At 66.8% G+C, this 57671-nt stretch carries 54 protein-coding genes (2 of these 54 running past the window's edge); 22 read left to right on the plus strand and 32 right to left on the minus strand.

The features are described 5' to 3' along the window. The 3 genes in view from F6B93_RS00460 to F6B93_RS22615 are tightly spaced (at most 51 nt apart) and all read right to left on the minus strand, a layout consistent with a single transcriptional unit that may run on beyond the window. On the minus strand, positions 1-2797 hold the 5' portion of the coding sequence (locus F6B93_RS00460; RefSeq protein WP_211697150.1) for a PE family protein. It extends 1316 nt beyond the left edge of the window; 2797 of the gene's 4113 nt are visible here — the first part of the coding sequence; its start codon is at positions 2795-2797; the stop codon falls past the left edge of the window. Between the two features lie 51 nt (positions 2798-2848). Next, positions 2849-6622 carry a PE family protein gene (locus tag F6B93_RS23345; protein ID WP_281426120.1) on the minus strand — a complete coding sequence of 1258 codons (3774 nt, stop codon included), beginning with the start codon at positions 6620-6622 and terminating at the stop codon, positions 2849-2851. A 51-nt stretch (positions 6623-6673) separates the two neighbouring features. Continuing rightward, on the minus strand, positions 6674-10009 hold the full coding sequence (locus tag F6B93_RS22615; protein ID WP_246540937.1) for a PE family protein: 3336 nt from the start codon (positions 10007-10009) through the stop codon (positions 6674-6676). Positions 10010-10615: 606 nt separating this feature from the next. Between F6B93_RS22615 and F6B93_RS00470 the strand changes: the two genes are divergently transcribed. Beyond that, positions 10616-11440, plus strand: coding sequence for a ZIP family transporter (locus tag F6B93_RS00470; RefSeq protein ID WP_211697151.1), 825 nt, complete (start codon positions 10616-10618; stop codon positions 11438-11440). 3 nt (positions 11441-11443) lie between these two features. Here F6B93_RS00470 and F6B93_RS00475 read toward each other — a convergent pair whose 3' ends face one another. After that, complete coding sequence (locus F6B93_RS00475; RefSeq protein ID WP_211697152.1) at positions 11444-11584, minus strand: hypothetical protein; 141 nt, start codon at positions 11582-11584, stop codon at positions 11444-11446. Positions 11585-11789: 205 nt separating this feature from the next. Between F6B93_RS00475 and F6B93_RS00480 the strand changes: the two genes are divergently transcribed. Next, positions 11790-13781: a S9 family peptidase gene (locus tag F6B93_RS00480; RefSeq protein ID WP_211697153.1), complete on the plus strand. Its 1992-nt coding sequence runs from the start codon at positions 11790-11792 to the stop codon at positions 13779-13781. A 119-nt stretch (positions 13782-13900) separates the two neighbouring features. Here the strand turns inward: F6B93_RS00480 and F6B93_RS00485 are convergent, their stop codons facing one another. Further along, complete coding sequence (locus tag F6B93_RS00485; RefSeq protein WP_211697154.1) at positions 13901-14854, minus strand: helix-turn-helix transcriptional regulator; 954 nt, start codon at positions 14852-14854, stop codon at positions 13901-13903. A 63-nt stretch (positions 14855-14917) separates the two neighbouring features. On the opposite strand from F6B93_RS00485, the gene F6B93_RS00490 reads away from it, so the two are divergent. The 7 genes from F6B93_RS00490 (at position 14918) to F6B93_RS00520 (ending at position 21684) form a co-directional block, all read left to right on the plus strand. Then, positions 14918-15568, plus strand: a complete 651-nt coding sequence (locus F6B93_RS00490) for a TIGR03086 family metal-binding protein (protein WP_246540938.1) — start codon at positions 14918-14920, stop codon at positions 15566-15568. Positions 15569-15773: 205 nt separating this feature from the next. Further along, positions 15774-16304 (plus strand): anthrone oxygenase family protein, encoded by a 531-nt coding sequence (locus tag F6B93_RS00495; RefSeq protein ID WP_246540939.1) that lies wholly within the window; start codon positions 15774-15776, stop codon positions 16302-16304. A 113-nt stretch (positions 16305-16417) separates the two neighbouring features. Next, entirely contained in the window at positions 16418-17929 is a 1512-nt protein-coding gene (locus F6B93_RS00500) for a long-chain-fatty-acid--CoA ligase (RefSeq protein WP_211697156.1), read from the plus strand. A 275-nt stretch (positions 17930-18204) separates the two neighbouring features. Beyond that, complete coding sequence (locus F6B93_RS00505) at positions 18205-18477, plus strand: type II toxin-antitoxin system Phd/YefM family antitoxin (RefSeq protein WP_211697157.1); 273 nt, start codon at positions 18205-18207, stop codon at positions 18475-18477. 5 nt (positions 18478-18482) lie between these two features. Further along, a complete protein-coding gene (locus F6B93_RS00510; RefSeq protein ID WP_211697158.1) occupies positions 18483-18890 on the plus strand; it encodes a type II toxin-antitoxin system VapC family toxin in 408 nt (135 codons plus the stop codon). Between the two features lie 405 nt (positions 18891-19295). Then, on the plus strand, positions 19296-20750 hold the full coding sequence (gene tcuA, locus F6B93_RS00515; protein WP_211697159.1) for an FAD-dependent tricarballylate dehydrogenase TcuA: 1455 nt from the start codon (positions 19296-19298) through the stop codon (positions 20748-20750). A 217-nt stretch (positions 20751-20967) separates the two neighbouring features. Further along, complete coding sequence (locus tag F6B93_RS00520) at positions 20968-21684, plus strand: hypothetical protein (RefSeq protein ID WP_211697160.1); 717 nt, start codon at positions 20968-20970, stop codon at positions 21682-21684. A 580-nt stretch (positions 21685-22264) separates the two neighbouring features. Here the strand turns inward: F6B93_RS00520 and F6B93_RS00525 are convergent. The 3 genes from F6B93_RS00525 to F6B93_RS00535 are packed head-to-tail and all read right to left on the minus strand — an operon-like array spanning position 22265 to position 23595. Next, on the minus strand, positions 22265-22540 hold the full coding sequence (locus F6B93_RS00525) for a hypothetical protein (protein ID WP_211697161.1): 276 nt from the start codon (positions 22538-22540) through the stop codon (positions 22265-22267). A gap of 46 nt (positions 22541-22586) precedes the next feature. After that, positions 22587-22850 (minus strand): 2TM domain-containing protein, encoded by a 264-nt coding sequence (locus F6B93_RS00530; RefSeq protein ID WP_211697162.1) that lies wholly within the window; start codon positions 22848-22850, stop codon positions 22587-22589. Between the two features lie 52 nt (positions 22851-22902). After that, positions 22903-23595, minus strand: coding sequence for a class I SAM-dependent methyltransferase (locus F6B93_RS00535; RefSeq protein ID WP_211697163.1), 693 nt, complete (start codon positions 23593-23595; stop codon positions 22903-22905). Between the two features lie 468 nt (positions 23596-24063). Here F6B93_RS00535 and F6B93_RS00540 point away from each other — a divergent pair, with 468 nt between their 5' ends. Together F6B93_RS00540 and F6B93_RS00545 are read left to right on the plus strand one after the other, a co-directional pair. Continuing rightward, a complete protein-coding gene (locus F6B93_RS00540) occupies positions 24064-24708 on the plus strand; it encodes an NAD(P)-dependent oxidoreductase (RefSeq protein ID WP_246541183.1) in 645 nt (214 codons plus the stop codon). A 158-nt stretch (positions 24709-24866) separates the two neighbouring features. Then, a complete protein-coding gene (locus F6B93_RS00545; RefSeq protein ID WP_211697165.1) occupies positions 24867-26063 on the plus strand; it encodes an amidohydrolase family protein in 1197 nt (398 codons plus the stop codon). Positions 26064-26082: 19 nt separating this feature from the next. On the opposite strand, the gene F6B93_RS00550 is transcribed toward F6B93_RS00545, so the two are convergent. From F6B93_RS00550 to F6B93_RS00570, 5 genes are all read right to left on the minus strand, one after another. Further along, the gene (locus F6B93_RS00550; protein ID WP_211697166.1) at positions 26083-27258 is read right to left on the minus strand and encodes a MalY/PatB family protein; all 1176 of its coding nucleotides are present in this window, start codon (positions 27256-27258) and stop codon (positions 26083-26085) included. A 95-nt stretch (positions 27259-27353) separates the two neighbouring features. Next, positions 27354-28148 carry a CDP-diacylglycerol diphosphatase gene (locus F6B93_RS00555; protein ID WP_246540941.1) on the minus strand — a complete coding sequence of 265 codons (795 nt, stop codon included), beginning with the start codon at positions 28146-28148 and terminating at the stop codon, positions 27354-27356. A 91-nt stretch (positions 28149-28239) separates the two neighbouring features. Further along, entirely contained in the window at positions 28240-29901 is a 1662-nt protein-coding gene (locus F6B93_RS00560; RefSeq protein ID WP_211697168.1) for a cation:proton antiporter, read from the minus strand. Between the two features lie 2 nt (positions 29902-29903). Continuing rightward, positions 29904-30755, minus strand: coding sequence for a universal stress protein (locus tag F6B93_RS00565; RefSeq protein WP_211697169.1), 852 nt, complete (start codon positions 30753-30755; stop codon positions 29904-29906). A gap of 112 nt (positions 30756-30867) precedes the next feature. Continuing rightward, entirely contained in the window at positions 30868-31902 is a 1035-nt protein-coding gene (locus F6B93_RS00570) for a CobW family GTP-binding protein (protein ID WP_211697170.1), read from the minus strand. A gap of 62 nt (positions 31903-31964) precedes the next feature. On the opposite strand from F6B93_RS00570, the gene F6B93_RS00575 reads away from it, so the two are divergent. Next, positions 31965-32876, plus strand: coding sequence for a phosphatase PAP2 family protein (locus F6B93_RS00575; RefSeq protein WP_211697171.1), 912 nt, complete (start codon positions 31965-31967; stop codon positions 32874-32876). Positions 32877-32952: 76 nt separating this feature from the next. On the opposite strand, the gene F6B93_RS00580 is transcribed toward F6B93_RS00575, so the two are convergent. Genes F6B93_RS00580 through rpmB form a run of 5 tightly spaced genes read right to left on the minus strand, consistent with a single transcriptional unit; the run spans position 32953 to position 34385 of the window. Then, positions 32953-33342 carry a hypothetical protein gene (locus F6B93_RS00580; RefSeq protein ID WP_211697172.1) on the minus strand — a complete coding sequence of 130 codons (390 nt, stop codon included), beginning with the start codon at positions 33340-33342 and terminating at the stop codon, positions 32953-32955. A 29-nt stretch (positions 33343-33371) separates the two neighbouring features. After that, the gene (gene rpsR / locus F6B93_RS00585; RefSeq protein ID WP_211697173.1) at positions 33372-33677 is read right to left on the minus strand and encodes a 30S ribosomal protein S18; all 306 of its coding nucleotides are present in this window, start codon (positions 33675-33677) and stop codon (positions 33372-33374) included. Then, positions 33678-33983, minus strand: coding sequence for a 30S ribosomal protein S14 (rpsN, locus tag F6B93_RS00590; RefSeq protein WP_211697174.1), 306 nt, complete (start codon positions 33981-33983; stop codon positions 33678-33680). A gap of 1 nt (position 33984) precedes the next feature. Then, entirely contained in the window at positions 33985-34149 is a 165-nt protein-coding gene (gene rpmG, locus F6B93_RS00595; RefSeq protein ID WP_211697175.1) for a 50S ribosomal protein L33, read from the minus strand. Further along, positions 34149-34385 (minus strand): 50S ribosomal protein L28, encoded by a 237-nt coding sequence (rpmB, locus tag F6B93_RS00600; protein WP_211697176.1) that lies wholly within the window; start codon positions 34383-34385, stop codon positions 34149-34151. The genes rpmG and rpmB overlap by 1 nt, the downstream gene beginning before the upstream one ends. 111 nt (positions 34386-34496) lie before the next feature. Here rpmB and mrf point away from each other — a divergent pair, with 111 nt between their 5' ends. Next, positions 34497-35696: a ribosome hibernation factor-recruiting GTPase MRF gene (mrf, locus tag F6B93_RS00605; protein ID WP_211697177.1), complete on the plus strand. Its 1200-nt coding sequence runs from the start codon at positions 34497-34499 to the stop codon at positions 35694-35696. Further along, positions 35693-35956 (plus strand): type B 50S ribosomal protein L31, encoded by a 264-nt coding sequence (locus F6B93_RS00610; RefSeq protein WP_211697178.1) that lies wholly within the window; start codon positions 35693-35695, stop codon positions 35954-35956. Before mrf ends, F6B93_RS00610 begins: the two co-directional genes overlap by 4 nt. A gap of 62 nt (positions 35957-36018) precedes the next feature. Here the strand turns inward: F6B93_RS00610 and F6B93_RS00615 are convergent, their stop codons facing one another. Continuing rightward, a complete protein-coding gene (locus F6B93_RS00615) occupies positions 36019-37233 on the minus strand; it encodes a low temperature requirement protein A (RefSeq protein ID WP_211699188.1) in 1215 nt (404 codons plus the stop codon). A gap of 266 nt (positions 37234-37499) precedes the next feature. Here F6B93_RS00615 and F6B93_RS00620 point away from each other — a divergent pair, with 266 nt between their 5' ends. The 3 genes from F6B93_RS00620 to F6B93_RS00630 all read left to right on the plus strand — a co-directional run bounded on the left by F6B93_RS00620 (position 37500) and on the right by F6B93_RS00630 (position 39655). Next, positions 37500-38084 (plus strand): TetR/AcrR family transcriptional regulator, encoded by a 585-nt coding sequence (locus F6B93_RS00620; protein WP_211697179.1) that lies wholly within the window; start codon positions 37500-37502, stop codon positions 38082-38084. Between the two features lie 63 nt (positions 38085-38147). Then, positions 38148-38711: a carboxymuconolactone decarboxylase family protein gene (locus F6B93_RS00625; RefSeq protein ID WP_211697180.1), complete on the plus strand. Its 564-nt coding sequence runs from the start codon at positions 38148-38150 to the stop codon at positions 38709-38711. Positions 38712-38842: 131 nt separating this feature from the next. Further along, complete coding sequence (locus tag F6B93_RS00630) at positions 38843-39655, plus strand: SDR family NAD(P)-dependent oxidoreductase (RefSeq protein ID WP_211697181.1); 813 nt, start codon at positions 38843-38845, stop codon at positions 39653-39655. A gap of 53 nt (positions 39656-39708) precedes the next feature. Here F6B93_RS00630 and F6B93_RS00635 read toward each other — a convergent pair whose 3' ends face one another. Beyond that, positions 39709-40140 carry a hypothetical protein gene (locus F6B93_RS00635; protein ID WP_211697182.1) on the minus strand — a complete coding sequence of 144 codons (432 nt, stop codon included), beginning with the start codon at positions 40138-40140 and terminating at the stop codon, positions 39709-39711. A gap of 227 nt (positions 40141-40367) precedes the next feature. Here F6B93_RS00635 and F6B93_RS00640 point away from each other — a divergent pair, with 227 nt between their 5' ends. Then, positions 40368-41198, plus strand: a complete 831-nt coding sequence (locus F6B93_RS00640) for an LLM class F420-dependent oxidoreductase (RefSeq protein WP_211697183.1) — start codon at positions 40368-40370, stop codon at positions 41196-41198. A gap of 28 nt (positions 41199-41226) precedes the next feature. Here F6B93_RS00640 and F6B93_RS00645 read toward each other — a convergent pair whose 3' ends face one another. From F6B93_RS00645 to F6B93_RS00660, 4 genes are read right to left on the minus strand one after another with little or no spacing between them, the layout of a single operon-like run. Continuing rightward, a complete protein-coding gene (locus tag F6B93_RS00645; RefSeq protein ID WP_211697184.1) occupies positions 41227-41706 on the minus strand; it encodes a hypothetical protein in 480 nt (159 codons plus the stop codon). Next, the gene (locus F6B93_RS00650) at positions 41696-43375 is read right to left on the minus strand and encodes an AMP-binding protein (protein ID WP_211697185.1); all 1680 of its coding nucleotides are present in this window, start codon (positions 43373-43375) and stop codon (positions 41696-41698) included. Before F6B93_RS00650 ends, F6B93_RS00645 begins: the two co-directional genes overlap by 11 nt. Continuing rightward, positions 43372-44637 (minus strand): cytochrome P450, encoded by a 1266-nt coding sequence (locus F6B93_RS00655; protein WP_211697186.1) that lies wholly within the window; start codon positions 44635-44637, stop codon positions 43372-43374. The genes F6B93_RS00650 and F6B93_RS00655 overlap by 4 nt, the downstream gene beginning before the upstream one ends. Positions 44638-44666: 29 nt before the next feature. After that, on the minus strand, positions 44667-45326 hold the full coding sequence (locus tag F6B93_RS00660) for a TetR/AcrR family transcriptional regulator (protein ID WP_211697187.1): 660 nt from the start codon (positions 45324-45326) through the stop codon (positions 44667-44669). A 204-nt stretch (positions 45327-45530) separates the two neighbouring features. Here F6B93_RS00660 and F6B93_RS00665 point away from each other — a divergent pair, with 204 nt between their 5' ends. After that, the gene (locus tag F6B93_RS00665) at positions 45531-46322 is read left to right on the plus strand and encodes a phosphatidylethanolamine N-methyltransferase family domain-containing protein (protein ID WP_211697188.1); all 792 of its coding nucleotides are present in this window, start codon (positions 45531-45533) and stop codon (positions 46320-46322) included. Positions 46323-46355: 33 nt separating this feature from the next. On the opposite strand, the gene F6B93_RS00670 is transcribed toward F6B93_RS00665, so the two are convergent. From F6B93_RS00670 to F6B93_RS00700, 7 genes are read right to left on the minus strand one after another with little or no spacing between them, the layout of a single operon-like run. Continuing rightward, positions 46356-46739: a VOC family protein gene (locus tag F6B93_RS00670; protein WP_211697189.1), complete on the minus strand. Its 384-nt coding sequence runs from the start codon at positions 46737-46739 to the stop codon at positions 46356-46358. Between the two features lie 12 nt (positions 46740-46751). Continuing rightward, positions 46752-47138, minus strand: a complete 387-nt coding sequence (locus tag F6B93_RS00675; protein ID WP_211697190.1) for a VOC family protein — start codon at positions 47136-47138, stop codon at positions 46752-46754. A gap of 50 nt (positions 47139-47188) precedes the next feature. Next, positions 47189-47809 carry a DUF2867 domain-containing protein gene (locus tag F6B93_RS00680; RefSeq protein ID WP_211697191.1) on the minus strand — a complete coding sequence of 207 codons (621 nt, stop codon included), beginning with the start codon at positions 47807-47809 and terminating at the stop codon, positions 47189-47191. 3 nt (positions 47810-47812) lie between these two features. After that, positions 47813-48670 (minus strand): SDR family oxidoreductase, encoded by an 858-nt coding sequence (locus F6B93_RS00685; protein ID WP_211697192.1) that lies wholly within the window; start codon positions 48668-48670, stop codon positions 47813-47815. Positions 48671-48723: 53 nt separating this feature from the next. Then, positions 48724-49347, minus strand: a complete 624-nt coding sequence (locus F6B93_RS00690) for an HXXEE domain-containing protein (protein ID WP_211697193.1) — start codon at positions 49345-49347, stop codon at positions 48724-48726. Next, positions 49344-50015, minus strand: coding sequence for a TetR/AcrR family transcriptional regulator (locus F6B93_RS00695; protein WP_211697194.1), 672 nt, complete (start codon positions 50013-50015; stop codon positions 49344-49346). Before F6B93_RS00695 ends, F6B93_RS00690 begins: the two co-directional genes overlap by 4 nt. Continuing rightward, entirely contained in the window at positions 50012-51340 is a 1329-nt protein-coding gene (locus tag F6B93_RS00700) for an NAD(P)/FAD-dependent oxidoreductase (RefSeq protein WP_211697195.1), read from the minus strand. The genes F6B93_RS00695 and F6B93_RS00700 overlap by 4 nt, the downstream gene beginning before the upstream one ends. A 248-nt stretch (positions 51341-51588) precedes the next feature. Here F6B93_RS00700 and ctaD point away from each other — a divergent pair, with 248 nt between their 5' ends. Further along, positions 51589-53256 carry an aa3-type cytochrome oxidase subunit I gene (ctaD, locus tag F6B93_RS00705; RefSeq protein ID WP_211699189.1) on the plus strand — a complete coding sequence of 556 codons (1668 nt, stop codon included), beginning with the start codon at positions 51589-51591 and terminating at the stop codon, positions 53254-53256. A gap of 244 nt (positions 53257-53500) precedes the next feature. Next, on the plus strand, positions 53501-54037 hold the full coding sequence (locus F6B93_RS00710) for a hypothetical protein (protein ID WP_246540950.1): 537 nt from the start codon (positions 53501-53503) through the stop codon (positions 54035-54037). A gap of 111 nt (positions 54038-54148) precedes the next feature. On the opposite strand, the gene F6B93_RS00715 is transcribed toward F6B93_RS00710, so the two are convergent. Then, on the minus strand, positions 54149-56047 hold the full coding sequence (locus F6B93_RS00715) for a PE family protein (protein ID WP_211697196.1): 1899 nt from the start codon (positions 56045-56047) through the stop codon (positions 54149-54151). Positions 56048-56361: 314 nt separating this feature from the next. Between F6B93_RS00715 and F6B93_RS00720 the strand changes: the two genes are divergently transcribed. Then, positions 56362-57671, plus strand: the 5' portion of a protein-coding gene (locus F6B93_RS00720; RefSeq protein WP_246540951.1) for a threonine/serine exporter family protein. It continues 37 nt past the right edge of the window; 1310 of the gene's 1347 nt are visible here — the first part of the coding sequence; its start codon is at positions 56362-56364; its stop codon lies off the right edge, out of view.

Below are 57671 nucleotides of genomic sequence, written 5' to 3' on the forward strand. Positions count from 1 at the left end.
TGCCGCCGTCGGTGGCCGCGCCGGCGGCCCCGGCTGTCCCGTCGCTGTCGCCTCCCTTGCCGCCGTCACCGCCGCGACCGCCGACACTGCTGCCGTTGGTGTTGTCGTTGCGGCCGTCAGCGGCCAGACCGCCGTCACCGCCGGCGCCACCGGCGGTGGCCCCGAATCCGCCGTCACCGCCAGACCCGCCGCCACCACCGAAACTGCTGCCGGAGTTGGCGCCGGCGGTGCCGCCGTTGCCGCCCGCCGCCCCGTTGGCGCCCGCCCCGGTAGTGCTGGCGCCGCCGTCACCGCCGTTACCGCCGCGACCACCCGCGCTGTTTACCGCGTTGTTGCCGCCGTTGCCGCCGTTGGCGGCGGCGCCGGCGGCCCCGGCAACCCCGTCGCTGGCGCCGCCGTTGCCGCCGTCACCGCCGGCACCGCCGTCACTGTTGCCGTTGGTGTTGTCGTCGCGGCTGTCAGCGGCCAGACCGCCGTCACCGCCGTCGCCGCCGGCGGTGGCCCCGAATCCGCCGTCACCGCCAGACCCGCCGTCACCGCCGACACTGCTGGTGGCGTTGGCGCCGGGGGTGCCGCCGCCACCGCCCGTTGCGCCGTCGGCGCCGGCCCCGGTGGTGCTGGCACCGCCGTGACCGCCGTCACCACCGCGACCACCGAAACTGGTGATTCCGGCGTTGTCGCCGCCGTTGCCGCCGTCGGCGGCTGCGCCGGCGGCCCCGGCAACCCCGCCGCTGTCACCGCCGCTACCGCCGTTACCGCCGTCACCGCCGATACTGACGCCGCTGGTGTTGTCGTCGCGGCCGTCAGCGGCCAGACCGCCGGTGCCGCCGTCACCGCCGGCGGTGGCCCCGAATCCGCCGTCACCGCCAGACCCGCCGCTACCGCCGCGACTGCTGGTGGCACCGGCGCCGGCGGTGCCGCCGTTGCCGCCCACCGCGCCGTTGGCGCCGACCCCGGTGGTGCTGGCGCCGCCGTCGCCGCCGTCACCGCCGCGACCACCCTCACTGGCTGCGGCGTTGGCGCCGCCGTTGCCGCCGTCGGCGGCAACGCCCGCGGCCCCGGCAACCCCGTCGCTGTCGCCGCCGTTACCGCCGTCGCCGCCGTCACCGCCGACACTGAAGCCGGTGGTGTTGTCGTCGCGGCCGTCAGCGGCCAGACCGCCGGTGCCGCCGTTGCCGCCGGCGGTGGCCCCGAATCCGCCGTCACCACCAGACCCGCCGCCACCGCCCCGACTGCTGAGGGAGTTGGCACCAGGGGCGCCGCCGTTGCCGCCCGTCGCGCCGTTGCCTCCGACCCCGGTGCTGCTGGCGCCGCCGTCACCGCCGTCACCACCGCGACCACCCTCACTGGTGAAGCCGGTGTTGTCGCCGCCGGCGCCGCCGTGGCCGCCGCGACCGCCGAGGCCGCCGTCACCGCTGATGGCACCGCCAGCACCGCCGGTACCGCCGTCCCCGCCGCGACCACCGACACTGAGGCCGGCGTTGTCCGGGCCGCTGGCGCCAGCCCCGCCGGCTCCGCCGGCCCCACCATCGCCGACCAACCCGCCAGCACCGCCATCACCGCCGACACCGCCATCGGCGCCGGCGGCCGTGGCATCGGCACCGTTGCCGCCGGTGCCGCCGTTACCCCCGCTAGTCGTTTGCCCAGCTGCGCCGTTGGCGCCGATAAGACCGCCACGCCCACCGGCCCCACCAGCACCGGGGTTTCCACCATCGCCGCCGTCACCGCCGCGACCAGCATTGAGGGTGATGTCGCCGCTGGCGCCAGCACCGCCGTCACCCCCAAAGCCACCGGCACCACCCGTACCACCAGCACCGAACAACCACCCACCGTTACCGCCGGCCCCACCGGCCCCACCGGAAGATCCGTCGGTGCCCGCCGCCCCCAGCGTCGCGCCCATATCACCGGCGGCGCCGGCCGCACCGGCCCCACCCACCCCACCATTGCCGATCACCACCGCGCTCCCGCCGCTACCGCCGACACCCGCGCCAGTACCGCCACCCCCGGCCCCACCCGCACCGCCGTCGCCGTAGAACAACCCGCCGCGGCCACCACCCCCACCGGTCCCACCGCTGCCGCCCACCGCAGCGCCGCTCCCACCGAGGCCACCGACCCCGCCATGACCGAACAACCCCACCGCCGCGCCACCAGCCCCCCCGATCCCACCGGCACCGACGCTGCCCACGCCCCCGAACCCACCGACACCACCATCGCCCAGCAGCCAGCCACCGGCCCCACCGGCACCGCCCGCCACGCCCACGACACCCGTCCCGCCGGCCCCACCACGGCCACCATGGCCGATCAACCCCGCGGCCCCACCCGCACCGCCAACCTGCCCGGGCGCCCCGGACCCGCCGGCCCCGCCATTACCGAACAAAATCCCACCGGCCCCCCCGTTGGCCCCGGTACCTGCCGCTCCGTCGGCGCCGTTACCGATCAGCGGGCGCCCCAACAAGAATTGGGTGGGGGCGTTGATGACCGCGAGCAGGTCTTGTTCGACGCTTTGCGCTGACGCGTTGAGCGCCTCAGCACCCGCATAGGCCCCCCCAGCGCTGGTCAGCGCTTGCACGAACTGCTGATGAAACTGTGCCACCTGGGTGCTGAGTACCTGATAGTCGGCGGCGTGCGCGGAAAACAGGGCCGCGATGGCCGCCGACACCTCATCGCTGCCGGCGGTCAACACCGTCGTCGTGTTCGCCGCCGCGGCGGCATTAGCCGCGCTGATCGTCGAACCAAGACCGGCCAAATCCGTTGCCGCTGTCGCGATAACCTCCGGGGCCGCGATCACCAAAGACATCCGATACCTTCCCACCACGTCATGACCACGGCCACATACCCGCCATAGCGGCTAGTCGGCGGGCCCACCGTCACCGCCGTCACCGCCTTGGCCGCCCGCGCTGCCGACCGCGGGGAGGCCGTCCAAGCCGTCGTCGCCCTCACCGCCGTTACCGTCACCGCCGTCACCGCCGGTACCGCCGAAACCGCCGGCACTGGTGCCGGAGTTGGCGCCGCCGTTGCCGCCGTTGCCGCCGTCGGCGCCGTTGGCGCCGGCCCCGGTGGTGCTGGCCCCGCCGTTACCGCCGTCACCGCCGCGACCGCCCTGACTGTTGTTGGCGTTGGCGCCGCCGTTGCCGCCGGCGGTGGCCGTGCCGGCGGCCCCGGCAATCCCGTCGCTGTCACCGCCATTACCGCCGTCACCGCCGCGACCACCGGCACTGGCGCCATTGATGTTGTCGTCGCGGCCGTCAGCGGCTAGACCGCCGTCACCGCCGTCGCCGCCGGCAGTGGCACCGAATCCGCCATCACCGCCGGACCCGCCGGAACCGCCGAAACTGTCGACGGAGTTGGCGCCGGGGTTGCCGCCGTTGCCGCCGCCCGCGCCGTTGGCGCCGGCCCCGGTGGTGCTGGCACCGCCGTCACCACCGTCACCGCCACGACCGCCCTGACTGCTGTCGGCGTTGTCGCCGCCGTTGCCGCCGTCGGTGGCCGCGCCGGCGGCCCCGGGTGTCCCGTTGCTGTCGCCGCCGTTGCCCCCGTCACCGCCGCTACCGCCGCGACTGACGCCGTTGGTGTTGTCGTCGTGGCCGTCAGTGGCCAGACCGCCGTTGCCGCCGTCGCCGCCGGCGGTGGCCCCGAATCCGCCGTCACCGCCATCACCGCCGCCACCGCCGAAACTGCTGCGGGAGTTGATGCCGGCGGTGCCGCCGTTGCCGCCGCCCGCGCCGTTGGCGCCGGCCCCGGTGGTGCTGGCCCCGCCGTCACCGCCGTCACCACCGCGACCGCCGAAACTGGCTGATCCGGCGTTGGCGCCGCCGTTACCGCCGTCGGCGGCCGCGCCGGCGGCCCCGGCGAGCCCGTCGCTGTCGCCGCCGTTACCGCCGTTGCCGCCGCTACCGCCGGTACTGGTGCCGGTGGTGTTGTCGTCGCGGCCGTTAGCGGCCAGACCGCCGTTGCCGCCGTCGCCGCCGGCGGTGGCCCCGAATCCGCCATCACCGCCAGAACCGCCGTCACCGCCGAAACTGCTGGTGGAGTCGGTGCCGGCGGTGCCGCCGTTACCGCCCGCCGCGCCGTTGGCGCCCGCCCCGGTGCTGCTGGCGCCGCCGTCACCACCGTCACCGCCGCGACCACCGTCACTGTTGGCGGCGTTGTTGCCGCCGTTGCCGCCGTCGGCGGCGGCGCCAGCGGCCCCGGCAACGCCGTCGCTGTCGCCGCCGTTGCCGCCGTCACCGCCGTTGCCGCCGAAACTGTCGCCGTTGGTGTTGTCGTCGCGGCCGTCAGCGGCCAGACCGCCGTCGCCGCCGTCGCCGCCGGCGGTGGCCCCGAATCCGCCGTTACCGCCGTCACCGCCGTCACCGCCGAAACTGCTGGTGGAGTTGGTGCCGGCGGTGCCGCCGTTGCCGCCCGCCGCCCCGTTTGCGCCGGCTCCGGTGGTGCTGGCGCCGCCATCACCACCGTCACCACCGTCACCACCCTCACTGTTTGCGGCGTTGTCGCCGCCGTTGCCGCCGTCAGCGGCCGCGCCGGCGGCCCCGGCGACCCCGTCGCTGTCGCCGCCGTTGCCGCCGTCACCGCCGACACCGCCGACACTGTCGCCGTTGGTGTTGTCGTCGCGGCCGTCGGCGGCCAGACCGCCGTTGCCGCCGTCGCCGCCGGCGGTGGCCCCGAATCCGCCGTCACCGCCGTCACCGCCGGCACCGCCGACACTGCTGCCGGCGTTGGCACCGGCGGTTCCGCCGTTGCCGCCCGCCGCCCCGTTGGCGCCGGCCCCGCTGGAGCTCGCACCGCCATCACCACCGTCACCGCCGCGACCACCCGCACTGATTGCGGCGTTGTCGCCGCCGTTACCGCCGTCAGTGGCCGCACCGGCGGCCCCGGCGGTCCCGCCGCTGTCGCCGCCGTTACCGCCGTCACCGCCGCGACCGCCGATACTGAATGAGTTGTTGTCGTCGCGGCTGTCAGTGGCCAGACCGCCGTTGCCGCCGTCGCCGCCGGCGGTGGCCCCGAATCCGCCGTCACCGCCATCACCGCCGGCACCGCCGATGCTGCTGCCGGCGTTGGCGCCGGGGGTGCCGCCGTTGCCGCCCGTCGCGCCGTTGCCTCCGGTCCCGGTGGTGCTGGCGCCGCCGTCACCGCCGTCACCACCGCGACCACCAATACCGAGGCCGTTGGCGTTGTCGCCGCCGGTGCCGCCATCACCGCCGCGACCGCCGAGGCCGCCGTCACCACTGATGGCACCGCCAGCACCGCCGACCCCGCCGTCCCCGCCGCGACCACCGACACTGTTACCGGCGGCGCTGTCAGGGCCGCCGGCACCAGCCCCGCCGGCTCCGCCGGCCCCTCCGTCGCCGACCAACCCGCCAGCACCGCCGTCACCGCCAGCGCCGCCGGTGTCGCCGGTGTCGCCGACGACGCCCATAGCATCGGCACCGTTGCCGCCGGTGCCGCCGTTACCCCCGCTAGTCGTTTGCCCAGCTGCGCCATTCGCACCGATAAGACCGCCACGCCCACCGGCCCCACCCGCCCCGGGGTTCCCACCATCGCCACCGTCACCGCCGCGACCAGCATTGATCGCCATGTCGCCGTTGGCACCCTGACCGCCGTCACCACCGAAGCCACCGGCACCACCCGTACCGCCAGCACCGAACAACCACCCACCGTTACCGCCGGCCCCACCGGCCCCACCGGAAGATCCGTCGGTGCCCGCCGCCCCCAGCGTCGCGCCCATATCACCGGCGGCGCCGGCCGCGCCAGCACCACCCACGCCACCGTGGCCGATCACCACCGCGCTGCCGCCGCTACCGCCGGCACCCGCGCCAGCACCGCTACCCCCGGCCCCACCCGCACCGCCGTCGCCGTAGAACAATCCGCCGCGGCCACCACCCCCACCGGTGCCACCGCTGCCGCCCACCGCAGCGCCGCTGCCGCCGAGGCCACCGGCCCCGCCATGACCGAACAACCCCACCGCCGCGCCGCCAGCCCCCCCGATCCCGCCGGCACCGACGCTGCCCACGCCCCCGAACCCACCGACACCGCCGTTGCCCAGCAGCCAGCCACCGGCCCCACCGGCACCGCCCGCCGCGCCCACGGCGCCCGTCCCGCCGGCCCCACCACGGCCACCATGGCCGATCAACCCCGCAGCCCCACCCGCACCACCGACTTGCCCGGGTGCCCCGGACCCGCCGGCCCCGCCATTGCCGAACAGGATCCCACCGGCCCCCCCGTTGGCCCCGGTGCCGGGAGCCCCGTCGGCGCCGTTACCGATCAGCGGGCGCCCCAACAAGAATTGGGTGGGGGCGTTGATGACCGCGAGCAGGTCTTGTTCGACGCTTTGCGCCGACGCGTTGAGCGCCTCAGCACCCGCATAGGCCCCCCCAGCGCTGGTCAGCGCTTGCACGAACTGCTGATGAAACTGTGCCACCTGGGTGCTGAGCAGCTGATAGTCGGCGGCGTGCGCGGAAAACAGGGCCGCGATGGCCGTCGACACCTCATCGGTGCCGGCGGTCAACACTGTCGTCGTGTTAGCCGCCGCGGCGGCATTGGCCGCGCTGATGGTGGAACCCAGACCGGCCAGATCCGTTGCCGCCGTGGCGATAACCTCCGGGGCCGCGATCACCAAAGACATCCGATACCTTCCACCCTCGTCATGACCACGGCCACATAACTCTCGATAGCGCTAGGCGGCGGGCCCGCCGTCACCGCCGTCACCGCCCTGGCCACCCGCGCTGCCGACCGCGGGGTCACCGACGATGCCGTCGTCGCCGGTTCCACCGCTACCGGCACCGCCGTTGCCGCCGGCACCGCCGTCACCGCCGTCACTGCTTGATCCGGCGTTGGCGCCGCCGTTGCCGCCGTTGCCGCCGTCGGCGCCGTTGGCGCCGGCCCCGGTGCTGCTGGTCCCGCCGTTGCCGCCGTCACCGCCGGGACCGCCCACACTCAAGTTGCCGGCGTTGTCGCCGCCGTCGCCGCCGTTAGTGGCCGCGCCTGCGGCCCCGGCTGTCCCGTCGCTGTCGCCGCCGTTGCCGCCGTCTCCGCCGCGACCGCCGGTACTGTTGCCGCCGCTGTCGTCGCGGCCGTCAGCGGCTAGACCACCGGTGCCGCCGTCGCCGCCGGCGGTGGCCCCGAATCCGCCGTCACCGCCAGAACCGCCGCCACCGCCGACACTGCCGCCAGCGCTGCCGGCGGTGCCGCCGTTGCCGCCGTTGGCACCGTTGGCGCCGGCCCCGGTGGTGCTGGCGCCGCCGTCACCGCCGTCACCACCACGACCACCCTCACTGAATAGGATGGCGTCGCCGCCGTTACCGCCGTCGGTGGCCGCGCCAGCGGCCCCAGCAACCCCGTCGCTGTCGCCGCCGTTACCACCGTCACCGCCGCGACCGCCGGCACTTCCGATGACAGCGTCATCGGCGCCATCGGCGGCCAGACCGCCGTCACCGCCGTCGCCGCCGGCGGTGGCCCCGAATCCGCCGTCACCGCCAGAACCGCCGTCACCGCCGTTACCGTTGGTGGAGTTGGCGCCGGGGTTGCCGCCGTTGCCGCCCGTCCCGCCGTTGGCGCCGGTCCCGGTGATGCTGGCGCCGCCGTTACCGCCGTCACCGCCACGACCACCCTGACTGGATCCGGAGTTGGCGCCGCCGTTGCCGCCGGCGCCGGCCGCGCCGGCGGCCCCGGCAACGACGTCGCTGTCGCCGCCGTTACCGCCGTCGCCGCCGCGACCACCGTCACTAAACAGATTGGTCTCGTCGCCGGCATCACCGGCCAGCCCGCCGGCCCCGCCATCGCCGCCGACGCTGCCGCCGAATCCACCGTCACCGCCAGAACCGCCGGCACCGCCGAAACTGTTTCCGGCGGAGTTGGCGCCGCCGGTGCCGCCGGTGCCGCCCGCCGCCCCGCTGCCGCCGGTCCCGGTGGTGCTGGCGCCGCCGTCACCACCGTCACCGCCGCGACCAGCCTCACTGGATCCGTCGCCAAGTGCGCCGGCGTTGGCGCCGCCGTTGCCGCCGGTGCCGCCGGCGCCGCCGGCGCCGCCCGTCCCGGTGGTGGTGGCGCCGCCGGTACCGCCGTCGCCGCCGCGACCACCCTGACTGAAGCTTCCGGAGGTGGTGTTGTCGTCGGCGCCAGCAGCGCCCAGACCGCCAGCCCCGCCGTCGCCGCCGACGGTGGCCCCGAATCCGCCGTCACCGCCAGAACCGCCGTCACCGCCGACACTGTTGAGGGAGTTGGTACCTGGGGTGCCGCCGTTGCCGCCCGCCCCGCCATTGCCGCCGGCCCTGGTAGTGCTGGCGCCACCCTCACCGCCGTCGCCGCCGCGACCGCCCTCACTGATGGCGGAGGCGTTGGCGCCGCCGGCGCCGCCGTCGCCGCCGCGACCGCCGATGCCGCCGTCACCAGTGATAGCACCGCCAGTACCGCCGACCCCGCCAGAACCGCCGTCACCGCCGAGACTGTTGACGGAGTTGGCGCCGGAGGTGCCGCCCTTGCCGCCCGCCCCGCCGTTGCCGCCGGCCCCGGTGGTGCTCGCGCCACCCTCACCGCCGTCGCCGCCGCGACCACCCTGACTTGTGAGTCCGGCGTTGGCGCCGCCGGCGCCGCCATCACCGCCGCGACCGCCGTTGCCGCCGTCACCACTGATAGCACCACCAGTACCGCCGACCCCGCCGTCACCGCCGCGACCACCGACACTGTTATCGACGGCGCTGTCGGGGCCGCTGGCGCCAGCCCCGCCAACTCCGCCGGTGCCACCATCGCCGACCAACCCGCCGTCACCGCCGTCACCGCCGACACCGCCATCGGTGCCGACGGCCGTGGCGTCGGCACCGTTGCCGCCGTTGCCGCCGTTACCCCCGCTGGTCGTTTGTCCAGCTGCGCCGTTCGCGCCGATAAGACCGCCACTGCCACCGGCCCCACCCGCCCCGGGGTTGCCGCCGTTGCCGCCGTCACCGCCGCGACCGGCATTGAGGGTGATGTCGCCGTTGGCGCCGGCGCCGCCGTCACCCCCGAGGCCACCGGCACCACCCGCGCCGCCAGCACCGAACAGCAGCCCACCGTTGCCGCCGGCCCCACCGGCCCCACCGGGAGAGCCGTCGGTGCCCGCCGCCCCCAGTGTCGCGCCCACATCACCGGCGGCGCCAGCCGCGCCGGCACCGCCCACTCCGCCGTTGCCGATCAACAGCGCGATGCCGCCTTTTCCGCCGGCACCCGCGAGGTCACCGCTACCCCCGGCCCCACCCGCCCCGCCGTCGCCGTAGAACAACCCTCCGCTGCCACCAACCCCACCGGTGCCACCGCTGCCGCCCACGGCAACGCTGGTCCCGCCGACCCCACCGGCCCCGCCGTGACCGAAGAACCCCAGCGGCGCGCCGCCAGCCCCACCGATCCCGCCGGCACCGACGACGCCTACACCCCCAATCCCACCGGCACCACCATTGCCCAGTAGCCATCCACCGGCCCCACCGGCACCGCCCGCCGCGCCCACGAGGCCTGTCCCGCCGGCCCCACCACGGCCACCATTGCCGATCAACCCCGCAGCCCCACCAGCCCCACCAACCTGCCCGGGCGCCCCGGACCCGCCGGCCCCGCCATTACCGAACAGGATCCCGCCGGCCCCGCCGGCAGCCCCGGTGCCGGGAGCCCCGTTGGCGCCGTTACCGATCAGCGGGCGCCCCAACAAGAATTGGGTGGGGGCGTTGATGACCGCGAGCAGGTCTTGTTCGACGCTTTGCGCTGACGCGTTGAGCGCCTCAGCACCCGCATAGGCCCCCCCAGCGCTGGTTAGCGCGTGGACGAACTGCTGATGAAACTGTGCCACCTGGGTGCTGAGTACCTGATAGTCGGCGGCGTGAGCGGAAAACAGGGCCGCAACGGCCCCCGACACCTCATCCGTGCCGGCGGCCAACACCGTCGTCGTGTTAGCCGCCGCGGCGGCATTGGCCGCGCTGATGGTCGAACCAAGACCGGCCAGATCCGTTGCCGCTGTCGCGATAACCTCCGGTGCCGCGATCACAAAAGACATCCGATTCCTCCTACTTAGGTCATGGCCACGCCCACATACCGAGCTGCGCATCCCCGGTCTCCACCGAAAACCGCTGCGCCCCACCGCGGAGCATACTATACCTATTTGTACTGAAAAAGCCTAATCTGACTATACCGGGCCACGACCGCACGGTCGGCCTGCGCGGAGAAACTCTAATCTCGAAGAAGAAACTCTCATCTAGCCTGGATACGGCATCGGGGTGTAAGTAGGTCCGCCTTGGAAGCGGCCGATAACCCCTGCGCGGCAAAGAGTTTCGCCGCGAGTGCGTTCGAGGGGTTCGAGTGGCGGATGCGGAGCTATTGAGGTATGGGATAGTCCGACGCCAAGCAATCTCACCAGCAAGTTGGGCGACCGTCTTCTCCTTGGCGATTTGAAATTGCATTCAACTAGCTGTCACAGCTGCTGCTTCCGCACTTCACGAGGAGGCACACGCCGGCTGGGGTGATTCGCACGTTGGGTCAGCCATCAGCTCGGCCATCGTGGGTGACTCGAGCTCGATCGGCTAGACCAGTCACCGGATCGTCGGGCGCCGGCTTGCAAATCCTTAGCTGATTGCTGGTCGTTTGGTCAAGATACGCTTCGATCGTGAACGAACTCCTCGGACGGAATTTGCTGGCGATCGTCTTGATCTTCGCGGTAGCCATGCTCGGGGGGCTGCTCCCTTGGCGCTTCGCTAGCACTCGCAGAAGCGAGGTCTACCTAGGTTGGGGCAACGCATTCGCCGGGGGAGTACTCCTTGCCGCTGGTCTCATTCACCTGGTGGGCGACGCCGTGGCAGGTTTTGCGGACCTGTGGCCCACGGTCGACTATCCATGGGCACTCACGCTTGCCGCCGGAGCCTTTCTGCTCATCTTGGGTATCGAGCGAGTGCTGCCGAGAGTGTCTCGGGTTCCTGCGGGCTCGGCCGCTTTGGGCAGTGATCCGGAATCGGACTCGATCGTTGCGGCGGCTGATGAATCTAACCGGTACCCCTACTTGCTCCTGTTGACCCTGTCCGTTCATTCCATCATCGCCGGCATGGCGTTGGGTGCGCAGAAGTCCGTTGCAGGTTTCGTGGCGATATTCATCGCGATCCTGGCTCACAAGTCTGCGGGGGGCTTCGCGCTGGGAGTGAGTTTGCATCGCGTTGGAACCAACTTTTCCCGCGCGCGGGCGCTCGTGACTGGATTCTCCATCATGACCCCATTGGGCATCATGCTCGGAACCGGCATTTCAGCGCTTCTGGATTCCACGGGTGCGCAAGTGTTCGAGGCACTCGTCGACGCTATCGCCGGCGGCACATTCCTCTACATAGCCAGCTTGGACATCATTCGTGAAGCGTTCATTCCCCCACGAGACGACCGGCACATCAGGTGGGTATGGGTCGCCACCGGCCTTACTCTCATGGCCATCGTCGCCATCTGGACGTAGATGTCAACCGGCGTGGATGCGGTGGAACGTCCGGAGGATCGTCGCCATCACCAGGTCACGTCGAGGGACTTGGCGCACCAGATCGTCGGGTGGTTCTTCGACCGGGTGGTTCAGGCAGTCAGTGCCGCCGGCCACGCGATGCATCGGCTCGGACGATGTGATCAGGTACTCGCGCTACGTCATCACCGCAGCCTGACCGGAGAGGTCGTCGCAGACGCCTCCAGCGGCTCGGTCGGAGGCGCTGGAGGACGACTGAACGAGAGTTCTCCCCTGATCGGGGGTGCAGCGGAAGTCTGTACAGCACATGGATGCTCACCCACCGCGCACTGTTGACCTAGGCTAGGCGGCCATGGCGACCTACGGTTCGTGGCCCACTCCGATCACCTCCGAACTCGTTGTGCGGGCCGCCGCCGGACTCGGCGGCGTGAGCCTGCACGGTGACACCGTGATCTGGTCCGAGCTGCGACCGGAGGAGGGTGGCCGCACTCAACTCGTGCGGCGCACGGGTGACGAACCGCCCGTCGATCTGTTGCCGAAGGACCGTAATGCCCGCACCGCCGTGCACGAGTACGGCGGGGGCGCCTGGTGGGTCGCGGGTGAGACGGTGTACTTCGTCGACTGGGCGGATCAGCGCCTCTACGCCGTCACCGGGGACTCCCCGCCGGTGCCAGTGACCCCCGAGCCGAAGGTGCCGCGCGGCGACCGATGGGCAAACGGATGCGTCGCGTCGGGAGGACGATGGGTGTTGGTCGTGCGGGAGCATCACCCGAGCGGGAGTGGCCCAGCCGAGGTGGTCAACGAGATCGTCGTGCTCGACGGCACCGGCGAGGTCGCCCCACGCACGCTGGTGACGGGCCCGGACTTCGTGTCCGATCCGCGCGTCTCTCCCGACGGCAGTCGGCTGTGCTGGTTGCAGTGGTCGCATCCCGACATGCCATGGGACGGCACCGAGCTGTGTGTGGCCGACGTGCAGTGGGCCGACATCGGTCCGACACTGGCTGATCCTCGGGTGATCGCCGGTCGACCCGACGCCGGGCCCGGGGGTGCCGGTGCCGGCGAATCGGTGAGTGCCCCGCGCTGGGCCGAGGACGGCTCCCTGTGGTTCATCTCCGACAGGTCGGACTGGTGGAACCTCTACCGGTGGGACCCAGGCACGGATGGCGTCACGTGCACCGTGGCTGTCGACGCCGAGATTGGGCTTCCTCAATGGGTTTTCGGCCAGTCACGCTTTGCGTTCCTATCGGGCGGTCGCACCGTGTTCGCCTTCTCGCGTGCTGGGATCGACTATCTGGCGATGCGACTGTCCGACGGTCGCGTGGTCGACCTTGATGTGCCCTACACTTCGTTCGCCTCGATCCAGGCCGACGGTGACCGCGTCGTTTTCGTTGGTGCTTCCGCCACCGTCGAGCCGGCCGTGGTGTCGGTTCGCGTGGAGACCACGGGTGCGGTCACTGCGACCGAGATACTGCGTCCACCCCGTGATCTCGGGCTCGACGTGAGGCTATTCTCGCGGCCTGAGTCAATCTCGTTCCCGTCCAGCGAAGGCCGCACCGCCCACGCGTTGTTCTACCCACCGACCAACCCGGATGTGACCGCCGAGACCGGAGAGCTGCCGCCGCTGCTCGTGCTGATCCACGGCGGGCCTACCAGTGCGGCCCGGCCGATGCTGCAACTCGGTACGCAGTATTGGACGAGCCGGGGCTTCGCAGTGGTGGACGTCAACTACGGCGGGTCGACCGGCTACGGGCGCGCCTACCGCAACCAGCTTCGCCACCAGTGGGGCATCGTCGACCTCGACGACTGCGAGGCGGCGGCCCGCTGGTTGGCCGAGCAGCAGCGCGTCGATCCCGCCAGGTTGTGTATCCGGGGTGGGTCGGCCGGCGGCTATACGACGCTGGCGGCCCTCGCCTTCCGGAACACGTTTGCCGCCGGCGCCAGTCACTTCGGCGTGGCCGACCTCGAAGCGCTGGCCACCGAGACCCACAAGTTCGAGAGCCGGTATCTGGACGGGCTCATCGGGCACTACCCGGCTCGACGCGACCTCTACCTCGAACGCTCGCCGATCCACCACATCGACGGCTTCGACCGCCCGCTCATCGTCCTGCAAGGCCTCGAGGATGAGATTGTGCCGCCCAACCAGGCCGAGATGATCGTCGAGGCTCTTCGCGCCAAGGGCATCCCGGTGGCCTACGTCGCCTTCGAGGGTGAACAGCACGGGTTCCGCCAGGCGGTGAACATCCGTCGGGCGCTTGATGCCGAACTGTCCTTCTACGCACAGGTTTTCGGGTTCACGCTGCCCGCGGGGGAGCGCATCGATCTCGTTCCTGTCGAGAACCTGTAGCCGCAAGCAGCCGACGTCGGTGCCCTGGGTGAACCGTTCCGGGTTTGATGCCGCTTCCTTCTGTGTACTTTTGCACCAGCGTTCGGACGCGACCGGTCGCGTGAGCAAGCGGCGCGTATTCAGCTGTAGCGCGTTACCAGCGCGTCGCCGATCGCGGCAAGGTGGTCGCGCACGCCCTGCGGGCCGGTGACGTCGAGCCATTCGATGAGCCCGGCAAGTTCGCCGGCGAGGGCGTACTCGTTGTGGCCCCGGATCACAATCTCGATCCGGCCGCCGGGCGTGGAACCGCCCACCTCGAGGCGGCCCCCGAGAATCGCCCGGAGCAGGCCGAGCCCGTCGGGAGCACACGTGGCCTGAATCTCGACGGGGGTGCGCTTTCGGTCGACCTCGTCGGCGATCTCGCGCCAGCTCTCGGCAAGGTCGAAACCCTCGGGTCGGTGGACGGGATTGTCGGTCACGTCGACCGACGAGACACGGTCGATTCGGAAGGTCCGTCGACCGGACTCTGTATCGGAGACCAGATACCACGTCGAGCCCTTGGCGACAATGCCCAATGGGTGGACGGTCCGCTCGGTCTCGGCGCCCTGGCGGTCGACGTAGCCTAGCCGTATCTGGACGCCGCGGATCACCGCCTCTTGAAGTTCATCGAGAAACCGGGGTGGTGGTCGGGGCTCCACGAGCTGGCTGGATCCCCAGTGTCGGGGGTCTACGACGAGTGATGTCGCGGCTGCCTGGGCCTGCGCCCGGAAGGGCTCGGGCAGTGCGCGCACAAGCTTGCGCAGAGCGGCCTTCACGCCCGGGGTTGCCGTCGAGGCGGGTCCGGCTACGAGAAACAGTGCCCGAGCCTCACTCGCGGTCAGCCCTGAGAGGTCGGTGCGGGCGCCGCCCACCAGACGCCACCCGCCTCCTCGTCCCTGCATGGAGTAGACAGGCACCCCGGCGACGCTCAACGCTTCGAGGTCGCGGCGGGCGGTGCGCTCGGACACCTCCAACTCCAGAGCGACCTCCGATGCGGTGATCTGTTTGCGATGTTGTAGCAGCAGGAGGATGGCTACGAGGCGGTCGGCTCGCATGCAACGACACTTTCACACCAAACCGGACACCAGATGACCGGTTTGGGTCGGCACAATGGCGCCATGATCACACCGACCAGTCCCACCGGCAACCACCTCAAGGATCCCCGGCCGATCCTCGACCGTGCCATCGTCACCGGCGGGTCCGTCATTGCCGGCGTCCGGCCAGAGCGACTCACTCACCCGACTCCCTGCACAGACATGAACGTGCGGGAACTGCTTGCCCACCTCATTGGTGTGCTTGACCGCGTTGCTGCGCTCGGCAACGGCGACGATCCTTTCACCGTCACCGAGGCCCCTGTCCCCGACGATCGCTGGCTCGATGCGTGGCGGGAGTCAGGCAGACGAGCTACGGGTGCCTGGAGCGACGACGCCGTGCTCGAGCGACCCATGGCACTGCCGTGGATCGAAGGCAACGGCGCCGAGGTGCTGGCGTCGTACTTCTCCGAGCTAATCGTCCACACGTGGGACCTTGCGACGGCTACCGGTCAGCACCCTGACTGGGACGATACGGTCGTCGCCGCGGCACTCGACGGGGCACGCCAGATCCTCCCCGCCGAGAACCGCCGGGGTCTCTATGAGGAGATCTCAGCCACGATGGGCCTCGACGAGGTCGGCGTCCCCTTCGCCGAGGCCGTACCGATACCCGATGACGCTCCCGCCATCGACCGCCTCGTCGCCTGGACCGGCCGGGATCCGCGCCACCGATCCTGAGGTACGGACCAGCGTGGCTGTCCAAGGATCCGGCGGATCTGCGAATCGTGTTCTTAGGTGCGGTCCGCGTGAGACGAACCTTGAACGAGTAGGTCAGCGGCGCGAGAACATGCGGCCGAACGTCAGAACCCACCAATGAGGACAACGGGACGGACCCCTGCGCTGTCCGATAATTGCCAACGCTGTCCCTGGTTAACTTTGGGGCGTGAATAGGGGCCTCTTTGTCAGCCTGACCGCCCTCGCTGTGATCGCCAGCGCTATGGCGGGCGGAATGATGTACGTGTTCTCCACCTTCGTGATGCGGGGGCTGGACCGGACCGGTCCGGTCGCGGCGATCACCGCGATGCGCGGTATCAACGCTGAAGCGGAGTCCAATCCGGCTTTCCTGCTGGGGTACTTCGGTGCAACGATCCTGGCTCTGGCGGTCGGCGTGTTCGCCGTCATCCGACTAAGTCAACCCGGAAGCTGGTGGGTGCTGGTAGGCGCGGTCTGCGGGATTCTCGCCGCGATCATCACTGTCGCCGTCAACGTGCCGCTCAACAACCATCTTGACGGTGTGAATCCGGTGGGGTTGTCAGCCGTCGATGCCGCCCGCGAGTGGCGCGCCTACTCCAGAACATGGACGGCGTGGAACCATGTCCGAACCGTAACCGCGTTGGTCGCCGCCCTATTGATGCAGATCGGGCTTGCGCGACAGCTGAACGATTTGCGACATCGCGGTCAAGGTCGCGCCTGAAGATCGCTATAGCGGCGTTCTAGGCCCGACGGTGTTGCCTGCACCATGGTCTTCGGGTGCATTGCGGATCAAGATTACGTCTAGCGGTTTGTACCAGCCTGGAAGGCAGTCGGATGACCAATCTCAGTTCGAACCTGGTTGAGGCCAGGCGCAACCATCCTGACAGCGTCGCGCTGCGTTGTGACGACCTAACGCTCACCTACGCCGAGTTCGACGCCGCCGCCGCACGTGTCGCCACCTTCCTTGATCAGGCGGGGGTGGAGTCCGGCGACCGCATCGGGGTGATGCTGCCCAACACGCCGGCGTTTGCTGTGGTGTTCTACGGCATCCTGCGCCGCGGTGCGATGGCGGTTCCGGCGAACCCACTGCTGAAGGCCCGCGAGATTGAGTACTACCTAGCCAACACCGGCGCGAAGGCATTGTTCGCACCACCTGGCGAAGCCGACCAGGCCATGGCCGGTGCTGCTGCGGCCGGCGCCGAGTGCTGGGTGGTCGATGACGCGGGTCTGGCCAAGCTGATTGCGGGTGTGGCTCAGCAGGGCGAGCCGGTGCTGCGGGCCGACACCGACGCCGCCGTCATCCTGCACACCTCGGGCACCACGGGAAAACCCAAGGGCGCGGTGCTCACCCATGGTGGGCTGGGCCACAACGCCGAGGTATGTGTGCGCACGCTGACCCGTATCGGACCGCAGGACGTTGTGATGGGCTGTCTGCCGTTGTTTCACGTGTTCGGCCTGACCTGCGGGCTCAACTCAGCGGTCCTCGCCGGCGCGACGCTCACCCTGGTTGCACGCTTCGATCCGCGCAAGGCGCTCGAGGTGATAGAGCGCGACGGCGTCACCGTGTTCGAGGGTGTGCCGACGATGTATTCGGCGCTGCTGGGCCCGGCAGCGGGCGCGTCACCCACATCGGCCCGAACATTGCGGGTCTGCATCTCGGGCGGCGCATCACTTCCTGTGCGGGTGCTCGCGGACTTCGAGAAGGCTTTTGGCTGCACGATTCTCGAGGGCTACGGGCTGTCCGAGACATCCCCAGTCGCCTCGTTCAACCATCCCGACAAGCCCCGCAAGGCCGGCTCGGTGGGCACCCCCATCGAGGGTGTCGAGATGCGTCTGGTGGACCTCAACGGAGCCGAAGTGCCGCGAGGCGAGCCAGGCGAGATCCAGATCCGCGGCCACAACATCATGAAGGGCTACTGGAACCTGCCGGAAGCCACCCGGTCGGCGATTTCCGAGGACGGCTGGTTTTCCACCGGCGACATGGGGCGCATCGACGAGGACGGCTACTACTACATCGTCGACCGCAAGAAGGACCTCATCATTCGCGGCGGATACAACGTGTACCCCCGGGAGATCGAGGAGGTGCTCTACGAGCATCCGGCGGTGGCCGAGGCCGCCGTCGTCGGCATTGCGCACGATTCGCTCGGCGAGGAAATCGGCGCTGCGGTCGTGCTCAAAGACGGCGCTACCGCCGAATCCAACGAGCTGCGCGACTTCGCAAAAAACCGGGTGGCCGCCTACAAGTACCCGCGACAGGTGTGGATCCTCGATGCCCTACCCAAGGGGCCGACCGGCAAGGTGTTGCGCCGCGAGATCACTATTCCGACGACCCAAAGTGGAGAATAACCGCATGGTGCCGAACCAAACCTGTTCCGGCCCAACGCCATGCGCGGCTATCTCAACCGTCCTGAGGAGGCGGCGAGGACGATCGTCGACAGCTAGCTGCACACCGGCGACGTGGGTCGCCTCGCCGAGGACGGCTGCCTGGTGTGGTGGGTCGGGCCAAGGACGCGATTGTGGGTGCGGCAATTGTGGTACACCGGCGTACAGCCTTCCAAGGCGATCTACGACCACAGCCGAGCGGCACCCATGTAGAACGATTACGTAGTACATTGTCTGGTGTGAGTGATGTGTCGATCCGAACTCTCAACCAGGAGACGTCAAAGGTGTTGGCCCGCGTCAAGAACGGCGAGGAGATCACCGTTACCGAACGCGGCGAGCCAATCGCCCGAATAACGCCAGCCTTCCCAGGCCCCCTTGACGCGCTGATTAGCGCCGGCAGGGTGCAACCGGCGACCGTGCGCGGTCAGGCACCTCGGCCCACCGTCCCAATGCACGGCGGTCCCGATGCCGGAACGCTGCTGGAGCGAATGCGCGCCGAGGAAAGATATTAGCCCCAGTGATCTACCTGGAAACCTCTGCTCTGGTCAAGCTGATTCGGATCGAAGCCGAATCTGGCGAATTAGGCGACTGGCTCGATCAGCGCACCGAAATACGTTGGATAACATCTGCGTTGACCGAAATCGAGCTGCCAAGAGCCATACGGGCAGTTACCCCGGAAGGGTTGTCCGCAGTCCCCTCCGTGCTAGCCAGGCTGGACCGGTTCGAAATCGACCAGGTCATTCGCTCCACCGCCGCGGCCTACCCCGACCCCGCGCTGCGCTCACTCGATGCGATCCACCTAGCCACCGCTCAAATCGCGGCGTCAACGGGGCCATTGACGGCGCTGGTTACCTACGACAATCGCCTCACGGATGCGGCCGATGCCCTCGGAATAACCATCGTCGCACCCGGCAAAGCAACATAAGACCATCTAGTGACGGTACGAGCAAGGGAGACAAGGCGAATCAGACGAATTGCGGCCCTAAGCGGGTTGTCGAGCAGGGCGGACAACCTACAAGGCGCGCAAGCGCATGGAGGTTGCGGACCCCAACGCATTGACCAGGATGGAAACGTCGCCATGTGCGAGGTCAGAGCCGCAGCGGGTGATATCGAACGTGAGAACTCACAGGTAGCTTCTCGCGAAACCGGGGCGAATCCCGCGCTAGCCGGCGGCGGCGTCGTGTTCCTAAGCTGTGAAGCGACGACGAGAGGGTTGCATGGGCACACGGCATCGCCAGAAAGAGATCTCGAGTGCTAGGTCGGCTCGCGCTGTCGCACCGGACCACTACCACGCGCGCCAGGCAGCGTCAGCGGCCGTGCGGATGGCGCCATGAGCACGGTCGTCGTCGTCGGCTCGGGCAATGCGGGGTTTAGCGCTGCGCACGCGGCCCGAGCGGCCGGGGCTGCGGTGATCCTGTTGGAAAAGGGGCCGCCCGAATGGATCGGTGGCAACAGCTATTTCACGGCCGGGGCGATGCGTTTTTGCCACGAGGGCCTCGCTGATCTGGTCTCGTTGATCGAGCCGGTTCACGCGCACCGCATCGAAGCCATCGATGTTCCGGCGTATTCCGCCAATGATTTCCGCGCAGACATGAACCGCGTTACCGACAGCCGTACCGACCCAGAGTTGAGCCGGATTCTCATTTCCGAGTCCCGCGACGCGGTGGATTGGCTTCGCTCCTTGGACATGCGGTTCGAGTTGATGTTTCATCGCCAGGCCTATGAGGTGAACGGGCGCTTTCGGTTCTGGGGTGGCCTCGCAGTGGGTGTTCGCGGCGGTGGCAAATCCATGATCGGCGACCACCTTGCCGCGGCTAGAGCTGCCGGAATCGACGTGCGCTGCAACGCTCATGTGCGTGGTCTGGTGCTCAACGCGGGAAATGCGGTCGCGGGTGTTCGCCTGGCGGACGGCGGCGAGGTGCGCGCGGATGCGGTAGTCCTCGCCTGCGGCGGTTTCCAGGCTGACCCGGCCTGGCGGGCAAGCTATCTGGGGCCGGGTTGGGACCTGGCGGCAGTTCGAGGCACACCACTCAATACCGGCGATGGCATCGCGATGGCGGTCGAGGCTGGCGCCCAGACTTACGGCCATTTCAGTGGCTGCCATGCGGTGGCATGGGACGCACATGCCGCCGCTACCGGCGACCGAGAGCTTACGAACCAGTTGACTCGCGGCGGATATCCGTTCGGCATCGTCGTAAACACTCTGGGGCGGCGATTCATCGATGAGGGCGCCGATTTCCGCAACTACACGTACGCCAAATATGGTGCCGAGATCCTCCACCAACCTGGCGGCCGGGCCGTGCAGATCTTCGACGCGAAGGTGTCGGGTCTGCTGCGAAGCGAGGAATACGACTCACCCGGTGTCACCAGGGTGCGTGCCGATGATCTGGTGTCGCTCGCTGAGCAGCTCGGTATTGCACCCGGCGCCTTGTCGGAAACAGTCGCCAACTACAACGCCAGCATTAACGATCGTGTCTTCGACCCGACCGTCAAGGACGGCGTGGCGACCGTGGGAATCGATCCGCCAAAGTCCAACTGGGCGCAGACAATAGACACGCCGCCCTTCACCGCCTATCCGGTGACGTGCGGAATCACTTTCACCTTTGGCGGTATCCGGGTCAACTCGGACGGTGCGGTGCTCGACACGTCGGGCAACCCCGTCACCGGGTTGTTCGCCGCTGGCGAGCTTGTTGGCGGCCTCTTCTACTTCAACTACCCCGGAGGATCAGGCCTCACCGCTGGCACCGTGTTTGGTCGCCGCGCCGGCCGCAGCGCAGCCTCCTAATCCGGAGCTCGCCTTGGCGCTAAGCCGTGCACCGCGGACGACGCACTGCTGTCGATGAACTCGGACAGGGTCGGTCAACACCGGCGCTCGACGTACAGATGCCGACTCCGGCCCAGTTGAGAAGCCCTGGTTGGCGACGTAGATCATCGTCGGGCTTGGCCGCCATCCCATTGGCGCCATCGCCCATGGAGACGACCCTGAGCCATACACTTGCTGCGTGAACATCAGCAAGCTCGTTATCGGGGTAGCGATAGCCCCTGTCCGGGCCGGCGTCGCGGTGGCCGACGCCGGACTCACCGCTGCGGCCATGGCGCTCGGTGCTGTGAAGCAATCCTTGGGCGAGGAAGGCCCGAAGACTGTAGACCCGATTACCGACTTATTTCCGCTGCGCGGCGCACTGGTGGGCGCCAACCGAGTTGCCGAACTAACCGAGAACGACAGGGCAATGGGGCGCGCCCTGGTCCGCGGCGGACCAGCGGACAAGCTGATGCGTGCGGGTGGGGTTGTCGACCTGTTGACCGCGCCCGGCGGTTTGCTCGATCGGGTATCCACTGGAGGTAGCTCCTCGCTGGAGCGCATCCTGGAGCCCGGCGGGCTCGCAGATCGACTGCTCGCTGAGGACGGGCCGGTAGAGCGCATGTTCGCCGAGGACGGCGTCATCGAGCGGATGTTCGCCGAGGACGGCGTCATGGACAGGCTGCTGGCCAAGAATGGACCGCTCGAACAACTCACCGAAACCGCGGAAATCCTGAGTAGACTGCAGCCCGCCGTCGAGACGTTGACGCCCACTGCCGAGACCCTTGATTCTGCTGTCGATACCCTCAACAGGATGGTCAACTCGCTGAGTGTCATCACCGACCGCATTCCGCGGCGGTCGACGCGGCCGAGTGTGCGGGCGAAGCGCAAAATGGACCAGGATGCCATCGATGAGTGAGCTGAAAAGACTTTGCGGATAACCGTTTTCGAGCTCCCCAGCAAGGGCCTGATCCGGGCAAGCGGACGCTCGACAATCGAAATCCAAAATCGTTTATACACAACGCTCTATCGGGCGTCATGCTGGCGCGGCATGAGCTGGGCGGGCCAAGCACGCCAACGGGTTGCAACCGCCAACAGCATCCACAACTGTGATCGGGTCAGTGCTGACAACCTCGCTTGCGGAAGATGATCGATTAGCCAGACCCCGAGGTGGGCAATGCCGAAGCCGCCTCTGTACTAATGGCGGAAGGTTGGACACTATGGTCACATCCGATCCTGCGCATCGGCGGAAGCCGTGCCCGGTTCGACCGACGCAGCACGGGCATGTAAGAGGGCTCCGACGTGAATGCCAAGCAACTCCTGGCCGGACTCGCCTTCGCCGGTGCGCTGAGCATGGCCGCCCTCGATGTTGGTGCCGGCGTGGCACACACGGACCCCCCACAGACACCCACACCCCAACCGGGGGAACAGCGACCACCACCGCCGCTACCGGCACAATGGCCGCCGTGTGGAATGGGGGGTCAATGCTCTCCGCGATGCTATCCACCGTGGCTACCGCCACCCGCGCCGGGAGAACCACCGCGACCGCCATTCCCGGAACCGTGGCCACCGGTTGGCATGGGCGGTACCATCCTTCCGCCGTGCCCGGCCCCCGCGCCACCGCCATCGGGGGAACCGTATCCATCGCCACCGGCACCACCGCCAGAATGGCCGCCGTGTGGAATGGGGGGTATGTGCTGGCCGGGCGGGTTACCGCCAGGTTGGTACTGATTGGCTTGCGTCAGTGAGCCTTGGCGTCGAGGTGCTAGCGCCACACGAAACCTGTTGTGGCACCGACGGAAAAGACGGCGGTCCCGTTGATCACGACCGGTGGCCCCGGTTGATTTCGCGCTGAATCTGCTCCTCGGTTATCGGTTTCATCCCAAGGAACACACCGAGACCATGAAAGACCAGGCCGATTCCCCAACCGAGCGCGGGCCACACCGGCCAGAAGTATCCGCCCGAGCTGAAATACCAGACCACGACCAGCACGACGATGCCGACGATATAGGCGCCCAGGTGCCACCAGAAACTGCGTTTCGCGTGAATTCGACCTAACGCTTGGCGCCGCTGCTCATCGGTCATCTCGCCTCGCTCCGCACGCTGTACAGCTACATCGACCGGTTCGTGACCTTGCTCAACGCTCGGCAATCCCCCACGCGGCCGTGTTCACCGGCCAGAACAGCGAGCGGCGGAACTTGCGCGGCTCCCACCGCACGGAGGAGAAGCCGGCCCGCTCGATGATGTCCCGGGTATGCCGGTGTGGGTCGCATCCCTCGAACAGCCATCCCCACGGACGCCGAATGGCCTGCTGAACTCCCGCTCGGACGGATCGTTGTGGTGCGGCGACATGCTCGACAAACCGGAACCGCCCGCCGGGGCGCAACACGCGTCGCGCTTCGGCGACCACCCGGTCCGGGTCGGCGACCGTGCAGAGGACCAGCGAGGAGATCACTTCGTCGACCGATGCGTCGGGTAGCGGTATCTCCTCGGCTCCGGTCGACAGGATCGTGAGTTGCACGCCGGCCGCCTGGCAGCGGCGGCGCAGCCGCTCGTGCATCTGCGTGCTCGGTTCCACGGCGTAGAGGTGCGTGCCGGCCGGCAGGTAGCCGAGATTCGCACCGGTCCCAGCTCCGAGTTCGACCACGGCACCGCCGGTGATTCCGTCGAAGGCGCAGCCCTTGTGCGCTCGCGCCGCGTAGTTGATGTAGCCCGCGAACGCGGTGAAGAACCACGCGTTGAACCGGCTGACGCCGCCGTGGTCGAAGCTCAACTCTTCACGCACCGGGCCGACGTGGAGGTCAGCCGGACGCGGATCAGGACGATTCATGGCTGACCTCCGCGACCATGTCTTGAGCGATAGTTATTGTACCGCGGTTCTGATGGCCAAATCTCCATCTGACTGCCAAACTTTTGTCGATTTGGCCACCGACGGGGATTCTTCGCGATGCGGGGGCGCCAACCCCACTGGGAAACCGCACCGGGGGCAGCAGGCCATCGGCGAAGCAGCTGCCTCGATGACAGCGGAGGGTAGCGGTGCGACAGAAAGTGCAACCGACACGTGGTTCCTCTGTCTCACAACCAATTTCATAGTCTCATCGACCGCATGACATCTGCAGCGAGACCCGCCAACCCTCGGGTCGTTCCGGTGAGCCACGTTGTGTTGCAATAGGAATGCAAGTCTCGCGCGTGATAGTGGCGTGATGGCTGATCCACCAGGGTCGTGAGGCACGCAGGTCGCTGTGGCCCGCGGGAAGGCCCGAGCGATACTGCAACAAAGGAGGCCAATGCCGTGAAGGTGACAATACTGGGTGCGACAGGACAGTTGGGCCGGGAATGCCTCAAGCAATGTTTGGAAGCTGACCATGAGGTGACGGTGCTGGTGCGGACTCCCGGCAAGCTACCGGATGCTCTCCGCGACATGGTCACGGTGGTGCAGGGGGATGCGCTATCGCCGGCGGATGTCGTGCGTGCATTGCCTGTCGGAACGCAGGCGGTCTTGTTTGCCATCGGGGTGGACGAAAAGACCTCACCGGCGGATCTGTGTACCGATGCGACTCGGAATGTGTTGGCGGCGATGCGGGAAAATCTTCAAGGCCAAGAACCTCGGTTGGTCTGGTGCGGGGGCGGTAGCACCATCGTCAAGGACGATGCCGTCACCTGGGGTTCGAGGTTCGTGCGCTGGTATGGGGAACACTTCCTGAAACATCGGCACACCGACAAAGAGCATCAGTTGGCGCTGCTGGAGAAGAGTAGGGATATTCGCTGGACCGGCATTCGTCCGTTGCAAATGAAGCCCGGCGCAAGGACGGGAAAGTACCGGTTGGGCTTCCACCCATTCAGCGCTATGTCGAAAATCAGCTTTGCCGACTGCGCGCACGCGATGGTCGGGATGATGGACGACGACACCTGGCTCGGAAAGGCGCCCATTGTTCAATACTGAAATCACCCGGTGCCAGCGCCACTCGCCGCCACTCGCCGAAATGGCGCACAATGGCTATATGTGTTCACCGATAGCGCCAGCATTGCGCGTCCATCTGCGAAGGGCTTGTGGCCCGTCGGGCTTCGTGGCCGCACTCTGCTGCCCGTAACAGTTGTGTGGTGACAGCGGGACAGGTAGGGCGGATCGGGATTCGCGCTGGCCAGATTTTCGACGGGTACCGGTTTCACGACGGACCGGTGATCGTTGTGGTCGAGGGTGGTCAGATCAGCGCAGTCGATTTCGCCGTCACCGACGGCCCGCCCGAGGCGGCGCTGATTGACCTCGGTGAACTGACTTTGCTGCCGGGCCTCGTCGACGCGCATACGCATCTGTGCTGGGACCCAGACGGTGATCCAGAAGATCTGGCCGACGACCCACACGAGGCGTTGGTGGAGCGGGCGCGGCAGCATGCAACGGCGGCGTTGCACTCCGGAGTCACCACGATTCGCGATCTGGGTGACCGCGACTTCGCGACGTTGTCGCTGCGGGAGGACTATCGCCAAGGAACCCAGCTAGGACCAGAACTGGTCGTTTCCGGGCCGCCATTGACCCGTACCGGGGGGCACTGTTGGTATCTCGGCGGTGCGGCGGATAGCACGGACGACCTCGTCGACGCCGTCGAGCAGCGGGCCGCTCGGGGAGTGGATTGGATCAAGGTCATGGCCACCGGAGGATTCGTCACCGAAGGAAGTGACCCGCTGCAACCCCAGTACGACCATGATCAGCTGACTGCGGTAGTTGAGGCTGCCCACCGGATGGGTTTACCGGTGACTGCACACGCTCACGCTGCCGCGGGGATCGCGGCGGCGGTCGCCGCGGGTGTTGACGGGATCGAACACTGCACGTTCATCACCGAAGATGGTGTCTCCGCCAGCCCGGACATCGTCGAGAGGATCGTTGCCCAAGGTGTGTGGTGCGGTATCACGACTGGCCAGATGGACTCCGAGACGCCGGCCGACATTATTGCGGTTATGCAGGGTGTGTGGCGAGTTACCCGCCAGCTCATCGATAGCGGTGCTCGTGTCGCCTGGTCCTCCGATGCCGGCATCAGCCCCCGAAAGGCCCACAATGTACTCCCGGCGGATCTGGCATATTTGTCCCGGCACGGTTTCACCGTCACCGAATTACTCATCGGCGCAACCAGTGCCGCGGCTGCTAGCTGTGGACTCGGCCACCGCAAAGGCCGTATCACGCCCGGTTTCGACGCTGACCTGCTTGCTGTCGGCGCCGGCGTGAACCACGATCTGACCAGGCTTTGCGACGTCAAAGCGCTATGGCGCAACGGAACCCAGGTACCAGTCGAAACCACCTGCTGACAGGTCTGCTCGCCTCGAATCAGCTCGAGACGCCATCGCGTAGGGCAGCGCCGATCGCCTCGATAGCCCGATCGAGGATGGGGCGGCTGGTAGCGAAGTTGAGCCGGGCAAATCCAGAACCTACCTCGGCACCGAACGGAATGCCCGGACTGAGCGCCACTTTCGCCTTCGAGAGGAGGAAGTCGGCGGGCTCAGCCGGCAGGTTGAGACCCCGAAAATCCAGCCACGCGAGGTAGGTGCCCTCCGGGGTGTTGACCTTCAGCCCCGGAACCGACTCCGTTAGCGCCCGCGCCAGGTGGTCGCGGTTGGCCCGCAGATAGGGAAGCAGCTCATCGAGCCAGGCAGCGCCATGGTCGTAGGCGGCAATGTTGGCACGAATACCCACGGTCGATGTGCCCATCCGGTGCAGCATGTTGATCCGATCCCACTCCTCGGCATCGTGGCGGTTGGACAGGATGACCTGAGCGCACATCAAGCCCGGCAAGTTCCAGCCCTTGGATGCCGATGCCAAAGTGACCACCGTTTCGGCCGCGGTCTCTGACACCGAGGCAGCGGCGACATGGCGCCGTTCGTAGACCATCGGACCCCAAATTTCGTCGGCGATGACCCGAGCGCCGTGGCGGGTCGCGATATCCACGATGGCGAGCAGCTCGTCCGCGGTGAATGCGGTGCCCAGTGGGTTGTTCGGATTGCACAGAATCAGCGACCCGGCCCCGCGGACGAATGCCGCCTCGAGCGCGTCGAGGTCGAGAAGGTAGCGCCCGGAATCTTGCCGCACCGTCGGGACTTCCAGTCGTTGGCGGCCGGTGACCGCCAAGATGTCAAAAAACGGCATGTACGCCGGAACCGGCAACGCCACCGCGCTCTCCGGTCGGGTGAGGAACCTGATGGCGACTTCCATTCCCTTGAGAACGTCCGGAACGACGCGGACCCAGTCGGGTTGGACCTGCCAGCCATACCGCCGCCCGCACCAGCCCGCGGTCGACTTGGGCAGTATGTCCTCGCCGAACGGTGGGTAGCCGAACTCCTCATTCGCGACGCACGCGTGCACCGCGTCGAGCACTGCTGGAGCGGTGGGATAGTCCATCTCTGCCACCCACAGCGGCACCACATCGGGCCCGAAGTAGTTCCACTTGATCGTGTTGCGACTCCGGAGCTGGTTCTCCGTCAACGCATCGAAGCTAGTGCTGCGCATGTCAGCCATTGTCGCCTTTCACTGCCAAGGCGGTACACGCCGACCTCGCGAAGTTCGGCCTATTCGATCCGGGGAGGCCGAACTTGGCCCGGCGCTTACCAGTTGTGGTCTTGGAGTTCCTCGCCGCTTCCCGTGTCGCCAGTGGAGGGATCCGCATGGCCAGCGAGAATGGTGAACCCGGGTTGGCCGCCGGCTAGCACGGCGCCCACCACGACAAGAGTTTCCAGCCCCATGTCATGACGTGCACCGGGGACACCATCTGCGGCGAGGGCGAAGGGGTTGACGTCGAGATTGTCGCCGGTCACAACCATTGCGCTGTAGCGGTGACCGGCCAGGGGAATCGGGAACGGCTTCCAGGCCGGTCCCATCTCGGCAGCATGCAATCGCAGCGCCTCGTGAACGTCGGGTCCGAGACGATCAATATGGACGTGCAGCTGGTCCTGTGTCCGGCCGACTTCGGAATTGACCGCAAGGCTCATCCAGTCGCGCGGCACCGGATGTCCGGCGCGCTGTTCGACGAAAGTTCGGGCACGCCACGCCGCGGCGAAGTAGTTGGTTGCGTCCGGAGCTAAAAGCGCTGGACTTTCGATGCCCGTGATGCGCGCGGTGGGGATCAGGAGAAATTGCGTCGGACCATCAATATCCTTGTACACCGCGTACCCCTTGTCTTCTCCAGCGTGCAGATCAACGAGCGCGCAGGGAGCGGGGTCGCCGGTCTGTTGCTGGTGGGGAACGCACTGGTCATGCACAATCCGCCAGAGTGCGTCGGGATCAGCGTGCGCCCAGCCGAGGCCCCCGACGGACAGTGACCCGACGACAGCGGCCACCAGTATCAACAGGGCCAGAAGCCGGGGGCGCCGCGACGCTGGTGCGAAACCTTCAGCGTTCACGTGGCCATCGTCAACATGCTCACCCGGCTGCTCTCCGCTGAGGGGCGCCGGGCCGATGCCGCAATGGTCTGAGACCATTGACCGCGCAGTCCTATTCGAGCTCATCGCTACCGCCCGCTGCATCCTCATCGACGCTGAGCAGTTCGTGCAGCGCGTTCGACGTCGTATGGGCGGCTGCGGAGAAGGGCTCGAGGACGCTGTCCACGCCGGCGGCGCGAAGTCGCTTGGCATCGTGGCGGGTGTGCGCCGTGAGGGCGATCGTGCCCTCGAACTGATGGTGGCGAAGATTGTGCAGGAGCGCCAAGTTCGTTTGCAGCAGGGGGATGGCGCTGACGACGTACTTTGCCTGGTTCAGGGGCAAGGCTTCGAGCAAGTGGACGTCTTCGGCGCTACCGAACATCGTCGTCAGACCGTCGCGAGGGTCGCCCCTGACCTGATGTGGATCGAAGTCCACTGCGAGGACGTGGTGCCCGCCGTGACTAAGTCGATCGGCCAGGTGGCTGCCGAAGCGTCCCAACCCGAACAGGATGACGTCGAAGTCGTCGGCGGCGGGAGGTATCGGCGCTGCACTATCGCGTCGTTCCAAGACCGAAAGCCAGCGCTTCAAACGGTCATAGATCGGGTGCGAGTACATGATCAAGTACGTCGAGCCGCCAATGGTGATCAGCCCGACGACCGTGATGAGACTCACCGTGGTATTCGTGATGTGACCGAGGCTCAGGCCGAGTGCCGCCAGGATCAGCGAGAATTCGGAGATCTGGGCCACGGTAAGCCCGGCGAGGAAGCCCACCCGCACGGGATACCGCATCGCGGCCATGATCGCGATGACGATCAGCGGGTTGCCAACGAGGACGAACACCGAGAAGACCAGAGCGTTGGTGAGTTGGTGTGCAGTGTCGGTGAATTCGAGCCGCGCACCCAGGTCGAGGAAGAAGAACAGCAACAGGAAATCGCGCAGGCTGACCAGGCGCGCCCCCAGCGCGTCGCGGAACGGCGTGCTGGCCAGCGACACTCCCGCCAGGAAAGCGCCGACCTCGGAGCTGAATCCCATCCACTCGCTCAACGCGGCGACCGAGGTTGCGTAGGCGACGCCGAAAAGCACTAGCAGCTCTTGCGATCTGGCGATATGCGGCAGCAGCCAGGGCAGGATGTAGCGCATGAGCAGCCACATTCCGCCGAGGAGTCCCGCGAATTTGCCCAATACGGTGGTGATGGTGAAGCCGAGATTTCCGCCGGTGTCCTGCGCGAAGGCGGTGAGCGCAATCATCACCAATACCACGACGATGTCTTGGACGATGAGGAATCCCACCGCGATCCGCCCATGAAGCTGGTCGAGTTCACGCTTGTCCGACAAGAGCTTCACGATGATGATCGTGGACGAAAAGGTAAGGGCCACTGCGACGTAGAGCGCAGTCACGCGGTCCATACCGAGCGCGAGCGCAATGAGAAACCCGATCACGGAGGTGAACAGCACCTGGCCGAGACCGGTTGCCAGGGCCACAGGGCCGGTGTTGCGGATCATGTTCAGATCGAGCCGTAGCCCGACGAGAAACAACAAGATGGCGATGCCCAACCTGGCCAGCAAGTCGATCGTGTTGTCGGCTGACGCCCATCCGGTGCCGACAGGTCCGACGGCTATACCCACGCCGATGAACGCCACGATCAACGGCTGCCGCAGTCGGGTGGCGAACAATCCGGCGACCGTGGCGATCGCCAAGATGATTGCGATAGTCGCAAACGGGTGCAGGTCCATGGTCAGTCCCGGACCGCCGGGACCACCAGCACGTCGGATTGCGATTGCCGCATGATGTGCTGGGCGACGCTGCCGAGGAATGCGTAGGACACCTGTGAACGTGCTCCGGTTCCCACGACCGCTAAATCGGCGGCGTGGGAGCGGCACAACTCCACCAGTCGAGTCGGCGGGTGACCCGATTCGATGATGACTTGTGTCGGGGCCGGTGTCAGCTCGGCGGTCAGCCGTGCGAGGTATTCGCGAGTCCGCTCAGTGCAGGTGCTACGCAGCGCGTCGATATCGTCTTCGGCAACGCCATGCATCCGCATGAGGTTCTCGCCGACGACGACGCAGATGTGGATCAGGGTGTGCTTCGCGGAGGGCGTCAAGGCAGAAGCGAATCGCGCAGCACGGGCGGCTGGCGCCGACTCGTCGAGAGCAAGAACGACAGTGCGGTAGGGGGCCTTGCCGAGTTGCTTGACCAGCAGAACGGCGGTGGGATTCATCCGGACCACGTTTTCGGCAGTGCTGCCCACGAAAGCGTCGGCCAACCAGTGGGCGCCGTGGGCACCGACGACCACGAGGTCCACTGTGCGGTCAGCGGCCTCGATCGTGATGGCGTACGCAGCGCTGCCGTGGCGGACCACGATGTCTGCCGGAGTCGAGTTCAGGTGCTCGGCAAGGTGCGCTTCCAGGTCGGCGCGCGCGCCCTCGGCGATTTCCGCATCGATTCCGGTCGGCAGCACGTGTATCGCGGTGAGGCGGGCGTCGTGTTCCCGCGCGAGTTGTGCAGCTCGCGTCACCGCGACGCCTGCCCCCTCTGACATGTCGGTCGCAACCAGTATCTGTCGGGGTGGTGCTGCGGCAACAACCATTACGCCTCTCTCTGGGCTTTATCACAGTCTATTTGCGCGCCCGCAGCCGCTTCTTCCGCGTCAAAGCCGGTCAAGGCCGGCCTGCCAACGCGGAATGTCTCGCACCCAGCGCCTAGATGCTGAGTTGCCGCAGCCGCTGCAGCCGTCGCATCCCGGCGGCAGCCACCTTCTGGGAGAACGGGCTCAGCGCCCCTTCGATGCTCGCGCGGACGTCGTCGATGTCGAAACCGGTGCCGATCGCGACCAGGTGGCTGGCGCGCGTCCCCGCAGGCGCGGTCCGAACGTGCACGGATGTGCCGACGACGTTGACGAGGTAGTGACGTGTGCCGACCGCGACGGTCCCCTTCATCCGGTAGACGCCCGGCGGCGGCTGCTCGAGCAGGTCGACGAGCACCCCGGGGTCGACGGCGCCGTTGCCGACGACGGTTACCGACTGCGCATGCACGTGACCATGGTGGTCGTCGTGGGCGCTGAACGCTTCCTCGACCAATAGTTCCCGAAACGACATCTGGCCGGTCGCGCCGCCGTCGTCGGTGACGTCGTAGAGCAGCCGGGGGTCCACGCGTCCGGCCACCGCGCCCACCACATGAGCGTCCGGATTGTGGTCGCGGACGCGGGTTGTGATCCGACGAAGCGCATCGTCGCGCTTGTCGTCGGCGATCCGGTCCAGCTTGTTGACGACGACGAGGGACGCCGCGCCGTAGCGTGCAGGTGCGGCAGCCGCTGTGTCGACGGTGTTGAAGTGCTCGACGGCGTCGATGACGTCGACAACACCGCCGTGGCGAATCCGGGCGACGCCGCTGAACCGGATGATTCGCGATACCGCTACCGGTTCGGCGACCCCGCTGGCCTCGATGATGATCGCGTCGAGCCCAAGCTTGGGGTCGGCCAGCTTCTCCAACGCCTTGTCGAGCGCGCCGTCGTCAGGCAGATGGCAGATGCATCCGCCCGCGATGGACACCGGTTCATCGACCTGGCCGGTGACCAGGCTGGCGTCGACGTTGAGTTCGCCAAAGTCGTTGATGACAACCCCGATTCGCGCTCCGGGGGCTCGGAGCACATGGTTCAGCAGCGTCGTTTTGCCGGCCCCAAGGTAGCCGGTGAGGGCGATGACGGGGATGGCAGCGGACGGGTGGCGATCGGCCATCGGACCATTCTCTCCTTGATGCGGGTACGGGTTGATCGCGAGTCGGTGGTATCGCTGGTTGGATGGACGGTGTGGGAGGTGCCTCGGCTCTCGGGTCCGCGCGGTTTGGCCTGATCGGCATCGGCGTCGTTGCCCTGCTTGTCGCGCTGATGGTGGTTTCTGTCTGGGTGGTACGGCATCCGCTGCGCGGACGACGAGTCGCCTGTATCGACGACCTGTTAGATCTCCTCCCGGCCCGTCCGGATGCGCCGACGTCGCGGTTGCGGGTCGGGCTTGGGACACGCGGCGTTGCCCTGGCCCTAGGGTTGGCTGGGCTGGCGGTGGTGGTGGTGCTGGCCGTCGGGTTCACCGCTTTGCTCGACAGTGTTCTTGAGGGTGAGGGTCTTGCTGAATTCGACGATCCCGCCGCGCACTGGCTGGCCGGGCATCGCGAGTTGTGGCTGACACAGGTTCTGCTGGTGGTGACCCGGATGGGCAACAGCGATGCGCAGGCGGCGTGGATCGTACTGGTGTGCGTCGTGGCTGCGGTGCGGGCCAGGTCGTGCTTCCCGGTGCTGGTCGGGATGGCCGGTGGCGGCGGGATCTGGCTGGTGATTGTGATCGCCAAGGTGTTGGTCGGTCGGCAGCGACCGGCGCTGCCCTACGCCGTGATTTCCGTTCACGGCTTTTCGTTTCCGTCGGGTCATGCCACTGGGGCGGCCGCGGTCGGGATGTTGTGCGCGTGGATGCTGTGCCGGTGGGTGGTGCGACGGTGGGCACTGCAGGTGTTGGTGTGGGCGGTGACGATCGCGATGATTGCACTCATCGGGTTCTCGCGGCCCTATCTTGGGGTGCATTTCATTACCGATGTGTTGGCCGGCTGGCTTCTTGGCGCCGCCTGGGCCGCAGCAGTGATCGTGCTGGCATCGTCGTGGCTACGTGTGCAGCCGTCCGAGACGAGTGGCCAACTGCAAGGGCCCGAGGGAGTCGGTTGACTGCGTGGGCGACCACCCAGTGGCCTTTCCGGTGTCGCCGTTCCAGTGTCTGATGGCACTGACACGACAGCTCAGCTCAATTGGTCACGATGGTGCGTCGGGTCGCGGGGAGGGTGAGCCGCAGGCGGTCCGGCAGGTGGTCGGTCTCCCAGCGGCCTCGCTCCAACCAAGCGCAGACGAGCTGTAGGTCGTCGAGGGTGTCGATCGCCCCGATCCATCGCGCAGGTCCGTGCGCAACGCGGTCGGCTGAGCAGGGCTGCAACAGCAATACCGCGCTGCCGCCCTGCTGACGGGCCAGGCAGGTGAATTCTCCGAGCAGGCAGCCGGCAGCGACGAGCATCCCGTGAGGGGTGCGGCGCACCGTGGCCTGTAGCTGTTGGAGCACTACTGACCCGAGGTTCGACTGGCACGTCGTGCAGAGCACCACAGTGAACGGGCGGGTGGTGGCGCGGTGTGAACGGGGCATCTTCGGATGTCAACGAGGACCAGCGGATGTCAACGAGGACCCATCGACCCGTGGGCGCTCAGTGCTGCGCGTCCCCGGCGGCCCTGCCCCGGGTAGGGCAGCAGCGCCATCTCGCGCGCGTTCTTGATCGCCTCGGAGACCTTGCGCTGTTGCTGCACTGTCAGGCCGGTGACGCTTCTGGACCGAATCTTGCCTCGGTCAGAGATGAACACCCGCAGTGTTGTCGTGTCTTTGTAGTCGACGCGGTCGACGCCGAGGCTGTCGAGCATGTTTTTCTTCGCCTGCTTGACTTTGGGTGCGTTGACCCGGCGGTTACGCGCGGATTTGCCGGCCATCTACCAGCTCGCTTTCCGGACACCGGGCAGTTGCCCGTCGTGGGCTAGTTGGCGGACCCGAACACGGGAGAGCCCGAATTTGCGGAGGTGTCCGCGCGGCCGACCGTCGACCACGTCGCGGTTGCGTAGCCGCGTGGGACTGGCGTCGCGGGGCTGGCGTGCGAGGGCTTGCTGGGCGGTGGTGCGCTGTTCGGGGGTGCTGGATGGGGAGCGGATGATTTCTTTGAGTTCGGCGCGACGCTCGGCATAGCGGGCGACGGTGGCCGCGCGCTGCTGATTCTTGACAATCTTGGACCTCTTGGCCACGTCAGCGTTCCTCTCGAAAGTCCACATGGCGCCGCAGCACCGGGTCGTATTTGCGCAGGACGAGGCGGTCGGGGTCATTGCGTCGGTTCTTGCGGGTCGTGTAGGTGTAGCCGGTGCCCGCCGTGGACCGCAGCTTCACGATCGGCCGGATGTCGGTGCTTGCCATCAGATCTTCTGGCCTTGGCGACGCAGCCGGGCCACGACGGCTTCGATGCCGTCGCGGTCAATGACCTTCATTCCCTTCGTGGACACCTGCAACCGAACGCGACGGCCCTCCGAGGGCAGGTAGTACGTTCGTTGCTGAATGTTGGGCGACCACCGCCGACGGCTCCGGCGATGAGAGTGCGACACGGTGTTTCCGAATCCCGGCTTGCGGCCGGTGACTTGGCAGTGGGCAGACAAGGGACGTCCTTTCCCGAAACTCGTCCTATTGAAAATCGTTTTCGACAACGGCTGGGTGGCACTGTACCGTCGACACCGCACTAATGAAAATCGTTGTCGATAAGGAGGGCGATGCGCACCCCGGTGATCCTCGTGGCTGGACAAGAGGGCACCGCCGCCACGACGGCTGAACTACTGCGCCGACCAGGGACGTTGGTGATCGAGCACCGTCTCGATGGTCATGTCGTCTGTCGCCGCATGAGCATGGTGCGAAACGGCGCCGTGACCATAGCCGAGGTGGCGTTGGAGCTGGCACACGGATGTGCGTCGTGCACCATCCGCAACGACCTTCTGGTGCTGCTGCGCAAGGTGCATCAACGGTCCGACGTCGACCGTGTCGTCGTGCACCTGGCGGAGTGGGCGGAACCTGAACCGATCTGCTGGGCGATCCGGCACGTCCGCGTCGGGCCCGGCCCAGGCTTCGACGAGGGGCCCGCCGCACGCGACGTCGTGGTCACCGCGGTTGTCGCCTGCGTCGACGCCATGGTGTGGCTGCCGCAGGCGCTCGGCGATGAGGAACTGGTCGATGGGCGCACGGTGGCGCAAGTGGTGGTCGCCCAGGCCGAGTTCGCCGACGTGCTTGTCTGTGGCCTGCCGGCTAAGGACCTGCTCGAGGTGTTGCATCGGCTCAATCCGTCGGCCCGTGTGGTCGCCAACGCGGACGCGGTCCCCGACGCTCTGTACCGGTTGCCTGCTGCTGACCGGCGGGGTGACAGCGACCACCCCCACCGCCCGTTGCTGGCGGGGCAACCGCCGCTCGAGGCGGCCGGAAGGGTGCGGTTGGTCGAGTTTCACGTCCGCCGCCCGTTTCATCCCGAACGGCTCCACGATGCGGTGGACGTCTTGCTCGAGGGTGTGGTTCGCGCCCGTGGCCGGCTGTGGCTGGCCAGCAATGACCAGCAGGTGATGTGGCTGGAATCAGCGGGCGGAGGCTTGCGGGTCAGCTCTGCCGGGCCATGGTTGGCGGCAATGAGCGCCTCCGAGCTGGCCTACGCCGACACCGAACGCCGGGTGCTAGCCGATGCGTTCTGGGACGACCGCGACGGCGATCGACACAGCTCGATCGTGGTGTTGGCGTGTGGCGCCGACCCGGAGACGATTCGCGACACGCTGCGCGGCGCGCTGCTCACCGATGAGGAGATGCGGCGCCGCGACCGATGGCCGAACCTGCATGACCCCTTCGGTCAGTGGCATGAGGATCCGTGCAGCGAACCCATTCCTGCCCCCAGCGTCACCGCCGAGAACAACGACAACGACGGAGAGCACCGATGAAACCCAGCATCCATCCTGACTATCACCCAGTCGTCTTCCAAGACGCCAACACCGGTACCGCGTTTCTGACCCGCTCCACGGCAACGAGCGATCGGACCATCGAATGGGACACACCCACGGGGCCCCGAACGTATCCGCTCATCATCGTCGAGATCAGTTCCGAGTCGCACCCCGTGTGGACAGGCAAGCGGCGCATCGTTGACAGCGCCGGACAAGTCGAAAAGTTCAACCGGCGCTACGGTCGCCGGCGCAACCCGTGATCTGCGCGGGCTGGCCAGTCGTGACCATCAAGCAGCACAACGGCGTAACGACTGCGCTCACCTCAGGTGTCGTGGCCTAGTTTGCGGGTCGCTTCGGCGGCTCGTCGGTGATGGCCGGCTACTTCGGACCCGACCACGCTGACCACCGGCGCGAGCATGATGATCAGCAAACAGAATCGAATCGGCAGGCCGGCCGCTGCGAGCAGCACCGAGGCGGCCAGTACGGTGGTGGCCAGCGAGACGAGCAGCGCATATGACCCATCCCAGGCATGAACCAACAATGTGTACGTGAAGTACACGGCCACAAGAAAGACAGCCACCGGCACCGCAATGGACAACACGGTGCTCGATGGTGAGATCCGCGAGTCGTGTTCGATATAGAAAGCGCCAGTGTGCAGGCCAGCGCCGGTGGCCACAATGGCACCGAAGACAACGATGTTCACGTAGCCGAGAGCAAAAGACTGCTCCCGATACCGATGAAGCAGATTGGCGATGGGCGTGGCGTTGTACATCCACCACATGCCGAAGGTCAGACCGGTGCCGGCAACCGCCACCAGGACCGCGTCGAGGGTGAAGCCCTGATCTTCGACCACGGCCGACAGCGACGCGACCGTGCCGATCATCCCCTCACCCAGCGCAATGATGATGAACTGGGTGTACCGCTCCGCGATATGGTGCGCATGCCAGGGGGTGCCCCCCTTGTGTCGTTCAGCGATCCACGGCCCGGTGACCTCGACGAGAAGCAGTGCCGCAGAGAACACTAATGTCATCGCCACCGAGGTGCGCGCCAGCGTTACCGCGATCCATCCCACCTGCGCGACGATGATGGTGACGGCATAGGTCAGGCACGCCGGGCGTCGGTCGGGGTCCTGCTTGGCAGCACGCAACCATTGACCCGCCAAGGTGAGCCGCATGAGAACGTATCCGGCCATCATGACGAGATCGTCGACATGTCCGCCCTTTTCGAGGGAGGCGAACATCCGCAACAGGCCGAACGCCAGGATGATCGCGCCAACCATCTGCAACATGGTGGCAAGTCGGTACGCCCAATCGTCGGTGTCGTACGCCGACGCGAACCAGGTGAAGGTGATCCACGCCCACGCGATGGTGAGAATGGCGAAGACAAAACCGAATAGCCCCGGGCCGGCATGGTTCTCGGAGACCGCATGCGCGAACTCGTTGGCGGCGATCGCCGCCGCGACGACAAACGTCAGGTCGAAAAGCAACTCCAGCGATGTCGCGACACGGTGCTGCTCACGTGGGTCGCGTCCGGACATCCGTCGCAATCGGGGGCCATGCGCCCCGGCCTGCTCCACATCGGTCACGCCCAAACTCCTCACGCGTCTCGGCGATCGCGCCTCCCGAGAAATCCTGTGCGATCGAGTATTCGATGCGGGCCGCTCCGACATCGCCCGCTAGGCCATCCCGGACGATAGCACCGAATCAATCGTCTGCGAGGGGACCGCTGACCACGAAGTGAGCCCATTTGTGGGCCACCCGCGAGGGTATTGACCGATCGGTACAGACTCGCTATGGTGTGGACATGCCCTGGGACAAGTCGTTCTCCATCGACACGGTGCTCGACCGTGCCGGCGACGTATTCCTTGAGCACGGCTACGAGGCGACGACGATGACGATGCTGCTAGCGCGGATGGGGATCCAAAAGGGCAGCTTCTATGCCACGTTCACCAGTAAGCGAGACGTTTTCGTTGAGGTGCTCAAACGCTATATCGCGAACGCCGGCACCGTGATGGCCGACCAAACTCGGGGCCGACCCCCGCTGGAAGCGCTGGTAGACCAGATGCAAACCTCGGCAACGTGGTGCTCGGGCCGTGTGGCGGCTCTTGGGTGCATGCTGGTCAACACGGCGATCGAGCTGGGCCCCCGCGACCCGGAAATACAAGAACTGGTGCACCGTGCCCTCGAGGCCCAGGCCCAGTCCTTCACAGAGCTCGTCGAGCAAGCACAGGCTAGCGGGGCGCTCAGTGCCGATCTCGACGCGGCCTCGACGGCTCAAATGCTGGTCAGTGTGCGACTTGGTCTGCGCGTCATGGGGCGCGCGGGGATGACACCCGACGTGGCCCGGTCGGCTGTCGCCAGCACCTTGGAGGTGCTCGAGCTCGCCTGAATTTTTTTTGCCCAGTGTGTACCGATCGGTACACACTAGATCACAACCAAGGAAGGTAACATCATGTCCGATTTCCCCACCCACACAATCGAATCCGCGCCGGAGGCGGCAACGCCACTGCTCCAGGCAGCCAAGAAGGCCTACGGGTTCGTGCCCAATCTGCTTGCGGGGATGGCCGAGGCGCCAGCGATCCTCGAGGGCTACATGACGCTGTCGCGGATCTTCAACAAAGCGGATCTGACCGACACCGAGCGTCAGATCATCCTGATGACCAACAACCGGCTCAATCACTGCGTCTACTGCATGGCCGCCCACACCTCGATCTCCCAAGGCGCGGGGGTCCCGGCAGACGTGATCGAGTCGCTGCGCTCTGGGACGCCGATCGCCGACGCCAAGCTGGAGGCGCTGCGAAACTTCGCCGCCGTGATCAACGAAACCCGCGGTTGGCCTACGCCTGACGACGTTGAGGAGTTCCTAGCAGCGGGCTACACCCGCCAGACCGTCTTGGAGGTCATCCTCGGTACGGGCTTGAAGGTATTGAGCAACTACACCAACCACGTTGCCGAGACCCAGGTCGACACGGCGTTCGCCGTCAACGCCTGGACTCCGGAAATGGCCCGAGCGTAGCCCAGGCGCGGGACGTATCCCGTTGGTGACCTTTCCATCGTGCTGGCCATCGTGCTGGCCATCGTGGCCGGCGCCTCGACTGACCTACCAAATATCCGCGCGACCTCCCTGACCGAAAGGACGTTGACATCATGGCGAAATCTGTTCTTATCACTGGTGCTACCGATGGCCTCGGATTGGCCACAGCCAGACGGCTAGTGGAGGCCGGCCACCACGTGCTGCTGCACGGACGCAATCCAAGCAAGCTGGCCGACGCGACGAACTCGGTCTCGTCGGCGTCGGGCGATGCGCGGGTGAGTGGATATCTGGCCGATCTGTCACGCATGACGGAAGTCGAGGCGCTGGCCAAGGAGGTGACCGACAAGCACACCAACCTGGATGTGCTGATCAACAACGCCGGTGTCTACAGTGCAGGTGACCTGACGACAGCGGACGGGCTTGACGTGCGTTTCGCTGTCAATACCATCGCGCCCTACGCGCTGACACAACGGCTCCTGCCGCTGATCGGACCGTCCGGGCGAGTTATCAACTTGTCTTCGGCGGCGCAGGCACCCGTCGATCTCCACGCACTGGCCGGACGCGTCAAGCTATCCGGAGATGGTGCAGCCTACGCGCAAAGCAAACTGGCGCTCACGATGTGGTCTCGGGTACTAGGTCTTCGGTTCAAAGATGAGGGTCCAGCGATCATCGCCGTCAATCCAGGCTCAATGCTCGGCACCAAGATGGTCAAGAACGCATTCGGCGTCGCCGGCGCTGATATCGGCATCGGCGCGGAAATCCTGACGCGCGCAGCGCTGGCAGATGACTTCGCAGCAGCATCCGGCCAATATTTCGACAACGACGAGGGCCGATTTTCCTCGCCGCACGACGATGCGCTTGATCCCGAAAAATCCGAGCAGACTGTGCGTGCGATCGAGGCAGTTCTGGCTGACCTGCAGACGTAGGACTTGGAGGTAGACTGTTCGGTCAGCAGGCAGTCGGCTCTACGGCCGCCCCGTCATTGGTTGTCCGAACAGCCAACCTCGCCCTCGACCACGCCGGGGTCCGCTCCGCCGTCTACCGGAGGCCACATTGTCAACGTGTAGTTGCCCGCGTAGCGCGAGTCGTCGCTAGGCAGCTGGGAGGTCTCGATAATCAGCTCGACTGAGGCGAAGGGGTTTTCGCCCTGCGTCTCGCGATAGATCAGCAGCTTGAGATCGTTGCCCTGCCACCATTGCTGCAGGAGATCGGAGCTGCGGAGCCTGAACTCCCGCAGGGACTTGCTGGTGCGTGCATCCTTCGACTGGAACTCGCCGCTCACCGTATGAATGCTGGGAATCGAGCGCCCATAGGAGCCCGTGAAGTCGAGCTCGAGGTTGTTGTCATCGATGCGGCAGTCGAATCCACCGGTGGCCGAAGCCGTAGCCGGCCCGAGGACGACGCCGACCACGACTACCGATGCGGTAATGGCACATATCGTTGTCAGTCTGCCTAGCATGTCTTTCACTCCCGTTGAGCTTGTCTGCACTACCGCTACCGCCTCGATGGCCGGGGTGACGAGTTTGTCCGATGGGCACCATTGTCGCTCCCGGGGCCAAGACTCCTGCTGTCGGCGCGGGAATAGCCTGGTCTGCGCCAGCGTTGGAACGCAGCTGAGTCGACAGATAGGAGTCGCGGATGAGGTTCGGGATTTCCACGTTCGTCAACGACGACACGATCGACCCGGTCTCGCTGGCGCGTGCGATCGAGGAACGCGGTTTCACCTCACTGGCCGTCGCTGAACACACGCACATTCCCGCCAGCCGGGAGTCGCCCTACCCGCTCGGCGGCGAGTTGCCGGCGGTGTACTACCGAACCTTGGACCCGTTTGTCACGCTCGCCGCGGCGGCAGCCGTCACGTCCACAATCGAACTTTTCACCGGAATCGCACTGCTGATCCAGCGCGACCCGATCACTACCGCGAAAGAAGCCGCGAGCATCGATCTCATCTCCGGCGGCCGGTTCGTGTTCGGCGTGGGCGCTGGCTGGAACATTGAGGAGTTGCGCGACCACGGCACTGACCCGAAGACGCGCGGTGCCCTGCTCGACGAGCGGATCGAAGCGATCAAGGCCCTGTGGACGGCCGAACCCGCTGAGTACCACGGCAAGTACGTCGATTTCGATTTGTCGTACAGTCGGCCCAAGCCGGTCCGGCAGCCGCATCCGCCCATCTTCATCGGTGGCGACTCCAACGCCACCGTCAAGCGCGTGATTCGGCACGACGCCGGATGGATATCCAACCCGCTGCCCGTGGCGGCACTGAACAAGCGCATCGATCAGATGCGCGCCGGCGCCGGCGGCGACGTCCCGCTCGCGATGTTCGGCACGCCCGGCAACCTTGAGTACTGGCGTGCCGCAGAAGAACTGGGTTTCGATCAGTTGGGATTGTTCCTGCCCACCCTGCCGCGCGACGAATCACTGAGACAGCTCGACGAATACGCTGACCTGGTGGATCGCTATCGGGGCTAGCGCCACGGTGGTACCGTCGCAGCTTCCGTTACGCGGGAGCCTGCTCGGCGTAGAAATCAGCGACCAGCGAGTCGATCGTGATCTCGGCGACGACCTGCATCGTCGCGTCATAGATCTCGTAGAGAAGATGACTCGGTGAGTCCGGGCGGGCACCGAAATAGACCACGCCACCCTCGGCACCCCCGCGTTCGAGGTGAGGCTTCTGGTCATTTCCCGTTAGCGCGTAGTCACCGGCGCGGCGAAAGCGGTGATTGGTAGTCGAACCATCGGACTCGACGTCCCACAGATGCTGTTCACCTTCCAGGACGATCACGCTGGTGACCGCGGCGTGGCGGTGTATCGGACAGTGCCCGCCGTCGCCTTGCCAGCGCACGATCATGTCGAGCGTTGCGGCTTCGCGGTCGTAGCCCAGAATTGTGTAATCGTGGTGAATCTTGTGGGTGGACCCGGGCCGCCCGGTGACCTCCTTCCACCGGAAGCGCGATGCATCGAAAGTGCTATTGATCATTGTGGATCTCCTCTCGGTCGTCGGCGCTGAGGAGGCGCTTGACGACCTTGCCAGTCGGGTTACGAGGCAGTTGCTCGACAAATATCACGTCGCGCGGAACCTTGAACCGCGCCAGCCGGTCTCGGACATAATCTCTGACGTCCTGCTCCGATAGGCGGGCATCGTGGCGGAGTGCGACGAAGCTGCGCAGCCGCTGCCCGTATTGGCCGTCGGGCACGCCGACGACGGCCGCCTCCCGGATCTGGGGATGGGCGCTGAGCGTCTCCTCTACTTCGGCGGGGAAGACGTTCTCGGCCCCCGACACGATCATGTCGTCGTCGCGGCCATCGACAAAAAGTCTTCCAGCGGAGTCGAAGTGGCCGACATCACCGCTGGAGAGCAGCCCGCCGATGCTCTCCTTCGCTGCGCCATCTGTATAGCCGTCGAACTGAATTCCGTTGCCGACGAAGATCCGTCCCCGCTGCCCGATCGGCACCTCGAGACCGGCGTCTCCCAATAGCTTGACGATCGTGCCGGGCACTGGCCGCCCAACACAACCGGGTTCGTCTGTCAGGTCCGTTGGCGTTGCGATGGTGGCGTAGGCGACCTCGGTGGATCCGTACATGTTGTAGAGCACCGGCCCGAAAGCATCCATGGCTTCGCGGCACAGCGTCGCCCCCAGCGCGGAGCCCGCCACGAAGACGATCCGAAGCGCCGAGAGGTCGAGTCCCGATCGGGAAGTGGGCCCCAGATCAAGGATTCGCCGCAACATGACCGGGACCGCGATCATCGCCGTGGCCCGTTGCGCACCAAGACTGTCCAGCGTTTGCCGTGCATCGAATCGGCGCCTCAGCACCAGCGATGAGCCCAACAGCAATCCCAGCATCACGTGGCCAAAGCCGAGCGCGTGGAACAACGGAACGCAGCATTCGGTCACCTCGCGGGCACGAAACGGCACGCGGCTGAGTAGGCTGCCGGCGGGGAACAACGATCGTGACTCAGCTCGCGGCGCTCCCTTCGGCGTTCCGGTCGTACCGCTTGTCAGGATGACCAGCTTGGCGTGGTCGGCGGGCGGTGGAGGTGGTGACGAATCACCGTCCCCGACAGCCGTCTCCAGGCTGTCGGGCACCGTGTGCTCGCTGAACGCGGTCGTGCATCCCAGTCGGAGCGTCACATCGGAGGCGAGATGGGCGAATTCGTCGTCGTGGACGAGCAGGTCCGCGCCTTCCCGGGCAAGGACGTCACGTATCTGTGGGGCGCCAAAGTCGGTATTCAGCAATACGATCCGGGCGCCGCACTTGGCCGCGGCGAACAGCGCGTCCAGAAAGCCGCGATGATTGCGGGCGAGGATCGCCACCCCGTCGCCGGCGCGTAGACCCCGCTTGTGCCAGGTGTTGGCTACCGCGTTGGAGCGGTCCTCCAGCTCGGCGAAGCTCAGCGCGCCACGCTCATCGACTACTGCGGTGCGGTCACGGTGGAGTGCCGCAGCCATGGTGACCGCCGCTCCCAGGGGTCCGTAGTTGCGCATCGACCGGGACACCGCGACAAGGCGCTGCGGCGGTAGCGGTTTCAGCGCACCGGTGCGGGCCACCTGCCACAGCGCCCACAGTTCCTCGCGCGTCCGCGAGGCCACCGCCGCAGGCCGTTTCGTGGCCGCAGCGCGGGAGCCCCCACGGAGCTGCGGGGTCATTCGGCCGCAGGGCACGGAGTCGGGGACCCGCCGGTGTAGTCGACCTGCCAGTGTTTGATGCCGTTGAGCCAACCCGACCGCAGCCGTTGCGGTGGCGACAACGGGCTCAGGTTAGGCATGTGGTCCGCGATCGCGTTGAAGATCAGGTTTATTGTCATACGCGCCAGGTTCGCGCCAATGCAGTAATGCGCCCCGGTACCGCCGAAACCCACCTGGGGATTGGGATTTCGCAAAACGTTGAACGACTGCGGGTCCTCGAAAACGTCTTCATCAAAGTTGGCGGAACGGTAGAACAGCACAACGCGCTGGCCCTTCTTGATCGCGACGCCGCCAACCTCGGTGTCCTCGAGCGCGGTGCGCTGAAACGCCGTGATCGGAGTTGCCCAGCGGACGATCTCGTCGGCCGCGGTCTCGGGCCGCAGCCGCCGATACAGATCCCACTGTTCAGGAAAGTCGTTGAACGCCATCATGCCCTGGGTTATCGAGTGACGAGTTGTCTCGTTTCCGGCCACGGCCAGTGTCAGCACAAAGAAGCCGAATTCTGCGTCCGACAACTTCTCTCCGTCAATGTCTGCCTGCAGCAGTGTGGTGACGATGTCGTCACCGGGGTTCTTCGTCCTGATGTCCGCCATCTCCATCGCGTAGGCCAGCACCTGCATCGACGATGCTTGACCGTCGATGTCCCCGTATTCGGGGTCTTCGCTGCCGGTCATCTCGTCGGCCCAGCGGAACAGCTTCGCGCGGTCCTCCAACGGCACATCGAGCAGTCCCGCGATGGCCTGCAACGGTAGCTCGCGCGACACCTGCTCGACGAAGTCGCCGAAGCCGTGCGTTGCAGCGGCCCTGACGATGGCCTGCGCACGTTCGTTGAGTTCGGCACGCATGCGTCCGACCGCGCGTGGTGTGAAAGCGCGGGAGATGATCTTGCGCAGCCGGGTGTGGTGGGGGGCATCGATGTTGAGGATCGATGCACGAGCCATGTCGATATGCGCCCGTTCTACGTGATCGGGATACCGGGGGATCGCGGTGTTCTCGTAGGTCGAAAAGATGTCACTACGCAGCGATATCTCCTTGACCTCCTGGTGCTTGGTCACCACCCAGAACCCCCCGTCGTTGAATCCGCCTTTGCCGACGGGCTGCTCGTTCCACCAGATCGGTTGCGTTCGGCGAAGTTCGGCGAGTTCGGCGACGGGGATACGCTCCGCGTAGATATCGGGATCGGTGAAATCGAAACCGGCAGGCAGGTTGGGACATAACGCCATGGCTGCTCCTCTTGTCGGGCGCACTGCTCTCACTCACTCGGATCTGCTGGCTCTAGCGGGCCGTGGTGGTCGGAGAAAAGGGACCCGCGCAGCAGTGCTTTGGCGGCATGCAGCGCACTGTGATACTCGCGCAGTGGGAGAACAGCGGCCTGCTCGGTGAGTCCGCGCGCCAGGGCGTAGATCGCGTTCACCGCGCCGTCGGCGCCAATACGTTCGTCGAGGGCTCCCTGCCGGCATGCGTCGTCGACGATGTCGGCGATGATGTCGCGTAGCACCGCGAAGTCGGCCTGACCGGGTTGCGACTTGCGTACGAAGGCAGCGCTTTCGGCCCGGATCGCGCGCTCGAAGGAGGCCAGGTAGGGATACTCGCGCATCAGCTGATCCGATGCGTCGAGCACGGCGTCGAGCCGGCTGGCCACGTCGCCGTCCCGGGCGCCGGCGGCGCGCAACCGGGGCAACGCGATGTTCTCGATCTCGGCGACCGCCGCCGTCAGCAACTCTGCCTTGGTGGGAAAGTAGTGATAGAGGCTGGCGCTGGTCATGCCCGCGGCTTTAGCGATCTCGCGGATGCTGGCCTGGGAGTAGCCAACTTCGGCGACGCAGCGCATCGTTGCGGTCAGGATCCGCTGGCGCGTTTGCTCGTTGTTGGCGCCGACCGGGCGGCCCAGCTGTGTCGATGTCACGCTCATGTCCGCCCGCCTGCGATTGTCGTCGAGTAGAAACGTGGGCCGTTAATCAATCGATCATTTGATTAAATCATACCCGGGGGCCGGACCGTGCCGCCATGCCACCGACCAACCTCGCTGACTTCGAGGGGGGAGACGGTGTTCTATTGTGGCGAGCCACATTGGTCAGCATGTTCATCCAGGCCAGGCGTTCGTGGAAGGAGCTCGATGAACTGGTACACCGGCAACACCACCTACGACACTGTCTTGACGATCGCCCTGGGCATCGCGGCATTGGTGATCATCGGCGGCTTGTTCATGCAGAGTCCGTACGGCCGATTCGGCGCCACGGCCCGCGGGGTGAACCTGAATCCGAAGCTGGGCTGGTGGCTGATGGAGATCCCGGCAACTGTGGTGTTCGCGATCTTCTACCTGACCGGGCCGCGTCGATTCGACGCCGTCCCGCTAGTCCTTGCGGCTATCTGGCTGCTGCACTACGGCAATCGGGGCTGGTTCTTCCCGCTGTCGATCAGACAGGTGCCGGGCAAACGCAGCAGCTTCAACATCTCGGTGCTTGCCGCCGGCATGGTGATCACCTCGATGCACGGCTACCTCAATGGCGCCTTCTTCAGCCACGACTACAAGCACCAGTACGGCACCGATTGGCTGACTGACCCACGCTTTCTCGTCGGACTGATCGTCTACCTCGGCGGGTTCATCCTGCTGGTCTCCTCGGAGTCAATCGTGCGCAATCTGCGCGACAAGAACAACCCGGGCAGCACCGAGTACAAGATCCCGTACGGCGGCGGGTTCCGGTTCGTCACTAGCCCGGCCTACCTGGGGGAGCTGATCGCGTGGGCCGGGTTCGCTCTGCTGACCTGGTCGCTGGCAGGGGTGGTGATCTTCGCGATCACGGCGGGCAATCTGGTCCCGCGGGCGTTCGCCACTCAAAGGTGGTATCGCGAGAAGTTCCCGGAATACCCTGCCGAGCGCAAAGCCCTGATCCCCGGAGTCATCTGATCCGACCGCTCTGTCTCAAGACTCGGCACCGAACTACCCAACAGACTCAACGCGCCACGGTGGGAAACGGCGATCCTGGCCGGCGTGATAGAGGCAGAGCGCGTTACCTGATGGGTCGCGAAATCGCGCTTCTCGCCAACGCCAGTTTTCGTCTTGCGGCGCGCTATCGAAGGTAACGCCCGCAGCGCACAGTGCCGTATAGCGAGCGTCGACGTCATCACATTCGAAATAGATTGTCGGACCGTTTGTCGTGGGTGTCGTCGACAGATGGAGCGATAACGTCGTCGACCCCGACGGCAACTCGAAACGAGCGTACTCACCGCGCGATGAGACGATCAGCTTCAGTCCGAGCAGTCGATAGAACGCGACAGCCTCGTCGAAGTCCGTCACATTCAGCGTCACCTGGTTGAGGTCCACTGCATCGCCTGCCTAGCCTGCCGATCCGCTGCCATACGGACGGGTGATGATTTCGAGTAGATGCCCGTTTGGGTCCTCAAAATAGACTCCGCGGCCGCCATCGTTGTGGTTGATCTCCCCGACCTTGGTTTGGCCAGGGTCTGCCCAGTAGGAGAGTCCTCGACCGCGGATCCGTCCGAAGATCTCGTCGAATTCGGCCTCGGTGATCAAGAACGCGTAGTGCTGAGCGACGATGTCGTCTGTCTGCATGAAGTCGAGCGAGACCTGGTTGGCTGACTCCACAATCACAAAGGGACCAAATCTCGTCGGTTCGGGTAGCCCGAGTATCTCGGCAAGAAACCGCGCGGATGCTTCGGGGTCTCGGGCCGCCACGATCGTATGGTTCAGCTGCACAGGCATATCCGATCCTCCTTGGTTCTCGAATTGATTATCGGGCTCGTGTGGGTCAATCACATATGCGTCTGGCGATGTCCGGGTCTCGGGTCGACGGGGGCAGCCAGCGTGGCTCGCCACTGCCGCTCGATTTCTGCCAGCATGCGCGGGTAGACGATGAGGTGGCGAAAAGGCTTGATTGCGGCCAGGTACCCGCGACCGAGCAGCCCATGTGGTTTGACCAGAACTGCCAACTGGCCGCGATAGACGCCGGTCTCGTGGGGAACCCAGCCGAGGTGGAGGACCGCGTGGACGGTGCGGTTGACCGTTTCGGCGGCCCACTCGTTGTTCGTGAGATACAGCGCAACGAACGGTGCCGTGGGCGTGGGGCCGGAGGGTTTGTCGAGCAGGTCTGCCGGCACTCGGTCGCGCAGTGGGAGCACGTTGGTGCCGCTAGTGCCGCCGGTGTCGTCCCAGCCAAGGAGCTCGCCCAGCTTGAGGCGGATCGCGAACAACACACGCACCACCTGCGAGGAACTCTTGGTCGCATCGAAAGCTGTCCACAGCCGCACCAGCTGCGGGAAGTCTTGTGGTCCAGCGGGGGTCGGGATTGCCCACACGTCCAGGAGCGTGAAGTCCGGTGCGATGTCATGGATGCGCCAGGGCCGCGACGTGTGTGCCGTATCGGGCAGCCGCATTCGTCAACCTCCTTGTAGAGCAGTGCCGGCCAGGGCGTGGTAGTGGTCGGCGAGATGGCAGTTGCCGTGGCGGGGCGCGACCATGTCGCGGCCGAGCACCGTCAACAAGAATTCGACCGGACCGTAGATCGTCTGCGGCGTGGTCCGGCGGAGCACCCACGGTGCCGCCCGCCGGATGATGTCCGGCAGGTGCGTCACAACGGGCTGGGAATCGAGCGCGGCGAACGCCAGCGCGGCGATCTCGTTGTAGGTCAGCACGTCCGGGCCACCGACTGCAATGACGTCGCCGGGGCGGTTGAGTGCGTCAACGCACACCTCGGCGAGGTCCGAGCCGTGGATCGGGTTGATCCGCGCCTGCCCGTCGCCGAACAGCCAGACCCGCCCGCGGCGCGCCATCGTCAGGAACGCGGTCATGTCGGAATAGAACCCGGTCGGCCGGACTACACAGCCGGAGATCGGCGAGCGCGCGAGGTCATCAACGAACTGCTCCTTGGCGTCGCAGCCGCGTAGGAACCGCAGTCGGTCGCCGTCGAGCACGCTGACGTAGACGAACGACCGCAGACCGGCGTTGCGGGCGGCGTCGAGCAGGTTGCGGTTGGCGCGGTAGTCGACGTCCCGGTAGGCCAGCCCGTCACGCTGCCGGGTGATGCCGACCGACGAGATCACCGCGTCGGCTCCCTCGCACACACCAGCGAGCGTGGCGGGGTCGGTGACCTGCGCCTGGACGACTTCGTTCGCCGGGATGGCGCGCTGCCTCGCCACGGCAGGGTCGCGGCATATCAGCCGGCACCAGTGCCCTCGTCGTGCGAGCTCGTGGGCGATGTGGGACCCGAGGTAGCCGGTGCCGCCGGCGAGCACCACTCGCCGCGGGCTCGTGCGGTTGCCGTGCTGTGCCGCTGTCATGGGACTCGTCCTCACCCGCGGGCGCTGGCAGCAACCCGCCGGACCTGCGCGAAGAACACCGCTGTCACGACGAACCCGGCCACGACCGCGGCGGCGAGCTCAACGAGGCTCGCCGCGCCGGTGTACCAGTAGAACCCGAAGACGTAGGTCACCCCGGGTAGGTAGACCAGCGCGCTGGTGATCATCCCGGGTGAGTAGCGGCCGTGAACGATCGCGTCGAGCAGGTGGAAGAACGCGTTGATCCCGAACACCGCCGCGATCGTCAGCATCAGTACGAGCACCCGATCACCGACGAGCAGGATGACGCCGATATTGACCAGTGCCGCGACCGCGTCGGTCCAGAGCGCCATCCGCGCGGTCAGCGGGCACGTCGGGTCGGCGCTATTCATCGGCCCAGTGTTGAACCAGTGAAGAAACCCGCCCGGCCACACGTATTCCTCGATCGTATGGAGTCCGGCCATGGGTATCAGCAACAGGTACACCCAGTGGCCGTCGGAGAACCGAGCCGGCTCGACCGCAAACAGGATGAGGACGACCGCACCGATCGTCGCGCCCAGCCCGTTGACGAGTTTGGCCCGTTTCAGGTGAGCCTGGTGAGCGGCCCACGGTTCGTATGTTGTGGAGACTGCAGTCATGGTGTGACCTCCTTTGCGTCGGGCTGCACTGTGTGTGGAGGTATGGGCGCGGCCAGCGCCCGTTGCCACATGGGCTCGACCAGATCGTGCATCTGTCTGGTCATTGCGACGACATCGCCGCCGCCGGCGGCCCAGACCCGTCCCACCGCGCCGATCCCGTGGACCAGCGCGCCCGCGCCGACCGCCGCAGCCAGGTCGGTGCGCGGGTCGGCGTCGCGCTCGGCAGCCAGGAGCCGGGTGATGGCATCGGTCCACTCGGCGGTGGCGAGCCCGGCGCGCGACCGCAGCGCCGAACTCTCCTTCGATACTCGCCGGCCGGCCTGCACGTGGACCGGGTCCTGGGCCAGGTGCTCGGCGACGGCGATGCCGGCCCGGCGCACAGCGTCGAAGAGCGACTCGTCGCATCGGCGCGTCGCGACGGTCGAGGAGAAGACTTCCAGCCACCGCCGTGGGCCTTCGAACAGCACGTCTTCCTTGAGTGGGAAGTACCGATATACCGTGCGCCGCGACACGCCGGCCGCATCGGCGATCTCATCCATCGTGGTTGCTTCGTAGCCGTTGGCCACAAACAGATCGATCGCGGTTCGGTAGATCTCGTCGCGGGTCTGTATCCGCAGCCGGTCACGCAGACTTGCAGACTGTTGGCTGCGGTCGGGCGCCGTGGTCACGAGGCCACCATCCTTGAGCGGCCCCGTTCGACACGATCCGGCCGGTCGTCGGCACGCGCCACGAGCCAGCCGCGCAGCGGCCTCGTTCCCAGGACAATGCCCTGCAGCCACGCCGTGAATGCATCGGAGCGCTCAGGTCTGCCGTCGGCGAGCAACGTGGCGGCGCTAGTGGTGTTGGGGTAGATGAAGTGTCTGTTGATCCACCGCTTGACCCGTTTGCCGTCCGCACCCGCCGCGATGATGTGGTTGCGGTCCCAGCCGCGGGTCACCAGCGCACCCCACTCGCCGAGATCAAGACACGTGATGTAGCCGGGCTGGCGGTATGGCCGCGGCTGCTGACCGCAGAGCAGCGCGGCAGCGTTGTGGCCGGCGATCTTGCCCTGGGGTATGGCGTGTTGACACGACATCACGGCGGCCCGTCCCGGTGACGTGGCCGCAGCGGCAACGTCACCCGCTGCGAACAGCTGCTCGACGCCGGCTACGGATAGACATTCGTCGACAGGCAGGCGCCCGTGCGCATCTGGCTGGATGCCTACCTCGTCACCGACCTGGTGCGTGAGTGCACTGGCGCGCTGACCACCGGCCCACACCACGGTCTGCGCTGCCACAGTCGACCCGTCCGACAGGGTGGCCAAGTGCCGATCGACCCGGCTGACTGAGGTGCCGGGGCGGGCTTCGACACCGTCGCACCGGAGCGCGTCGGCGATTGCTGCCCGCGCCCGCGGGCCGAAGCCCGGCGCCACCGTCGATTCGCGCTCGACGAGCACCACGCGCACGTCGTCGGCCCATCCGACCGTGCGGCGGCGAGCCCGCAATCGGGCAGCCAGCTCAGTGGCCACCTCCAGGCCGGTAAAACCGCCACCGACCACGACCGCTGTCCACTGTCCCGGCCCCTTGCCCTCCCCCTCCGCGGTGAGGGTGTCGAGATGGCGCCGCAGCCGCGCGGCCTCGTCAAAGGAGTCGACCCCAAACGGTCGGGTATCCCATGGCGGTTCGATCGCGCTGCTGCCAGGCGCGAGCACTGCGGCGTCATAGCGCATCACTCGTTGGTCTCCGTCCACGATCAGCCGGAGCGTCCGTTGTGCGGTGTCCAGGTCGGTCACCGTACCGACCACGAGGCGCACCCCCACCGGCGTCAGGACACCATCGAGGGGCACTCGTGCCGTGTCGATGTCTTCCTCGTACAACCGTGGCCGAACTGTCAGGTGCCGATCGCGGGTAACCAGCTCAATCGCCACGCTGCGGTGGCCGGCGGTCTGGCGCGCGGCGCTCAACGCCGCATACACCCCGGCAAAGCCGCCACCGATGATCACGAGCCTGCGCATCCGCCGCCTCCGTATCGCTTGCATGTTGACACAATGTGTCATTAAGGCATAGCGTAACTAATCGGATCGAAGTGTCAAGTTTTGGAGGTGAGGTGGATCTCCACATAGCGGTCGACACCCGAGCACGGTGCCGCACGTGGGCGCCCACCCGTGGGGGTCATTCTCAACATGGCTGAAAGGGCGATCGTGTGACTGACACAGTCCCAGCACCGCAAAGCCTGACGGCGCGCCGCCCGTTCCCCGCCCGGATGGGTCCCAGGGGCAACCTCGTCTACAAGCTGGTGACCACCACCGATCACAAGCTGATCGGCATCATGTATATGGCCGCCTGCTTCGGCTTCTTCTTCACCGGCGGGATCATGGCCCTGCTCATGCGCGCCGAACTGGCCGCGCCAGGCTTGCAATTCCTGTCGAACGAACAGTACAACCAGCTGTTCACCGTGCACGGCACCTTGATGTTGCTGCTGTATGCCACACCGATCGTCTTTGGGTTCGCCAACGTCGTGCTGCCCTTGCAGATCGGCGCCCCGGACGTGGCGTTCCCGCGGCTCAACGCGCTGTCGTTCTGGCTGTTCCTATTCGGGGGATTGATTGTCCTCGGGGGGCTCATCACTCCGGGTGGAGCTGCCGATTTCGGCTGGACGGCCTACAGTCCGCTGGCCGACGCCATTCATAGCCCGGGCGCAGGCGCTGATCTATGGATAGTCGGGCTGGCCGTCAGCGGCCTGGGCACCATCCTCGGTGCCGTCAACATGATCACCACCATCATCTGCATGCGTGCGCCCGGCATGACGATGTTCCGAATGCCGATCTTCTGCTGGAATATCTTGGTCACCAGCATCCTGGTCCTACTGGCGTTTCCACTGCTCACCGCCGCCCTGCTCGGACTGGCCGCCGACCGCCACCTCGGCGCGCACGTCTACGACCCGGCCACCGGCGGCGTATTGCTCTGGCAGCATCTGTTCTGGTTCTTCGGGCATCCCGAGGTGTACATCATCGCGTTGCCGTTCTTCGGGATCATCAGCGAGGTGATCCCGGTATTCTCCCGCAAGCCGTTGTTCGGCTACTCCACCCTGGTGTACGCGACGATCGCCATCGGCGCGTTGTCGGTGGCGGTGTGGGCGCACCACATGTACGCCACCGGAGCGGTGCTGCTGCCGTTCTTCGCGTTCATGACCTACCTGATCGCGGTGCCAACCGGCATCAAGTTCTTCAACTGGATCGGCACGATGTGGAAGGGCCAGCTGACATTCGAGACGCCGATGCTGTTCTCGGTGGGTTTCGTGGTGACCTTCCTGCTCGGCGGTCTGACAGGGGTGATGCTGGCCAGCCCGCCGATCAACTTCCACGTCACCGACAGCTATTTCGTGGTCGCGCACTTCCACTACACCATGTTCGGCACGATAGTGTTCGCCACATTCGCGGGCGTCTACTTCTGGTTCCCGAAGATGATCGGCCGCCTGCTCGACGATCGGCTGGGGCGGCTGCACTTCTGGCTAACCCTGATCGGGTTCCACACCACGTTCTTGGTGCAGCACTGGCTCGGCAACCAAGGCATGCCGCGCCGCTACGCCGACTACCTGCCCACCGACGGATTCCAAGCGCTCAACCTCGCGTCGACGACCGGCGCGTTCATCCTGGGGGTGTCGATGATCCCATTCGTCTGGAACGTCTTTCGCAGCTGGCGCTACGGCGAGCCGGTCACTGTCGATGACCCGTGGGGTTTCGGAAACTCGCTGGAGTGGGCAACCACTTGTCCGCCGCCGCGACACAACTTCACCGAATTGCCGCGGATCCGGTCCGAGCGTCCCGCATTCGAGCTGCACTACCCGCACATGATCGATCGGATGCGCAGAGAATTGCACGTCGGTCACCGTGCACGGTCGGACCCGAATCCGCTGACACGAGTTCGGTGACGCCCCGAGCCAAGCCGAATGTACTTAGGCCCTGACACGCGATTGTGGACAGCCATCGCGCCGCGGGGTGAAATGAAAGCAGGCGGGCGAATCCCCCAGCCGCCCAATCCGGCAGAGGAGTTAGGCCATGCACTCGGTGTCGACAGCAGGAGCCACGACTACAGCACCACCGCCCCCACAGCCCGCTATGGCGACATCGCGGCAGCGCCGCTGCTGGGGACGGGTCGCGCGTCGGGTCCCGCTGGTGGGCGTCGCGGCCGCCGTGACGGCGGCAATCGCCCTGACCGGGACTGTGAGCCGACTGGCGGTGACGCTGACTGTCGGCGACGCGGTCGAACTCGCGCCGGGCGTCTCGGTAACTCCCGCGCCGGGCTGGACAGTCGGAGAGCAGGGTCCCGGCTGGGTGACGCTCCATAACGGCTTCGCCACTGCGGAAATGGAAATCAAGGTCAAGCCCGCCAACGGGACGGACCCCGTCGCCGTGCTGCAAGACGACATCAGCCAGCTGAGCAACGTCTCGACGACCGGTCTGACCAACGTTAGAGACTTGGGCGCGCCCGAGACGGAACAGCTGCAGAGCCGAAACTTTCACACCGAAGCCACGATCGATTACAGCGCGGATGGGACATCACGGATGGGCCCGACGCCGGTCATTGGCTCGTTTACCGAGCTGCTGAACACCGCGAACCGTCAATCGGCTTTTATCGTCTTCGCACAAAACGAGGATGCGCCCGGCAATGTCGACGGCGAGGGCACGGCGATGATCGAGTCGATGCTGTAGCGCTTTGCTGTTTGCGACGCTCGCGTCAGTTCCAAGGCCCCGCCACCACGTGTGGTCGCACTGAACGGTGAATCAGGTGGCCACCAACCCGTGGCGGTTGGGACTCGTTGGCTACCCAGGCGTTCCGGGTGTGCCGAAGAGCTGCCCACCGGTGCCGCCGCTGCCAATGGCCCCGGTCGGCATGCCAGCGCCAGCGGCGCCGCCGTTGCCGCCGTTGCCAATCAGTTGAGCGCTGCCGCCGGTGCCGCCGTTACCGCCGCCGGCATCGGTGCCGCCGTCAACGCCGCTGCCGCCGTGCCCGCCGTCGCCGCCGTCGCCGCCGTCTCCAGACAGCTGCCCACCGGTCCCGCCGGCGGCCCCGTTGCCGCCGTTGCCGCCGTCGCCGCCGTTGCCCCGGCCGGCGAAGCCGCCGGATCCGCCGCGGCCGCCGTTGCCGCCGTTGCCGCCATTGCCGGACAGCTGCCCACCGCTCCCGCCGGCGGCGCCATCACCGCCGCCGCCGCCATTGCCTGCGGCGCCACCCTTGCCGGGGTTGCCGTCGCCGCCGCGCCCGCCGTCGCCGCCGCCAGCGCCGTTGCCGCCGTTGCCGGACAGCAGTCCGCCGGTCCCGCCGCCGGCGCCATCGCCTCCGTCACCGCCTTTCCCGCCGCCGGCGCCGCCGAAACCGCCGTTGCCGCCGCGCCCACCGGTGCCGCCGTCGCCGCCGTCGCTGAACAGCGCCCCGCCCGCGCCGCCGACGGCCCCGATGCCGCCGGTGCCGCCGGTGCCGCCCACGCCGCTGTTGTTGCCGTCGCCGGCGTTGCCGCCGTGCGCGCCGGTGCCGCCGCTGCCGCCGTCGCCAGACACCGCCCCGCCGTTGCCGCCGGCAGCGCCGTTGCCGCCGTTGCCTCCATTTCCGCCGTCGACGTCATTGCCGCCGGCGACTAAGCCGCCGCGCCCGCCGTCGCCGCCGCTGCCGCCGTCGCCAAACAGCGAACCGCCGGTGCCGCCGACAGCGCCGTCGCCGCCGTCGCCGCCGTCGCCGCCATCAATGAAGCCGCCCAGACCGCCGTTGCCGCCGTCGCCGCCGCTGCCGCCGTCGCCGAACAGCCAGCCGCCGCTTCCGCCAGCCGCGCCATCGCCGCCATTGCCGCCGTCGCCTCGGCTGCCGAGAGCGTCGCCGGTGCCGCCCTGGCCGCCGTAACCTCCGTGGCCACCGTTGCCGAACAGCCACCCGCCGTCGCCACCCACAGCGCCGTCGCCACCGACGCCGCCGGCGTCGCCGGCGCCGCCCGCTCCGTTGCCGGCCGCTCCGCCGTTGCCCCCGGCCCCGCCGGCGCCAAACAGCCCGGCGGCGCCACCCGCACCACCGTTGCCGCCCATGCCGCCGGATCCGGCGGCACCGCTGCCATCACTGCCACCGGTGCCGCCGATACCGCCGTTGCCGCCGTGACCAAACAGCCATCCGCCGCGCCCACCGGCGCCCCCGGCGCCACCGGCCGCACCCGTGGCGCCGGTCGGGCTGAAGCCGGCCCCGCCGGCCCCGCCGTTACCGATCAGCCCGGCATCACCGCCGTCGCCGCCGGGTCCGCCGCTCCCGCCGTTGCCGAACAGCAAACCGCCATCGCCGCCGGCTTGCCCGAGCGCCGTCCCGTTGGCGCCGTTGCCGATCAGCGGGCGCCCCAACAACGTCTGGGTGGGCGCGTTGATCAACGCCAGCACATCGTGCTCGACGTTGTGCAGCGCAACGTTGGCGGCCTCGGCTCCCGCATAGGAACCTCCTGCGCTGGCTAAGGCCTGCACGAACTGCTCATAAAACCCGGCCATCTGGCTGCTGAGTGCTTGGTATTCCGCGGCGTGGCCCGAAAATAGCGCCGCGATAGCCGCTGATACCTCATCACCACCGGCGGCCAGCACCAGCGCCGTCGGGGCTGCCGCAGCCGAGTTCGCCGCACTCAGCGCCGACTCGATCCCCCGGAGATCCGTGGCCGCTTCCACCAGCGCCTCCGGGACCGCCACCACGTACGACATCGCTGTTCCTTCCCACCTGGTCGACATTCGACGCGCGCTCCCGCGCGATACCGCTAGCAGCGTCGGCGCAACGACAAGCGCCTGTCCGCGGTCCAAGCGGCCCAACAAGTGGTGCCGAACCTATAAAGCCGGCTACCGACCCCGGCGTAAAAAGTGCTGTTTAGAGGTCATATTGCCCAGAAGTCCCCGTTCTGCTGGGCACTCTGCACTGTGCACAGTGCACACTCCGCCGACGCGCTCCCGCTGGCGCCGCGGAACTCCGGAAGCGATCACAGGTAGCCCCGATGCCATGAACCCGGCTGTCACGGTTCACAATGCCTGATGTGACGCCTGCGATGACAACCGGCGAAGCGGGGGGGTGGCCGCGGCGCCTGTGGCGGGCTGTGCGCAAAGAGGAGCTGCCACCGCCGGTGGCGCCACCGGACACGTTCTCAGCTGACGAGATCGCGGTCATGTTGCGCAGTCTCGGGATTGCAATGCTCGAGGTGGGCCAACCGACCAACATGGTCAGCGCCCGATTAGTGCTGATTGCGTCGCGCTATACCACCAGCACGGTGCGGCTCGCGGTGTTGCCGACGGTGATCATGGTCAAGGTCGACAACGGTCCAGCCACCGAAGTGGACGAATCGAACCAAGCGACGGTGCGTCTCGATCAGGCCGGCGCGATCTCCGACGTCGTACAGCTGGCGGAGGCCGGCGCGATTGCTCCGGGCGACGCGGTCGCTGCGGTGACTGCCGTGCGTGAGCTGCCGAGTCGGTTCGGCTCTGCCACAACAATCTTCGGCCATGCGATGGCGACTATCGGTTTCGGGTTGATGCTCAATCCGACATGGAAGGCGCTCCTGGCCTACGCGGTGCTCGGCGCAGTGGGTGGTCTGGCGCTTGCTATTGGTCGACAGTTCAGCTGGTTCGGGCCCATCCAGGCGACGGTGTCGGCGTTTCTGGTCTCGTTCTTGGCGATCGATTTTTTTGCCGGTGCTGCCAACGAAGGACTGCTTCGCATCATCGCGCCCCCGCTGATCGCCCTGCTTCCTGGCTTTTCGCTCACGACCGGGGCCATCGAGCTTGCCAGCGGGCAGATGATCGCGGGCGCCTCCCGGTTGGTTTACGGTGTCGCGCAGTTGATGCTGTTGGCCGCGGGTGTGGCGCTGGGCGTTCGCCTGGTCGGGTTGCCGAGCCCGCATCAACCGTCGGCGGCGATGGGGGAGTGGTCGTTGTATCTCGCGATTGTGGTGATGGCGATCGGCATGTACCTGTACTTGTCCGCTCCGCGTGGGTCACTGATCTGGTTGGTGATGGGGCTCGGCGTAGCCGTGATCGCGCAAGACCTCAGCGGCATGTTTGTGGATCAGGCCATGTCCGGTGCACTGGGGGCCTTCATTGCTGTCCCGTTTGCGATGTTCGCGTCCGGCTTTAGGTCAGCCCCGCCGCGGATGGTGATGCTCTTGACCGTGTTCTGGGGCCTGGTACCGGGCGCGTTGAGTTTCATCCGGTTCACCCAAAGAGCCGCCAGCGACACGGTTTCGGTCAGCACGTTGGCGGACACCGGCGTGGCTATTTTCGCTATCGCCCTCGGCACGCTCATCGGATTTAGCCTGTTCCGGCGACTCGCGACGAGTGTCCG

Source organism: Mycobacterium spongiae (assembly GCF_018278905.1).
GTDB classification, from domain to species: Bacteria; Actinomycetota; Actinomycetes; order Mycobacteriales; family Mycobacteriaceae; genus Mycobacterium; species Mycobacterium spongiae.

What these genes read in the sequence shown, in the direction of transcription:
- F6B93_RS00620 (WP_211697179.1), top strand. Translation starts at nt 37,500, where the DNA reads ATGCCCTGGGACAAGTCGTTCTCCATCGACACGGTGCTCGACCGTGCC.
- F6B93_RS00550 (WP_211697166.1), bottom strand. Translation starts at nt 27,258, where the DNA reads ATGCGCAGCACTAGCTTCGATGCGTTGACGGAGAACCAGCTCCGGAGT.
- F6B93_RS00475 (WP_211697152.1), bottom strand. Translation starts at nt 11,584, where the DNA reads ATGCATCGCGTGGCCGGCGGCACTGACTGCCTGAACCACCCGGTCGAA.
- F6B93_RS00535 (WP_211697163.1), bottom strand. Translation starts at nt 23,595, where the DNA reads ATGAATCGTCCTGATCCGCGTCCGGCTGACCTCCACGTCGGCCCGGTG.
- F6B93_RS00660 (WP_211697187.1), bottom strand. Translation starts at nt 45,326, where the DNA reads ATGAGCGTGACATCGACACAGCTGGGCCGCCCGGTCGGCGCCAACAAC.
- F6B93_RS00610 (WP_211697178.1), top strand. Translation starts at nt 35,693, where the DNA reads ATGAAACCCAGCATCCATCCTGACTATCACCCAGTCGTCTTCCAAGAC.
- F6B93_RS00715 (WP_211697196.1), bottom strand. Translation starts at nt 56,047, where the DNA reads ATGTCGTACGTGGTGGCGGTCCCGGAGGCGCTGGTGGAAGCGGCCACG.
- F6B93_RS00690 (WP_211697193.1), bottom strand. Translation starts at nt 49,347, where the DNA reads ATGACTGCAGTCTCCACAACATACGAACCGTGGGCCGCTCACCAGGCT.
- F6B93_RS00560 (WP_211697168.1), bottom strand. Translation starts at nt 29,901, where the DNA reads ATGGACCTGCACCCGTTTGCGACTATCGCAATCATCTTGGCGATCGCC.
- F6B93_RS00630 (WP_211697181.1), top strand. Translation starts at nt 38,843, where the DNA reads ATGGCGAAATCTGTTCTTATCACTGGTGCTACCGATGGCCTCGGATTG.
- F6B93_RS00580 (WP_211697172.1), bottom strand. Translation starts at nt 33,342, where the DNA reads ATGCCCCGTTCACACCGCGCCACCACCCGCCCGTTCACTGTGGTGCTC.
- F6B93_RS00490 (WP_246540938.1), top strand. Translation starts at nt 14,918, where the DNA reads ATGATCACACCGACCAGTCCCACCGGCAACCACCTCAAGGATCCCCGG.
- F6B93_RS22615 (WP_246540937.1), bottom strand. Translation starts at nt 10,009, where the DNA reads ATGTCTTTTGTGATCGCGGCACCGGAGGTTATCGCGACAGCGGCAACG.
- F6B93_RS00645 (WP_211697184.1), bottom strand. Translation starts at nt 41,706, where the DNA reads ATGATCAATAGCACTTTCGATGCATCGCGCTTCCGGTGGAAGGAGGTC.
- F6B93_RS00680 (WP_211697191.1), bottom strand. Translation starts at nt 47,809, where the DNA reads ATGCGGCTGCCCGATACGGCACACACGTCGCGGCCCTGGCGCATCCAT.
- F6B93_RS00530 (WP_211697162.1), bottom strand. Translation starts at nt 22,850, where the DNA reads ATGACCGATGAGCAGCGGCGCCAAGCGTTAGGTCGAATTCACGCGAAA.
- F6B93_RS00675 (WP_211697190.1), bottom strand. Translation starts at nt 47,138, where the DNA reads ATGCCTGTGCAGCTGAACCATACGATCGTGGCGGCCCGAGACCCCGAA.
- mrf (WP_211697177.1), top strand. Translation starts at nt 34,497, where the DNA reads ATGCGCACCCCGGTGATCCTCGTGGCTGGACAAGAGGGCACCGCCGCC.
- tcuA (WP_211697159.1), top strand. Translation starts at nt 19,296, where the DNA reads ATGAGCACGGTCGTCGTCGTCGGCTCGGGCAATGCGGGGTTTAGCGCT.
- rpmG (WP_211697175.1), bottom strand. Translation starts at nt 34,149, where the DNA reads ATGGCAAGCACCGACATCCGGCCGATCGTGAAGCTGCGGTCCACGGCG.
- F6B93_RS00640 (WP_211697183.1), top strand. Translation starts at nt 40,368, where the DNA reads ATGAGGTTCGGGATTTCCACGTTCGTCAACGACGACACGATCGACCCG.
- F6B93_RS00700 (WP_211697195.1), bottom strand. Translation starts at nt 51,340, where the DNA reads ATGCGCAGGCTCGTGATCATCGGTGGCGGCTTTGCCGGGGTGTATGCG.
- F6B93_RS00480 (WP_211697153.1), top strand. Translation starts at nt 11,790, where the DNA reads ATGGCGACCTACGGTTCGTGGCCCACTCCGATCACCTCCGAACTCGTT.
- F6B93_RS23345 (WP_281426120.1), bottom strand. Translation starts at nt 6,622, where the DNA reads ATGTCTTTGGTGATCGCGGCCCCGGAGGTTATCGCCACGGCGGCAACG.
- rpsR (WP_211697173.1), bottom strand. Translation starts at nt 33,677, where the DNA reads ATGGCCGGCAAATCCGCGCGTAACCGCCGGGTCAACGCACCCAAAGTC.
- F6B93_RS00570 (WP_211697170.1), bottom strand. Translation starts at nt 31,902, where the DNA reads ATGGCCGATCGCCACCCGTCCGCTGCCATCCCCGTCATCGCCCTCACC.
- F6B93_RS00625 (WP_211697180.1), top strand. Translation starts at nt 38,148, where the DNA reads ATGTCCGATTTCCCCACCCACACAATCGAATCCGCGCCGGAGGCGGCA.
- F6B93_RS00655 (WP_211697186.1), bottom strand. Translation starts at nt 44,637, where the DNA reads ATGGCGTTATGTCCCAACCTGCCTGCCGGTTTCGATTTCACCGATCCC.
- F6B93_RS00615 (WP_211699188.1), bottom strand. Translation starts at nt 37,233, where the DNA reads ATGTCCGGACGCGACCCACGTGAGCAGCACCGTGTCGCGACATCGCTG.
- F6B93_RS00650 (WP_211697185.1), bottom strand. Translation starts at nt 43,375, where the DNA reads ATGACCCCGCAGCTCCGTGGGGGCTCCCGCGCTGCGGCCACGAAACGG.
- F6B93_RS00500 (WP_211697156.1), top strand. Translation starts at nt 16,418, where the DNA reads ATGACCAATCTCAGTTCGAACCTGGTTGAGGCCAGGCGCAACCATCCT.
- F6B93_RS00565 (WP_211697169.1), bottom strand. Translation starts at nt 30,755, where the DNA reads ATGGTTGTTGCCGCAGCACCACCCCGACAGATACTGGTTGCGACCGAC.
- F6B93_RS00485 (WP_211697154.1), bottom strand. Translation starts at nt 14,854, where the DNA reads ATGCGAGCCGACCGCCTCGTAGCCATCCTCCTGCTGCTACAACATCGC.
- ctaD (WP_211699189.1), top strand. Translation starts at nt 51,589, where the DNA reads ATGGGTCCCAGGGGCAACCTCGTCTACAAGCTGGTGACCACCACCGAT.
- F6B93_RS00575 (WP_211697171.1), top strand. Translation starts at nt 31,965, where the DNA reads ATGGACGGTGTGGGAGGTGCCTCGGCTCTCGGGTCCGCGCGGTTTGGC.
- F6B93_RS00665 (WP_211697188.1), top strand. Translation starts at nt 45,531, where the DNA reads ATGAACTGGTACACCGGCAACACCACCTACGACACTGTCTTGACGATC.